Consider the following 42,879-nt stretch of genomic DNA (forward strand, 5'->3'; position numbering starts at 1 on the left):
GTGATGGGGCTGCGCCCCATCAGGGGCGCGGGGAACTGCGCAGTCTTTTGGCTCCGCCCCCACCCGTGCCAGGGTCAGAGCGTGACGATCATCTTGCCGGTGTTGTCGCCTCGCAGAACCCCGAGGAACGCCTCAAGGTTGTTCTCGATGCCCTCGACGACCGTCTCGCGATACTTCAGCTCGCCCGAGGCGACCCACGGCCCGACCTCCTGGACGAACTGCGGCTGCAGGTCGTAGTGGTCGCCGACCAGAAGGCCCTGGATCCGGCCCCGCGTGGCGATGAGGCGCGCGAGGTTCTTCGGGCCGGGCGCCGGCTCCGTGTTGTTGTATACGGAGATCATCCCGCAGATGGCGATACGGCCGCGCAGGTTGAGGGAGCCGATGGCCGCCTCAAGGTGGTCGCCGCCGACGTTGTCGAAGTAGACGTCGATGCCGTCCGGAGCGGCCTTGCGCAGCTGCTCGCTCACGGGGCCGGTCTTGTAGTTGAAGGCGGCGTCGAAGCCGTACTCCTCCACCAGCAGCTTGACCTTCTCGTCGGAACCGGCCGAGCCGATGACCCGCGAGGCGCCCTTGAGCTTGGCGATCTGGCCGACCTGGCTGCCGACGGCGCCGGCCGCGCCGGACACGAAGACGGTGTCGCCCTCCTCGAAGGACGCGGTGCGCAGCAGGCCCGCGTACGCGGTGAGGCCGGTCATGCCGAGCGCGCCGAGGTACGTGGTCAGGGGCGCGGCGTCGGGGTCCACCTTGACGGCGTGCTTGGCGTCGAAGACGGCGTATTCGCGCCAGCCGAAGCCGTGCAGGACGTGGTCGCCGACGGAGATGCCGTCCGCGGTCGAGGCGACGACCTCGCCGACCGCGCCGCCCAGCATGGCCTTGCCCAGCTCGTAGGGGGCCACGTACGACTTCGCGGCGCTCATGCGGCCGCGCATGTACGGGTCCACGGAGAGGTGCTTGTTGCGCACCACGATCTGGTCCGGGCCGGGCTGCTTCAGGTCGGCCTCGACCAGGGCGAAGTCCTCGGGCTTCGGGACGCCGACCGGGCGGCTGACGAGATGCCATTCGCGGCTGGTGGCGGGGAGCTCGGCTGTGTCGGTCATGGAGGGCGCCTTTCCTGGTGCAACGGTTTCCACACATGAGAATACTTCAGTATGTGAAACAACCATGCTCCTGAATATTTCATGATGTCAAGTAACCGGGTAGCCTGTCGGGCATGGCCGCACAGAAGACTCCCTCGTTCGACCCACTGACCCTTGAGGTCGTCGACCTCATCGGCACGGTCGTGGCCCGCTACCACGAGGAGTACGAGGAGGCGGCGGCGGAGCATGCGCTGACCGGGGCGCAGGCGCGACTGCTGAGCCTGCTGTCGCTGGAGCCGCTGCCGATGCGGCGGCTGGCACAGAAGCTGAAGTGCGAGCCGTCGAACGTCACCGGGATCGTGGATCGCCTGGAGGCGCGGGGGCTGGCGGAGCGGCGGCCGGACCCGTCCGATCGCCGCGTGAAGCTGGCCGCCGTGACGGAGGAGGGGCGGGCTGTCGCCCGGAGCCTGCGGTTGTCCCTGCGGTTCGCTCGGGAACCGTTGGCCGGGCTGTCGCGGGAGGAGCGGGTGGCTCTGCGCGGCCTGCTGCTGCGCATGCTGGACGGTTCCACCGGGGTGGCGGACGCGGCCCCCACCCCCACCTGACCTGCGGGTCCGCGCCCCTTCAGGGGCCCAACCCCCTCGACGCCACCTGCAGCCCGGCGGGGGCTGGTCGCGCAGTTCCCCGCGCCCCTGAAGGGGCCCACCCCTCGACGCCATCCGCGACCCGGTGGGGGTTGCTCGCGCAGTTCCCCGCGCCCCTAAGAGGGGCTGCGCCCCATCAGGGGCTCGGGGAACTGCGCAGTCTTTTGGCTTCCCCCCGCCGGGTCGCAGCCTACGAGCCGGCCCGTTTCACCAGCCGCGGCCAGCGGTTACGTGCACCACCACAAGAAGCGGTCGCACGACGACTCCGTGGGGGTCGGTTCCGGGTCGGGGTCCGGCGCCTCCATCGTGGGGTCGGGATCCGGCGTACCAGGATCCGACTCCTCGGGGGCGGACGGGACGGAGGCGGGCGCCGAGGACGTCGGACCGGCCTCTGTCGACGAAGGATCGGCCGATTCCGTCCCCTCGTCGTCCTTCTCCTTGTCCTTCTTGGACTTCTCCGGCTTCTTCGACTCCGATGCGGACGGCGACGCCCCCGGCGACCCGGCGGCCCCTCCCTCGGAGGCCGACGCCCCGTCCGCGGAGGCGGAGGACCCCGCGGACGCCTCTCCTGCGGCGGACGCCTTCGGCTCCGAGGACGGCGCCTCTATGCCGAGTTCGGCGAGGCTCAGCCCGCCGGCCGCGAGCAGCAGCCCCGCCGACACGAGCAGCACCCGCCGGCGCCGCCGCCGGTGCAGCGCCGCCTTCCGGTCCCGCCGGTTCGCGCGCACCCCCCGGCTCCCGCCGCGTGTGCCGCGTCCTCGCCGGGCCCGGCGCCCCGCGCCGCCCTCCGGCTCGTCGCCGTCGTCGTCCTCACTGTCGTCCGCCGCGTCGTTACGCCCGTCGGCGTCCTCGCGGTCGTCCGGGGAGGCCGCGCTCTCTCGGCTCGCTTCGGCCGGTGTGCCGCACCCCGGGCAAGCGAGGGCGCCATTGAGGTGCCGTTGGCACGGGAGGCAGTAGTCCATGACGCCGGAAGACTAAACTCCGCTCAGGTCACGTTCCCAGGCGCAGCTGTGAAAGTTCTGTGCTGAACTGCCCGTTCGGGTGTGCCAGTTGAGGACAGGCCCGACCATTCCCCGCCTTCCTTCGCCATCTCGCCGAAACCGTTCTTCGTTCGACCCATTGACACGTCCGCCGCCCAATCCTTACTGTCTGGCCAGCATTTCGAACATGTGACGAAATCTCGAACAGTCGAAACAGATTCGTAAAAGCAGCCGCAGAGCACGACAAGGGGCATTCTCCGTGCGCATCACCGGAATCAGCACACACGTGGTCGGGACGCCGTGGCGCAACCTGACCTATGTCCAGGTGCACACCGACGAGGGCATCACCGGGGTCGGTGAGACCCGCATGCTGGGCCACACCGACGCGCTGATCGGCTATCTGCGGGAGGCGCAGGCCAATCACATTCTCGGTTCCGACCCCTTCGCCGTCGAGGACCTCGTCCGCCGTATGAAGTACGGCGACTACGGGCGCGCCGGCGAGATCGTCATGTCCGGTATCGCCGTGATCGAGATGGCGTGCTGGGACATCAAGGGCAAGGCCCTGGGCGTGCCCGTGTGGCAGCTGCTCGGCGGCAAGGTCACCGACCGCGTGAAGGCGTACGCGAACGGCTGGTACACCACGGAGCGCACTCCGGAGGCGTACCACAAGGCGGCCCAGGCGGTCGTCGAGCGCGGGTACAAGGCGCTGAAGATCGACCCGTTCGGGACGGGTCACTACGAGCTGGACCACGAGCAGTCGCTGTACTCGGTGTCGCTGATCGAGGCGGTCCGCGACGCGATCGGTCCGGACACCGAGCTGATGCTGGAGATGCACGGCCGCTTCTCGCCGGCCACGGCCATCCGGCTCGCCCACGAGCTCGCGCCCTTCAAGCCCGCGTGGCTGGAGGAGCCGGTGCCGCCGGAGAACCTGAAGGCCCTGGAGAAGGTGGCGGCGAAGGTCGACATCCCGGTCGCGACCGGTGAGCGCATTCACGATCGCATCGAGTTCCGCGAGCTGTTCGAGAGCCAGGCCGTGGACATCATCCAGCCGGACGTCGGCCACCTCGGCGGCATCTGGGAGACCCGGAAGCTGGCGGCGACCGCCGAGGCCCACTATGTCCTGGTGGCGCCCCACAACGTGGGTGGCCCGGTGCTGACCGCCGCCTCCCTCCAGGTCGGCTTCAGCTCCCCGAACTTCAAGATCCTCGAACACTTCAACGACTTCGCGGACGCGGACATCAAGAAGATCGTGAAGGGTGCCCCGCAGGTCGTCGACGGCTACTTCGAGCTGTCGCACGAGCCGGGTCTGGGCGTCGAGCTGGACACGGACGCGGCGGCGGAGTTCCCGCAGCAGCAGGCGCGCTTCGACCTGTGGGCGGACGGCTGGGAGCAGCGCAAGCCGAAGGGTGCCGCCAAGTGACGCCGCCCGGCACCGAGTTGCACCGGGGCTTGTGGCAGGCTGTGCCCAGCCGCCGGACGCCGCCGCCGTCGCGGGCCGCGGCGGACCGAGGGGCGTACGGCCTCTTCGGGACCCCGACCCGCCCCACCGCCACGGAGCCGTCATGAGCGCCGCATCCCAGGCCGTCGTCATCGAGAGGCCGGGCGAGCACCGGCTGGCCCCCCACGAGCCCACGGCACCCGCCGCGGGCGAGGCCCTGGTACGGGTCCACGCGAGCGGGATCTGCGGCAGCGACCGCGAGGTGTACCAGGGCAACCGCCCCGAGGGGTACGTCCGTTATCCGCTGACCCCGGGCCACGAGTGGTCGGGGACGGTCGAGGCGGTCGGCGGCGGGGTGCCCGAGGGTCTCGTGGGCCGCAAGGTGGTGGGTGAGGGCTTCCGCAACTGCCAGGTCTGCGACCGCTGCCACGAGGGCGAGACAACGTTGTGCACGGCCGGCTACGAGGAGACGGGTTTCACCCAGCCCGGAGCCATGGCCACCACGCTCACGCTGCCCGCCCGTCTGCTGCACGTCCTGCCGGACGACGCCGACCTGACGGCCGCGGCGCTCCTGGAGCCCGCCGCCTGCATCGCGGCGGCGGCGCTGAAGGCGAACGCGCGGCCCGGCGAGCGGGTGGCGGTCGTCGGCACCGGCACGCTCGGCATGTTCGCCGTGCAGTTCCTGAAGGCGGGTTCGCCCTCGGAGCTGCTGGTGGTGGGCACCCGCCCCGACCGCGAGGAGCTGTCGCGGAAGTTCGGCGCCGGTGACTTCCGTACCCGGGACCAGGAGCTGCCCGCCGACTTCGACGTGGTGATCGAGACCGCGGGTTCGGCGACCGCCGCGACCACGGCCGCCTCGCTGCTCAGACGCGGCGGGCGGCTGGTGCTCACGGGCATCCCGGCGGCGGGCGCGGAGGGTCTGGACCCCACGGATCTCGTCGTACGGCAGCTGGAGGTGCACACCGTGTTCGGTGCGCCGCCGGAGGCCTGGGCGCACACGGTACGGGTCTTCGGCGCGGGTCTCCTCGATCCGCTGCCGCTGGTGACGCATGAACTTCCGTTGGACGAGTTCGCCCACGCCATCGAGCTGGTGGGGTCCGGCGATCCGAAGGTCGGCAAGGTGCTGCTGAGGCCGTAGGGCCCGGTGCCGACCGATCCCCGATCCGTACGCCGGTGCGGAGACCTGACGCTCCGCACCGGCGTACATCCACCGACACGAACCATGTCCGACATATCGAACGCATACTTTGCCAGAGCTAAGGAAAGCTTGTGACCGACGCTTCTCCCAGAGCGGCCCGTCGACCCGGTGAGCAGGCGCTCGCCGCGCTCGGCCTGGGCGCTCCCGCCCTGTCCCCCGCCGACGCCTCCCCGCACTCCTTCCCGGGAGGCGGCCGGTGGCGTACCGAGATCCCCTCGTGCGAGGGGCCCGAGGCGCTGGCCGTGGTCCTCAAGGAGTCCTCGCGGCTCGATGTGCCGATCCACCGGATCAGCCAGGGCAGCGGCGTCTGGATGCTGACCGACGCCGAGATCACGGAGATGGTCGACGCCACCGCCGAGCGCGACATCGAGCTGTGCCTCTTCACCGGTCCGCGCGGCACCTGGGACATCGGTGGCTCGACCCGTACGGACTCGCGGGGCGGCGGTACCAGGGCGCGTGGTCACGATGCGGTGGCGGGCTGTCTGGAAGACGCCGTACGCGCAACGGAGTTGGGCGTAAAGTGCCTCCTCGTGGCTGACGAGGGCGTGCTGTGGACTCTGCACAGGGCCCGTGTCGCCGGGATCATTCCGGCCGACACCACGCTCAAGGTCTCGGCGCTCATCGGTCCGGTCAACCCGGCCGCGTACGCCGTGTACGAGCAGCTCGGCGGGGACTCCATCAACGTGCCCAGCGATCTCACGCTGGACCACCTGACGGAGATCCGCAGGGTCAGCGCGGCCCCGATGGACATGTACATCGAGGCTCCCGACGATCTCGGCGGCTACGTGCGCATGTACGAGGTCGCCGAGCTGATCCGACGCGGCGCACCGCTGTACCTGAAGTTCGGCCTGTCCAAGGCTCCCGGGATCTACCCGTACGGCCACCACATGAGGGAGCTGACGCTGTCCACGGCACGGGAGAGGGTGCGGCGCGGCCGGCTGGCCCTGGACCTGCTGGCGCGGCACGGGGCGGACGGCGACATGGCGCCGCTCGGCTCGCGGCTGCCGGGGACACTCCAACGTTTTGACATTCCCTCATAACGTTCCGACTACACCCCCTTCACAAAAGACGACGCGGCCGAACACAATCCCACACACCTCCTCTCGGTCGTCCTCGCTCCACCACCTTCACAAACTGAAGACCGAGCCTCCGTCAGAGCATCAAGGAAGATGATCATGCGCAATCGCAAGGCAGCCCTCTCCGCCATAGCCGCGGCAGCCTCTCTCGCCCTCACCCTGTCCGCCTGCGGGCAGGACAGCGACGGCGGGAGTGAGAGCGACAAGGGAGACGCGAAGGGGGGCACCGTCGGCATCGCCATGCCGACCAAGTCCTCCGAGCGCTGGATCGCCGACGGCGCCAACGTGGAGAAGAACCTCAAGGCGGCCGGCTACAAGACCAAGCTGGCCTACGGCGAGGACGACCCGGACACCCAGGTCTCGCAGATCGAGAACATGATCACGCAGGGCGTGAAGGCGCTGATCATCGCGGCGATCGACAACAAGTCGCTCGACAACGTGCTGCAGCAGGCCAAGGAAGCCGACATCCCGGTCATCTCCTACGACCGCCTGATCCTCAACTCGCCGAACGTCGACTACTACGCGTCGTTCGACAACGAGAAGGTCGGCGAGCTCCAGGGCGGCTACATCGTCGAGAAGCTCGGTCTCAAGGACGGCTCCAAGAAGGGCCCGTTCAACGTCGAGCTCTTCGCCGGCTCGAACGACGACAACAACACCCAGTACTTCTTCAAGGGCGCGATGAACGCCCTGCAGCCGTACATCGACAAGAAGCAGATCGTCATCAAGTCCGGCCAGACCAAGCTCAACCAGGTCACCACCCTGCGCTGGGACGGCGGCACCGCCCAGAAGCGCATGGACGACCTGCTCACCTCGGCGTACAAGAGCGCCAAGGTCGACGCCGTGCTCTCGCCCTACGACGGCATCTCCATCGGCATCCTGTCCGCGCTCAAGTCGGACGACTACGGCAGCAAGAGCAAGCCGCTGCCGATCGTCACGGGCCAGGACGCCGAGGTCGCCTCGGTGAAGTCGATCATCGACGACCAGCAGACGCAGACGGTCTACAAGGACACCCGCAAGCTCGCCGAGGTCGCCTCCAACATGGTCGACGCCGTGCTTCAGGACAAGAAGCCCGAGACGAACGACACCAAGACGTACAACAACGGCGCGAAGGTCATCCCCGCCTACCTGCTGGACCCGGTCAACGTCGACAAGTCCAACTACAAGGAGGTCGTCGTCGACTCGGGCTACATCAAGGAAAGCGACCTGAAGTAACAACCGCCGTTTTCTAAGGATTGGAAGGCACGACCATGGCGGGACCCGTCCTGGAAATGCGCTCGATCGTCAAGACCTTTCCCGGCGTCAAGGCGCTGTCGGACGTCTCTCTGAGCGTCCGGCCGGGCGAGGTCCACGCCATCTGCGGGGAGAACGGCGCCGGGAAGTCGACCCTCATGAAGGTCCTCTCCGGCGTCCACCCGCACGGGACGTACGAGGGCGACATCCTCTTCGAGGGTGACCCCTGCACGTTCAAGGACATCAGGGCGAGCGAGCAGCACGGCATTGTGATCATCCACCAGGAGCTTGCCCTGGTGCCCTACCTCTCCATCGCGGAGAACATCTTCCTCGGCAACGAGCACGCCACGCGCGGGTTCATCAGCTGGACCGAGACGCTGAGGCACGCGACCGAGCTGCTGCGGCGGGTCGGGCTCGACGAGCACCCCGACACCCGCGTCGCCGACATCGGTGTGGGCAAGCAGCAGCTCGTCGAGATCGCGAAGGCGCTGTCGAAGAAGGTGAAGCTGCTGATCCTCGACGAGCCGACGGCGGCTCTGAACGACGAGGACAGCGGCAAGCTCCTGGAGCTCATCCTGGGTCTCAAGGACCAGGGCATCACCTCGATCATCATCTCGCACAAGCTCAACGAGATCGCGGCGGTCGCGGACTCGGTGACCATCCTGCGCGACGGGCGGTCCATCGAGACCCTCGACGTGAAGGCCGCGGAGACCACCGAGGACCGGATCATCAGCGGCATGGTGGGCCGCGACCTCGACCACCGCTTCCCGGAGCGCACCCCGCACGACACCGAGGTGGGCGCGGCGCCGGCCCTGGAGATCCGCAACTGGACCGTGCACCACCCGATCGACCAGCAGCGCAAGGTGGTCGACGACGTGTCGATCCAGGTGCGCCGCGGGGAGATCGTCGGTATCGCCGGGCTCATGGGCGCCGGGCGCACCGAGCTGGCGATGAGCGTCTTCGGGCGCACCTACGGCCGGTACGCGGGCGGCACCGTCCTCAAGGACGGCAAGGAGATCCGTACGAAGACCGTGTCCGAAGCGGTCAAGCACGGCATCGCGTACGTCACCGAGGACCGCAAGCACTACGGCCTCAACCTCATCGACACCATCAACCGGAACATCACGCTCAGCGCGCTGGGCAAGGTCGCCAAGGGCGGTGTGGTCGACGAGCACCAGGAGCGGCAGGTCTCCGAGGGCTTCCGCAAGTCGATGAACATCAAGGCGCCGACGGTCTTCGAGCCGGTGGGCAAGCTGTCGGGCGGCAACCAGCAGAAGGTCGTCCTCAGCAAGTGGATCTTCGCGGGGCCCGATGTGCTGATCCTGGACGAGCCGACCCGCGGTATCGACGTGGGCGCCAAGTTCGAGATCTACACGGTCATCGACAAACTGGCCGCCGAGGGCAAGGCGGTCGTCTTCATCTCCTCCGAGCTGCCCGAACTGCTCGGAATGTGCGACCGCATCTACACGATGTCCGCCGGGCGGCTGACCGGTGAGGTCCAGCGGGCCGAGGCCACGCAGGAAGTGCTGATGCGCCAGATGACGAAGGACAAGAGGTAAGACCGATGAGCACGAATGTGACCGCCAAGTCCCCCGCGCCGGCACCCGCCGGCAAGGGCGGCTCGTCAGGCGGCGGCGACGGCCTGCTGCAGCTGATGGTGGACGGCATGCGCCGCAACATGCGGCAGTACGGCATGCTGATCGCGCTGGGCCTGATCGTGGTGCTGTTCGCGGTGTGGACCGACGGCGACCTGCTGCTGCCGCGCAACGTCTCCAACCTGGTGCTGCAGAACAGCTACATCCTGATCCTCGCGATCGGCATGATGCTCGTCATCATCGCGGGCCACATCGACCTGTCGGTCGGCTCGCTCACCGCCTTCGTGGGCGCGGTGGCGGCCGTACTGATGGTCAAGCACGACCTCGACTGGCCGATCGCCGTGGTGCTGTGCCTGCTCCTGGGCGCCGCCGCGGGAGCCGCGCAGGGCTTCTTCATCGCGTATCTGGGCATACCATCCTTCATCGTGACCCTCGCGGGCATGCTGACCTTCCGCGGTCTGACCGAGATCTTCCTGGAGGGCCAGACGCTCGGCCCGTTCCCCGAGGGTCTGCAGAAGGTCTCCAACGGCTTCCTCCCCGAGGTCGGCCCGGACACCAACTACCACAACCTCACGCTGCTGCTCGGCTTCGCCGTGATCGCGTTCATCGTGCTGCAGGAGTTCCGTGACCGCAGGCGGCAGCAGGAGTTCGCGCTCGACGTACCGCCCTTCAAGCTGTTCCTGCTGAAGCTCGTGGCCCTCGTCGCCGCCGTGCTCACGGTGACGATGATGCTCGCCAGCTACAAGGGCGCCCCGGTCGTGCTGATCATCCTCGGCGTCCTCGTCGTCGGCTTCGGCTATGTGATGCGCAACGCCGTCATCGGCCGCCACATCTACGCGATCGGCGGCAACCTGCCCGCCGCGAAGCTCTCCGGTGTGCGGGACAAGAAGGTCACCTTCCTGGTCTTCCTCAACATGGGCATGCTCGCGGCGCTGGCCGGTCTGGTCTTCGCGGCCCGCTTCAACGCGGCCTCGCCCAAGGCCGGTGTGAACTTCGAACTGGAGGCGATCGCCGCCTCGTTCATCGGCGGCGCGTCGATGAGCGGCGGCGTGGGCACGGTCCTCGGCGCGATCATCGGTGGTGTCGTGCTGGGTGTGCTCAACAACGGCATGAACCTCGTCGGTGTCGGCAGCGACTGGCAGCAGGTCATCAAGGGCCTGGTGCTGCTCGCGGCGGTCGGCTTCGACGTGTGGAACAAGCGCAAGGTCGGTTCGTAACGTGCAGGTGGGGCCCCGTGGACGTACGGTCCACGGGGCCCCATTTTGCTTTGTGCGCGTCAGGAACCACTCACGTCTCGGGAAGACAGGAACCGGTGAAAGAACTGGTGAACGAACTGGTGAAGGAACTCTTCGGCGAACTCGCCGACGGCACGAAGGTCCACCGCTGGTCGCTGGAGAACGGCGGCACCCGGCTGAAGGTCCTCTCGTACGGCGGCATCGTCCAGTCCCTGGAACTTCCCGACGGGCACGGCGGACACACCAACGTCTCGCTCGGCTTCGACACCGTCGAGGCGTACGAGACGTCCAGCCCGTACTTCGGCGCGATCATCGGCCGGTACGGCAACCGCATCGCCAAGGGCCGGTTCGCCCTCGACGGTGAGGAGCACGTCCTGCCCGTCAACGACGGCGGCCACAACCTGCACGGCGGGCCCGAGGGCTTCGACCGGCAGGTCTGGGACGTGGAGGAGTTCACGTCCGGCACCGACGTGGGCCTGGTCCTGCGGCGCACCAGCCCCGACGGCGAGATGGGCTACCCCGGCACGCTCACGGTGCAGGTGACGTACACCCTGACCGCGCAGGGCGACTGGCGCGTCGACTACGAGGCGACCACCGACCGGGCCACGGTCGTCAACCTCACCAACCACGTGTACTGGAACCTGGCCGGCGAGAACGGCGGCTCCGTCCACGACCATCTGCTGACGGTCGCCGCGTCCCGCTACACCCCGGTCGACGCGGGACTCGTCCCCACCGGCGAGCTGGCCGGGGTCGCGGGGACACCCTTCGACTTCCGTACGCCGAAGACGCTCGGGGCGGATCTGCGGCGCGAGGACCCACAACTGCTGTACGCCCAGGGCATCGACCACAACATGGTCCTGGACAAGGGGCCGACGGAACGGCCCGAGCACATCGCGCAGCTGCGGGAGCCCGTCTCCGGCCGCACTCTGAGGATCGCGACGACCGAGCCCGGAGTGCAGCTCTACACCGGGAACTTCCTGGACGGCACCCTCGTCGGGACCGGCGGCCGGGCCTACGGGCAGGGCGACGCGGTGTGCCTGGAGACCCAGCACTTCCCCGACTCGCCGAACCGCCCGGAGTTCCCGTCGACCGTGCTCAGGCCAGGTGGGACGTACCGCTCGACGACGGTCCATTCGTTCAACATGTAACCACCCTTCACAGGTGGTTCACAACTTCCACATCGATTCACAGTCGTTGAACAGGGACACACAGGCGCACGTACTTAGAGGCGGCCCGGGTATCCCCGCTCGGGCCGCCGCCCGCGTACCCGCTCGGGCCGCCCCTCAAGGACGGAGGGTCCATGGCCGACAATGTCACCTCGCTGTTCCGCACCGGCGCGCACAGCCCCTCGATGGCCGCGCTGGCACGAGAGAGCGGGGAGGCCGGTCCGGTGGACTTCTGCATCCCGTGCAACCCGTACTTCCCCTCGCCCAGGATGATGGACGAGCTGACCCACCGACTGCGCGACATCATCACGTACTACCCCAGCAGCGCGGACACCATCACCGCCGAACTGTGCAATCTGCTGCAACTTCCCCCGCAGTGCGTGGCGATGGGCAACGGGTCCACCGAACTGATCACCTGGATCGACCACTTGCTCGTCCGTGAGTCGCTCGCCATCCCCGTCCCCACCTTCGGCCGCTGGACCGACCAGCCGCTGGAGACCGGCAAGCGCGTCGACATGTTCCCGCTCCAGGAGAGCAACGGCTTCGCGCTCGACCCGGCGCAGTACATCCAGTTCATCCGCTCCAGGGGCACCCGCGCGGCCGTCATCTGCAACCCGAACAACCCCGACGGCGGCTTCCTCCCCAAGCAGACCATCCTGGCGTTCTGCGACGCGCTCGCCGACCTCGACCTGATCGTCATCGACGAGTCGTTCCTCGAGTTCGCCGACGCGGAGAACGAGCCGAGCATCGTCGAGGAAGCGGTGATGCGCCCCAACGTCATCGTGCTGCGCAGCCTCGGCAAGAACTTCGGCCTGCACGGCGTGCGGTTCGGCTACATGGTGGCCAACCCGGGCCTCGCGGGCAAGATCCGCTCGATGCTGCCGAAGTGGAACCTGAACGCCTTCGCCGAGACCGTGGTCTTCATGCTCAAGGACTACGGGGCCGAGTACGTCGAGAGCCTGCACATGGTGCGCCGCGACCGGCTCGACATGGCCCGCCAGCTCTCCACGCTGCCCGGACTCACGGTCTACCCCTCGCAGGGCAACTTCCTCTTCGTGCGCCTCCCCGTGGGCGCCGAGGGCACCGTGGTCCGGGACCGACTGCTCACCGAGCACCGGATCCTGGTCCGCGAGTGCGGCAACAAGATCGGCTCGTCCAGCCGCTTCGTGCGGCTCGTGGTACGCCCACAGGAGGACGTACGCCGTCTGGTGACCGGCCTGGAGTCGGTGCTCTACGGAACCACCAGACGGGGTGCCGCCGTACCCGAGCTGAGCCAAGGGGTCGGCTACAGCTCGGGGACCGCGGCCGTCGACCGGCTCGTCGGCTCCACGAACGGTCAGGGCTATCCGGGGCTCGCGGGCGCGGCGAACGGGATGGTGCAGCAGCCTCAGCCGGTGCCTCAACAACCGCAGCAGTTGCCGCAGCAGCCGCAGCCGCTCGTCGCCGCGGCCAACGGGATGGTCGGACAGCCCCAGCCGCTGACCGCGGCGCAGACGCGGGGGACCACGGGGATGCCGGGCGGGCTGACCGCGATCGCCGCGCCGGGGCAGCCGCAGGGATTCCCGCAACAGGGGTTCCCGCAGCAGCCTCAGGCGATGCCGCAGCCCCAGCCCGTGCCTCAGCAGCAGCCCGGCGGCTGGCCGAACACGCCGGGGGCGTCGAACGGAGCGGGCTGGCCTGCGGCCGGCGGAGTCAACCGCGTCGGCTGACGCCCGGTGGGGCCACCCCAACCGATCGCGAGGTTCCCCGCGCCCCTATGGCTCGGCGCCGCTGCATGTGCGGCTCAAAGATCGCGCAGTTCCCCGCGCCCCTTCAGGTGCGGCTCCGGTGGGGGTTGCTCGCGCCGTTCCCCGCGCCCCTGAAAAACGGGGCTGCGCCCCAGTTTTTCGCCCTTAAGGGGCGCGGGGAACGGCGCGGCCCACCCCCACCGTCCCGCACCCGACGAACCGGCGCAGGCCCTTTCAGGGGCGCGGGGAACTGCGCAATCGGTTGGCGCGACCCCCACCGGCCCGCAGATTCAATGGGCGCGCGGTCCCCAGGGGCGCGGGGAACTGCGCAATCTTGTGGCGTACCCCCACCGGCCCGCGGGTCAGTACGCGACGGGCCATCCCGTGGTCCAGGACAGGAGGTTGATGCCTAGTTTGGGTGTGCCGTTGTCCTGGCCGTCGTAGTAGTGGTAAACGATCAGGTCGCCGTCCGAGTCCGCCATGATCGACTGCCCGCCGGGCCCGATGTACCGCCCGTGCGACTCCAGCACCGCCGTCCCGCCGTTGTTCGTCATCGCCACACCGTTCTTGTCGTAGTACGGCCCCGTGACACTGGTGGCCCGCCCGACCTTGACCTTGTACGTGGAACTGGTGCCGGCGCAGCAGGTGTCGTACGACGCGAACAGGTAGTAGTAGCCGTTGCGCTTGACGATGTACGGCGCCTCGACGGCCTTGGTGCCGGTCGGACGGGACGCGATCGAGTAGCGCGTGGTGTTCGTCGAGAGCTGCTTGCCGGTGGACGGGTTGATCTGGATCATTTTCAGCCCGGTCCACCAACTGCCGAAGGACAGCCACCACTTGCCGTCGCTGTCGACGAAGAGGTTCGGGTCGATGGCGTTGTAGTCGCTGGAGGTGGTGGACGTGTAGACCGTCCCGTAGTCGCTCCAGGAGCCCGGCAGCCCGGTCGTCGAACCGGCGAGCCCGATGGCCGACTTGTTCGAGCCGAAGGTCGAGACGGCGTAGTACATCAGGTACTTGCCGCCCGCGTACGAGATGTCGGGCGCCCACGCCTCGGTCGCGTACGACGACCACCAGCCCGGCTTGGTGCCGAAGGCGTCGGAGCCCGCGCTGAAGGCGATCCTGTTCGTCGACGTCCTGTAGCTGAGGCCTCCGCCGGTCGCGTACAGCAGGTACTGCCCGGACGAGGTGCGGATCATCGTCGGGTCGTGCACGACGATCGAGCCGGTGACGGTGCCCGGGTTCGGGTACGCGGACGCGGTGGTGGGGACGAGGGCGAGCAGGATCGCCGCGGGGAGGGCGAGAAGCGCGGTCCTGCGGCCCGTGCGGCGGGGAGTCCTGCTGGAGGTGGGGCTCACGCGGATCCTCCTACGAGTGGGGGGAGTCGAGGCCTCGCCCGTTCGACATCACGGACGCCGGTCATGACTTCGAACGGGCGGGATGACCCCGGAACGTAGAATCGAACCCCTTGCGCGTCAACGGTTCACACAGCCCCGCGCGCCCCGGTAAACGTCGAAAGTCTTTCGGCGTCCCGGCTGTCTCACAACAGACTTGACGCTTCGTCACTTTGCCCAACCCACAGCGCTTCGACAGATTCCGTTTCTACGGTGCCGTGTTCATGACAGACACATCGATCGGACGTCGAACCGTGCTCATCGCCACGGGCGCCACCGCGGCCACTCTGGCCGTCGGTGCCACGCTCCCCGAGGCCCCCACCACGGCCCCCACTACGGCTGCCGACCAGCAGCCGGCCGCCGCCGCGGCCGTCTGCACCCTCACGAAGGAGATGACCGAAGGCCCCTACTACCTCGACGGACAACTCGTCCGCGCGGACATCCACGAGGACAAGACCGGGATTCCGCTCAAGCTCACGCTCACCGTCGTCGACGACGACACCTGCGCTCCGCTCGACAGCGCGCTGGTGGAGATCTGGCACTGCGACGCGCTCGGCGAGTACTCCGGGTTCGTCGGCGGGAACGGGCACAACGAGCCCGACAACGGCAGGTTCCTGCGCGGCGGGGTCCTGACGGGCGCCGACGGCGTCGCGAAGATCACCAGCGTCTACCCCGGCTGGTACCGGGGACGGTGCATCCACATCCACATCAAGGTGCACACCGACGTCACGCTGACCTCCGACGGCTCGTTCGAGGGCGGTCAGGAGCTGCACACCGGGCAGCTGTTCTTCGACGAGGCGATCACCACGAGGGTGGCGGCGGTGCCGGTGTACGCGGCGAACACCGTGCCGCGGACGACGCTCGCGCAGGACGGCATCTACGACGACGGGGGCGCGGCGTCGGGTCTGCTGACCCTGACCGCGCTGGGCAGCACGACGACGGCGGGCTATGCGGGCGCGTTGACGCTGGGCGTCGAAACGTCCTGATCGACCACTCGTCGGCTGCGGGCCGGTGGAGGCGGGCGGCGCAGTTCCCCGCGCCCCTCAAGGGCGAAAAACTGGGGCGCAGCCCCGTTTTCAGGGGCGCGGGGAACTGCGCGAACGGCCCCCACCGGCCCGCAGGTGGCACTCAGCCCCGCCCGCTACGGCTGAGCACGCGCATGCCCGACGCGTCCACGACCCGTACCTGCAGCGACCCGCACCCGCAGCGGGTCCAGACCGTGTGGCCGCCCGCCGTACCGTGCCGGGACACCACCTGGAACGGTTCGGCACGGTCCGGCCATCCGCAGTGCGGGCACGCGTCACGCTGTGCGCTGGTCATCGGGGGCTCCTCGTGTAGTGGGTCGACTGCGGGCGCGTGGGGGCTCGGGGCTGGTCGCGGCCCGCGGCGGAGCCGCATATCGATACGGCCCCGCGCCCCTTGAGGGCACCTTCAGGGTGAAGCCCAGTGACCGTGCACGTCCAGGTTGACTTTCTGGACCTGACCCTTAAGCCTGGGCTTCATGATTGATCTGCGGCGACTCCACGTCCTGCGAGCCGTCGAGCACTACGGCACCGTCACCGCCGCCGCCAGAGCCCTGCACCTGACCACCTCCGCCGCCTCCCAGCAGGTCCGCCTGCTCGCCCGTGAGCTGGGCGTCGTCCTGCTGGAGCCACAGGGCCGCGGCGTACGCCTGACCTCCGCCGCGCGCAGCCTGATCACGCACGCCGACGCCATCCAGGCCCGCTGGGACCAGGCGGAGCTGGACCTGCGGTCCGACCACGACGATCCGGCCGGACTGCTGCGGGTCACCGGCTTCCCGATGGCCGTCTCGGTGCTGATCGCCCCCATGGCGGCCCGGCTGCGCGAACGACACCCCCGCCTCTCCGTCCGCATCCAGGAGGCGGTCGTACCCGAGAGCTTCAACCTGCTCTTCGAGGGCGGGGCCGATCTCGCGGTCGTCGAGGCGACCTCGCGCAACCCCCCGATCAGCGACGCCCGGTTCGACCAACAGCCTTTGCTGGACGACCCGTTCGACCTGGTCGTACCCGACACGCACCGGCTGGCGGGCCGCGAGCGGACGGATCTCGCGGAGGCCGCCCGCGAGGAGTGGATCGCGCCGTCCGAGGACAACCCCTGCCGTCTGCAGGTGCTGTCCGCGTGCGGTGCCGCCGGATTCACCCCCGACATCGTCCACCAGGCCTGGGACTGGAACGTGACGGCCCACCTCGTCGCGCACGGCCTCGGTGTCGCGCTCATCCCGCGGCTCGCCCATCTGACCCCCCACCTGCCGATCACCCGCGTCCGCTGCACGGGCGACCCGCACCGCAAACTCCTCACCTGTACCCGTGCCGGGGGCCATGAGCGCCCGGCCGTCGCGGCGGCCCTCGCCGAACTCCGGGAACTGGCACCCACAGCGGTGGCGTGACCCACAGGGGGGCGCACTAGGGTGCCCCCCTGTCGGACCGTGGTACGCGGGGCAGGGAAGGTGCGTGAGAGCTGTGGGGGTGCCGGGACACGGGGAGGACGTCGACGAACTGCTGCGGCTCGTACGGCGGCAGGGCGACCCGGCGGAGGTACTGGACTGGCTGGGCCGCCGGACCGGGGCGCACGTAGCCTGGATCGGCCGCGAGGGCACGGTCGAGGCGGCCACGGCCGGCTTCCCCCGGCGGATCGCGGACGCGCTGACGGAACAGGTGGAGCGGCTGTCCGGCGGACGGCTGGCCGCGGCCACCACACGGGTCGGCGAGCGGGAGGTACGCCTGGAGGCCTTCGGCGGACGCGAGCCGCGCCCGGTGCTGGTGACGGTCAGCATGTCGCCGCTGCCGCGGGAGGCCGCCGCGCTGGCCTCGCAGGCCGGCGGCATCGTCCACCTGCTGAGCAGGGCGTCGGACGCCGACGGCGGCACCCGCGGATACGAGGCGAAGGCGGCGCAACTGCGGTTCGCGGTCCTGACCGCGCTGCTGGCCGGGGACGTCACCATGGCACGCCGGATGACCACCGGTGACGTACCGCCGCTGCTGAACGCGGAGCGCGTACGCGTCCATCTCCTGCACTGTCCGCCCGCCGACCGCGACCGGCTGACCAGGACCTATCTGGACCCGTCGGGCTATCACGGCCCCGGGCTGATGGTGAACTGCCCGGTCTTCAAAGAGCAGTTGATCTGCCCCGTGGCCGAGGACCCGGAACTGGGCGGCCGGTTCCGGCAGGGCGAGGTGCTGCGGCGGCTCGTCGCGGAGAACCAGGGGTACGCGCTCGGCGTCAGCAGGCCCCATCCGCTCGCCGCCACGGGCGAGGCCTACGGAGAGGCCGTGCACGCCCTCGCCGTCGCCCGCAACTCCCCCGGCCGGCTGGCCGCCTACCGGGGCCGGCCCTCGCTCGTGCACGTACTGCCGCGCCGGGCGGCCCTCGCCTGGGCGCGCGCCCACCTGGAGCCGTTGCAGGCCGTCCCCAAGCCCACCCTGGACGTCGTCCGGCTAGCCGTCACGTTCTCGCGGTCCGGCGTGGCCCGTCTGCTGCACCTCAGCCGCACCACCGTCACGGCCCACTGCCGCCGGGCGGAGGAGGCGCTGGGCGTCGACCTCGGCGAGGTCCGCACCCGGGCCACGCTCGATCTGGCCCTGTCCCTCACGGCGCTCCAGCCCGATCCCGCCGACACCACCCAGGCCGACACGGTCCAACTGGTCGCGCCCCCGCTCGGGGAACTCCTGCGCTCCTCCCCCGCCACCGCGTGGGCGGAACCCTTCCTGCACCCTCTGCGCGACACCCGGCACCACGATCTGTTCCTCACCGTGGAGGCCTGGATCGACGCCAACACCGACGCCCAGCGCACGGCCGCGCGGGTGGGCCTGAGCCGCAACACGGTCCGCGCCCATCTGCGCGCCGCCGAACGCCTCCTCAACCGGGATCTGCTGACCACCGGTTCGGGCGTCCACGACCTCGTGCACGCCCTGCGGGTGACGGGTGGACAGCGTGCACACCCGGCGGCCGAATCTGGCCAGCGTGCACGGTGGTCGGCCGCGGACGTCGCCTCATAACGTGCACAGTGCGCGGCGAATGGCCCACGGGGGAGGTCATTCGCCGCGGTTCACTGGCGTGAGCGGGGCTGTGCCGTGTGGGGTTGCGTCTCGGGTGCGGGCCCGGTGGGGGCTGGGCGCGCAGTTCCCCGCGCCCCTTGGGCGCGCCCTGAGCTCCTTGCGGTGGGCCTGGATCGAGTACGTCAGCGCGCCGGCCCACAGGGCGTACAGGAGGACGTACACACTCACGCTCACCGCGCCCGGCGCCGCCACCCAGTCGCTCCTGAGCAGCGTGCGGACGTTGGTGACGACGATGATTCCGCCGACCGCCGAGCCCAGGACGCGCGGGGGCAGCAGGCGCACCAGCCAGGCCGCGACGGGCGCCGCGATCAGACCGCCGATCAGGAACGCGGCGACCCAGCGCCAGTTCAGGCCCTGGGAGCCGAGGGAGAAGAGGAAGCCGAGGCTGGCGGCGACGGCGACGAGGAACTCGCTGGTGTCGATGGACCCGATGACCTTGCGGGGCTCCATACGGCCGCCGGCCAGCAGCGCGGGCGTACCGACCGGACCCCAGCCGCCTCCGCCGGTCGCGTCCAGGAAGCCGGCGACGAGCCCGAGCGGCGACAGGAACCGCTTGCGCAGCGGCTTGCCGAGATTGCCCTCGGGCAGGCCGCGAAAGGTGAACCGGGACATGACGTACTGCCCGAGCGCCAGCAGGATCAGGGACATCACGGGCTCGGCGACCCCGGTGGACAGCCCGGACAGCACGGTCGCCCCGAGGAACGACCCGACGGCTCCGGGTACGCCGATCCTGAAGACGACCTTCCAGTCCACGTTCCCGAAGCGCCAGTGCGAGGCGCCGGACATCAGGGTCGTCCCGATCTCCGCGAGGTGGACCGTGGCGGAGGCGGCGGCCGGGTTGGTGCCCATGGAGAGGAGCAGGGTGGTCGAGGTCACGCCGTAGGCCATACCGAGGCTGCCGTCCACCAGCTGGGCGCCCAGGCCCGCCAGGGCGAGCAGTACCAGCGTGCGCATCGTGTCCGAGTCCGTCCCGTCGCGGTGCCCCTCCGGAAAGCGCCTGTGAGAGACGGAAGGGACGGACGGGACGCTAGGTGCCCGAACTGAGGATTCCCTGAGCGCGGGATGAGGACGGCGCACAGACAACTCCGGGCCGGGCCGCGGATAAACCACTCCGAGGTGGACTAGCCAACCTCAACACCCTTGTGACTTCCTGGAGTCGAGCGACCACCGTCCGTAACGAGCGGCCGGTGAACGGCGAAAGGACGACGATGACCACTGCCCAGACGGCGGCCACAGGTGACGAGCACTCCGCCCCCTTGATCAGCACGGTCGCGGGGACCGGGGTCGCGGGGTTCAAAGGGGACAACGAGCCCGCTCTCACGGCCCAGTTGAACCGTCCGTACGGGATCGCGGTGGACAGCACCGGCACCCTCTACTTCTCCGACTACAACAACCACCGGGTCCGCAGGATCACCACCGACGGGAAGATCAGCACGGTCGCGGGGACCGGGGTCGCGGGCTACCGCGGGGACAACGGTCCTGCCCTGGCGGCCCAGTTGAACAGCCCGCGCGAGGTGGCGGTGGACAGCGCGGGCGCCCTCTACATCACCGACGCCGGCAACCACCGGGTCCGGAAGATCACCGCCGACGGGACGATCAGCACGGTCGCCGGCATCGGCGTCGCCGGTTTCGCCGGTGACGGCGGCCCCGCCACCGCCGCCCGGTTGAACTACCCGTTGGGGGTGGCGGTGGACAGTGCGGACACCGTCTACATCTCCGACCACACCAATCACCGGGTCCGGAAGATCACCGCCGACGGGACGATCAGCACGGTCGCGGGCACGGGCACCGCGGGCTTCAGGGGAGACGACGGGCCCGCCGTCGCGGCCCAGTTGAACCGCCCGTACGCGGTGGCGGTGGACGGCGCGGGCACCCTTTACATCACCGACGGCTCGAACAACCGGGTCCGGAAGATCACGGCCGACGGGACGATCAGCACGGTCGCCGGCATCGGCACCGCGGGCTTCGCCGGTGACGACGGTCCGGCGGTCTCGGCCCGGCTGAACCTTCCCCTGGGAATCGTGGTGGACAGCACCGGCGCCCTCCACATCTCCGACTACAACAACCACCGGGTCCGGAAGATCACCGCCGACGGGACGATCAGCACGGTCGCGGGCACGGGCACCGCGGGCTTCGGCGGCGACGACGGTCCCGCCTCCTCGGCCCAGTTGAGCAACCCGTTCGGGCTCGCCATGGACTGCGTCGACACCCTCTACATCGCCGACCACCTCAACAACCGGGTGCGGAAGATCGGGTCGGCGAAGATGGCCGGGCTGCCCGAGTCGGGCACGGTCGTCTCCTGGGCCAACGTCCGGAGCAGACTGCGGATGGGGGTGCTGCGGGAATCCACCAAGGACGGCGCCGAGATCCACCAGTCCCTCGCCGCCCCCCGGGACCACCAGCGGTGGCGGCTGGTCGCGGCGGGTCAGGACAACGGCGACGTCCTGTACCGGATCGAGAACGTGCGCAGCGGCAAGGTCCTGGAGGTCGTCGAAGCGCAGGAGAGGCCCGGGGCGGTCATCGCGCAGCGCGCCTACGAGGGCGTGGACGCCCGCCATCAGCAGTGGCGGCTGATCCCGGTGGGCCCGGTGACCGACACCCCGCGGGTGTACGAGATCGCGAACCGCAACAGCGGTCTGCTCCTCCAGGTCGACACCAACGCCCGCGCGGCGATCAGGCAGCACGGCGCGGAGGGCGGCCACCGGGACCGGCAGTGGCAGTTGCTCCCCGTATGACGCCCGAGGGGCCAGGGGCGACCTCACCCCTGGCCCCTCGGACCCTGACGGCCCGGACCCTGGCCCTACTGCGAACCGGACGGCTTCTCGGCGGTGGCCTTGGGCGCCTTGGGGGGCTCCGCGGCCTTGGGCGCCTCGGGAGGCTTGGGAGGCTTGGTGAAGTCGCTCTTCTTCGGCCTGCTCTCCAGGTCCTCGTCCTTCTGGAGGCCGCTGTGCTCCGTCACCGTCGCGCTCGACTCCCGCATGCCGTCGGCCGCCGCCGTGGACACCGAGCCGGGATCCCGCGCGTACTCGGCCTGCGCGCCGGCCGACGCCTGGGTGGCCCGGACGAAGGAGCCGAGGAAGCCCAGGACGACCCGCGCCTCGGGCGACTGCTCCCGCACGACCTTCGCCCGGGAGGAGGCCCCGTGGATCGCGCTCGTGAACAGGCTCGTGCTCGTGTCGTCGTACGTGTCGTCGGTGGAGTCCTCGAAATCGACGCCCGCTCCCGGCTGCGGCCGGTCGCCGCCGGTGATCACGGAGAAGAGCCCCGCGCCCTGGCTCGCGGAGTCGAAGATGTTGTGGAACACCATGGTCGTCGCCCCTTGTCGTCGTCCGAGTGGTCAGGGCTGCTTGTGCAGCGCCCGCGGGCTGTCGGTCAGGCTCTCGCCTTCGAACATCGTGTGGTGGACCTCCAGATCGGAGACGACCTCGGCCAGCCCCTTCATCCGGAAGCCGCCGCCCGCCAGGCCGATGTCGCCGATGTCACGGGCCACCACCAGATCGAGGCCGGGGTAGTCCCCGGACTGCGGAGGAGACAGGACCGCCACCGGCACGTCGTACTTCACCGCGAGCAGACCGCCGAACGTCACCGGGATCTCGTAGGAGTACTGCTTGCGGCACCGCCGCTGCGTGGCGATGGTCTCGACGCGGGAGTCCGGCGGGACCTGGCCGGAGATCTGCGACTTCGAAGCCCAGCTGGTGGTGAGGGAGCCGCCGACGGAGGCCGAGATGCCGAGCAGCAACGAGGCGTTGAGCGTCGCGCTGCCGGTGGCGCTGCCCTGGGTCGTGAAGGCCACCGAGTTCGTCACCGCGCTCGCCACGGAGTTCGTCGCCGCGTTCCGTACGCTCGTCTCGGTGGTGTTGGCGTTGTCCACCCCCATGTTGTCCTTGCTGTTCTTGTTGGTCATCGTGTTCGCGTTCTTGTTCGCCATCTCGTTCTGGAGCTGCGCCTGGAGCTGCGCCTGAAGGTCCAGCTTGAGCTGGTTCTGCAGCATCAGCTGGAGCTGCGCGCTGACGCTGCCGCCGAAGGTGAGTTTGGCCTCGCCCTGGAGCGACCAGGTGACCCCGTTCGACACGGTGAAGTCGACCGAGTCGGTGAAGGTCATCGGGGACGTCTGGCTGCGGTTGACGTAGGTGCGCGAGGAACTCGTGTCGGGCGGGGGCCGGCTGATGTCGCTCCGCTCCTCGATCAGTGGCTCCCCGAGGTTCATGTAGGCGAGCCAGCCCCGTTGGAACGCGGACCCGGGGAAGGCGCCGAAGCTCGACTTGTTCACGGAGAACCCGACGGGCCTGTGCCGCACCCCGTAGTCGTCGACGTAGACCAGGTCGGGGTGGTCCAGGATGGACTGCCAGGTCTGCTGGATGTTGAGTTCCCGCAGGTTCTTCTTCGTCAGCGGCCGGCGCTTGGCGCGGTCCAGATTGTACGCGTTGGAAGGCATTCCCTGTCCTCAGCTCATCGCGGTCGAAACGTGCTCGATAAAGTGCAGGAACAAGTCCGCACACGTTCCGAAAAGCGAAGTTAGCACGGGCCATATTCTCTGTGAAGACACCTTCGCGCATCTTGCTCAATCGAGTGATAAAGACTCGCACACTGTCGTCAACTCGCCGCCGAACGCGGTACTTTGAAGCACCGCCGACCATGCGAGAGACGACCCCACAATCCCGTCATCGATCACTTTGAGCTGGGCATTTACCGCTCGCCGAGCTTTCCCTTCGATGGCCCATCAGCTTTCGAAGCGGTATTTATCGAATGCCATTCGGCGTGCGGTAATACCGCGCAAAAATCCACTGCGTTGAGCGTCCGACACACTGTTTCTGCACATCCAGAAAAGGTGAGGTTTCCGCGATGTACACCCAAGAGCGCACGACGATGTCGAATTTGGTGGTCGGCGGCCCCGTGGCGGTGAACAGCTACGACAACGCGATCGTGGCTGCACTGGTCGAGAATCGGCCGGTCATGCTCGTCCACGCCTTCAACGGCGGCTATCTGCGGCCCGTCGAGCTGAAGGAGGAGAGCCATGACAAGGGGGTCAAGCTGGCCACCGCCCTCGACCCCGCCACCAAGGAGGCGCAGGGCCACCTCTGGTACGTCACGCCCGCCGGCTTCTTCGGGCAGCGCCCGCTGTACTGCGTCGAGAGCGCCGCGGGCCAGGTGTCGGCCAAACCCGCCCCACCCACGGGCGACGCCGGCGCCGGACGCGGCGACGACGGGCGGGGCGACGACGGCGTACCGAAGCCGCGGCGCAGGCGCATCACCGTGCATCAGGAGGCCCCGAAGAGCACGGCCGACACCGTCCAGGTCGGTCTTCCCGACAAGGTCGGCGACAAGTGGCGCGGGAAGAACGGCGCGCCCGAGGACACCCAGCTCTGGGTCGTCACGGTGACTCCGTGGGGCGGGATCACCTTCGTACCGATCACTCACCCCGACGCCATCCTCGGCTTCAAGGACCACGCGGTGACGGCCGACAGCGAGGTGCGTCTGACCTACAACTGGGGCGGGGACTTCACGGGGACGGTCATCAACACGTTCTATCCGCGGCTGCCCAACGAGTGGAACGTGCCGTACCACCACGTCTTCACGTGATCCCCGGCCACCGCCGCACCCGCACCCGCACCCGCACCCGCACCCGCACCCGCACCCGCCGTACCAGTACCCGTACCCGCAGGTCCCGCACCCGCCCGAGCCGACGCCCGCGCCGCCTGGAAGAGGCACCACGATGCCCGTGCCCACGGAAGAACTCACACTGGAGATCATCAACGCCGCCACGGGGAAGACCCTCGGCGCCAAGGCGGCGCCGAGCCCGGACGGGGCGCTCGTCGTCCGCGACTTCCCCGCCGACGGCCCGAGCCCGGAACAGTGGCGACTCACCCCCGTGCAGCCCGCGCAAGGCGGGCCGGGCGGCCGACCACCGGACGACCAGGCGTATGTGATCCGCAACGCGGTCAGCGGCAAGGTGCTCGACAACCCCGCCGCCGCCGACCGCGGCGTCCGCCAGTCGGACGCCGCCGCCGGCAAGAAGGGCCAGCAGTGGCGCGTCGTCCCCGTCGAGGGCGAGGCGGGCCTCTACTTCATCGAGGGCGCGACCGACGGTGCCGTTCTCGACCTCGCCGACCCCACGGGCCCCACCCGCCCTGCCGGTCCCACCGGACCCGCCGGCCTCGGCTACGAGGGCACCCGGGTCGTCCTGCGGGAGTACGACGACAGCGCGGAGAGCCAGCGGTGGCGGTTCGGCCCGGCCGAACCCGAGCGCGTCAGCGACCCCGTGCTGCGCTGGTCGCCGCTGAGCCACTGGAACGGCCGCCGGTCCTGGCGGCTGGCCCGCTCGGCGGCGCTGCGTCCGGCACCCGGCGCGACGCCCTCCTTCAGCGACATGCTGCTGGTCCTCGAACGGTTCGGCGGCGACCAGGACGCCGGGGGGTGGAAGAGCGACGGCCCCCACGGTTCCTGCGGCGGAGATCCGGGCTGGTGGGCCGGGCTCGGTGCGCGGTTCCCTGCCGACACCACGGGAGCGGGGGGCGCGGACCTCGTAGGGCTCAAGCCCGGGAAGGGGGCGGTGACGTCGGCCGGCAGAGGCGACGGGACGTTCGAGGACGACGAACGCGTCCTGCACCAGCCGGCGCCCTCCCCGAGCCCCATGGACCTGTGGACCCTCGTGGACACGACGGGTGACGGAAAGCCCGACGTCGTCGTGCTGGCCGCCGACGGAGTCCGGGTGTCGCCCCAGGGCGAGGGCGGGACGTTCGCTCCCCCGGGCGGCAAGCTGGTCCTCAAGGCGTTCGGGCACGGCCGGCAGGCGGGCGGGTGGCTCGCCGACGAGCATCCCCGGTTCCTCGCGGACACCACCGGCGACGGCAGGCTCGACGTCGTCGGCTGCCACGAGGACGGCGTCTGGGTGTCCCTCCAGGACGAGGAGGGCGCGTTCGCACCGATCGCCGACGGGGACGAACCGGTCCTGCGGGCCTTCGGCCACGGCGAGGAGGCGGGCGGCTGGCTCGCCGGCAGACATCCCCGGTTCCTCGCGGACACCACCGGCGACGGCAGACTCGACGTCGTCGGCTGCCACGAGGACGGCGTCTGGGTGTCCCTCCAGGACGAGGAGGGCGCGTTCGCCGATCCCCTGTACGTCCATGACGACTTCGGAGTCGACCAGGGGTGGAGCTCGGTCGCGGAGCACCCCCGGTTCCTGGTGGCGACGACCGACGGCGGGGCGGTGGACATCGTCGGGTTCGGCCCGCTGGGCGTCGTCGTCTCACGCGGGCGCGGCGACGGCACGTTCGCGCCCGCGGAGCTCGTCCTGAACGACTTCGGGCTCGCCCAGGGGTGGACGGGCGAGAAGCACCTGCGGCTCCTCGCCGACGTCACCGGCGACGGCATCCCGGACATCATCGGCTTCGGCGACGAAGGCGTCTGGGTGTCGCACAACCGGGGCGACGGCCGGTTCGAGCAGGCCCAACTGGTGTGCCGCGGGTTCGGGTACGGCGAGGACGCGGGCGCCTGGCGGGTCGGCCGCCATCCCCGCTTCCTCGCCGACGTCACCGGTGACGGGCGCGTCGACATCGTGGGCTTCGGCGGTCCGGGCGTGTACGTGGCCCGCAACCTCTTCCGGCGCTTCAGGACCCGGTAGGCCCCGGGCCCGCGTCAGCCACCTGCCCGGCTCCGCCCTGCCGCCGTACGCGGCAGGGCGGAGTGCTCGACCCTGAAGTCAGGGCGTGTCAGGTCGTGTCGGGTTGTTTCAGCTCGCGTCAGGTCAGGCGGATCACGTTCCAGGAGAGGGGTTCCAGGGTGGTGGTGAGGGTGCCGTTCTGCAGAGTGGTGCCCGTGACCTCGTGCGGGACCACCCGTTCCGGTTCGTCCAGGGTGTTGCGGGCGTCCGGGTCCGTGTCGGACAGGGCGCTGTGCTCCACCACCGCCGTCAGGCCAAGCGAGCCGAGCGACACCTCCAGCGGCAGTGCGTCCGTCCGGCCGCGGTTGACGGCGAAGACGGTGACCGAGCCGTCCTCGGCCCGTACCGCGGTCGCGTGCAGCAGGTCCGTCTCGCCGTACTTCGCCGTCTCGTACGTCGGCGAGTCCACGCGTACGTCGAGAACCTGGCCCCGCCCGTACCGCGAGGCCTGGGAGAACGGGAAGAACGTCGTCTGGCGCCAGGCCGGGCCGCCCGGCTCGGTCATGATCGGCGCGATGACGTTGACGAGCTGGGCCAGACACGCGATCGTCACCCGGTCCGCGTGCCGCAGCAGCGCGATGAGCAGGGAGCCGAAGACGACCGCGTCGGTGACGTTGTAGTTGTCCTCCAGGAGCCGGGGTGCCTCCGGCCAGTCCAGCGGGTTCCGTTCGGCCTCCTCCTGGGTCCTCGACAGGTACCAGACGTTCCACTCGTCGAAGGAGAGGTTGATCCGCTTCTTCGACTTCAGCCGCGCGCCGATGTGGTCGCAGGTGGCGACCACGTTCTCGATGAACGACTCCATGTCCACGGCGGAGGCCAGGAAGGAGTCGACGTCGCCGTCGTGCGGCTCGTAGTAGGCGTGCAGGGAGATGTGGTCGACCAGGTCGTACGTCTCCTTGAGGACCGTCGCCTCCCACTCGGCGAAGGTGTCCATGGACTGGCCGGAGGAGCCGCAGGCGACGAGTTCGACGCCCGGGTCGATCTGACGCATGGCGCGGGCCGTCTCGGCGGCGACGCGGCCGTACTCCTCGGCCGTCTTGTGCCCCGTCTGCCAGGGGCCGTCCATCTCGTTGCCGAGGCACCACATGCGGATGGCGAAGGGGTCCTTGTCGCCGTGCGCGATCCGCAGGTCGGACAGGGCCGTGCCCGACGGGTGGTTGGCGTACTCCTGGAGTTCCAGGGCCTCGGCGACGCCCCTCGTGCCGAGGTTGACCGCCATCATGGGCTCCGCCTGCGGGCCCAGCTTCTTGAGGAACGCGATGTACTCGGACAGGCCGAAGCGGTTCGTCTCCGTCGAGCGCCAGGCCAGGTCCAGGCGGCGGGGGCGGTCCTCGGCGGGGCCCACCGAGTCCTCCCACTTGTAGCCGGAGACGAAGTTGCCGCCGGGGTAGCGGATCGTGGTGACGCCCAGTTCCTTCACGAGGTCCAGGACGTCCTGGCGGAGGCCGGCCGCGTCCGCGGTGGTGTGTTCCGGCTCGTAGATGCCTGTGTAGACGCAGCGGCCCAGGTGTTCCACGAAGGAGCCGAAGAGGCGGGGGTTCACCTCGCCGACCGTGAAAGCGGGGTCGAGGGTGAAGCGTGCCTTTTCTTGCATGGTGCCTTTTCGCCTTTCGGGGTGGGTGGCTTGGGTTGCGTCGGCGGGTGCGGGTGCGTTGTGGCTGGTCGCGCAGTTCCCCGCGCCCCTAGGAGGTGGGTGGCTGATGTGCGTCAGCGGTGCGGGCACGTGGGGCTGGTCGCTCCCACGCGGCGGAGCCGCACATGTCACGGCCCCGCGCCCCTTGGGGGCCAAAGGCCCCCCGGGTCAGACGACTTGGGGCCAGCCCTCTTTGGACCAGGTGAGGCGGTTGAGGGCGAGCTTCGGGGTGCCGGCGTCCTCCGCGTCGTAGTAGTGGTATGCCAGCCAGGTCCGGACGCCGTCCTTGAAGACCGACTGGCCGCCCGTGCCGATGTATCTGCCGTGGCCCGCCAGGAGCAGGTCGCCGCCGCCCTGGAGAAGGGGGGTGCCGGTGCTGTCCACGTACGGGCCCGTGATCGAGGCCGATCGGCCGACCCGGATCTTGTACGTGCTGTTCACACCCGCGCAGCACGCGTCGTACGAGGCGAAGAGGTAGTGGAAGCGGCCGTGCCTGACGATGTACGGGCCCTCTACCGCGTACGGGGCGTCGGGGCGGGTCGCCAGGTGGTGGACCGTCGTGCCGGGGACGGCCTTTCCGGTGGCCGGGTCGAGTTCGACCATGCGGATGCCGGTCCAGTACGAGCCGAACGCCATCCACAGCTTGCCGTCGGCCCGGGTGATCGCCGGGTCGATGGCGTTCCAGGTGTCGGTGGTCTCCGAGGTGAACACCTTGCCGTGGTCCGTCCAGGTGCCCGGTCTGCCGGACCCGGAGGTGGCCACGCCGATCGCGGAGTGGTTGGTGCCCCAGGAGGAGACCGCGTAGTAGAGCCAGTAACGGCCCGCGCGGTAGGAGATGTCGGGGGCCCAGGGGTCGCCGGTGGCGTTGTACTCGTACCACCAGGACGGGGGTTCCGCGAAGGCGTTGCCCGCGTCGTCCCAGTGGGTGCGGTCCTTCGACAGGCGGGCGCCGATGATCCCGCCGGTCGAATAGGCGACGTACGCACCGGACTTGAGGCGGATGACGGTCGGGTCGTGGATGATCTGCTGGCCGGTGAGGGGCACGGGGTCCGGGTACTCGGCCGCCTGTGCCGTCGCCGGGAGCAGGGCCAGGACGGCCGCGGCGAGTACCGCGACGAGTCTGAAGCGCTTCAACTGGTAGCTCCTTGAGGGGAGTTACGGTGCAGGAGGGGTACGGGACCTACTGGCCCGCCAGGCCCGTGTGCGCGACGCCCGCCACGATCTGGCGCTGGAAGAAGACGAAGACGATGATCAGCGGCAGGCCCGCCATCAGGCCGCCCGCCATGAGCTGGGCCCACTGGATGCCGTAGGAGTTCATGACGGTCGCGATGCCGTTCGGCATGGTCATCAGGTCGGGGTTGTTGGTCACCATGTACGGCCACAGGAAGTTGTTCCAGGACGCGATGAAGGTGAAGATGCCGACCGCGGCCAGGGAGGGGCGGGACAGCGGGAGCACGATGGTGAAGAAGACCCGCCAGCGGCCCGCGCCGTCGATGAAGGCCGCCTCCTCCAGTTCGTGCGGGATGCCCTGGAAGAACTTGTAGAGGATGTAGACCATCGCGGCGGGCGCGCACTGCGGCAGGATCATGCCCCAGTAGGTGTCGACCATCCCCATCTGCTGGACGGTGGTGAAGAGCGGGACACCGAGGACGGCCGGGGAGACCATCAGACCGGTCATGACCAGGCCCAGCAGGGCCTTCTTGCCGCGGAACTCGGTGCGGGCGAAGCCGTATCCGGCGAGCGCGCTGACGCTCAGCACCACGAACGTCACGCACACCGAGACGACCAGCGAGTTCACGAACCAGTTGGTGATGTTGCCGGTCTCGAAGATCGCCGACCAGGCCTGGGTCGTCCACTCCTTCGGCAGCCAGTGCGTCGGCACCTCGACGGCCTCGGTCTCGGACTTGAGCGAGGTGAACAGCGCCCAGAGGAGCGGCGCGAGGAACACCACCGAGACGGCCGTGGCGAGCAGCGTGAGCACGATCTGGCTGGGCGTCCAGGGCTTGCGGTCCTTCGCGCGTATCCGCGTCTCGTCGGGGGTCTGTGCTGCGGCGGTGGTCATCGGCCGCCCTCCTCACGGTTGCGGAGCAGCCACATCCGGGCGAGGGCGACGGCCGCGATGATCACGAAGAAGATGATGGAGATCGCGGAGGCGTAGCCGACGCGGTAGCTGGTGAAGCCCTCTTCGAGGGTGTACTGCACGAAGGTGCGCGTGGAGCCCTCCGGCCCCGGCAGGAAGTCCATCATCACCACGGCCTGGTCGAAGACCTGGAGCGAGGCGAGGATCTGCAGGGCGAGAACGAGACCGGTGATGTTCCGCAGCATCGGCAGGGTGATGTGGACCATGCGGTGCCAGGCGTTCGCGCCGTCCAGCTTCGCGGCCTCGTAGAGGTGGGCGGGGATGCCCTGGAGGGCGGCGAGGTAGAGCAGGAAACTGAAGCCGACCGTCCACCACAGGGTGCAGACGACGACGGCGAGCATGGCGTACGACTTGTCGGTCAGCCATGCCGTCTCGATGCCGAGGACGTGGTTGACCATGCCCGTGCCGGGGTTGAACAGCCACTGCCACAGGTTGGCGGCGACGGTGGACGGCAGCAGGAACGGGGCGAAGAAGCAGAGCCGCCACAGCCATTTCCCGCGCTCGATGTGGTGGGCGAGCATCGCGAGGAGGAAGGCGAGGACGGTGATGCAGGGCACCACCAGGAGGGTGAAGTAGGCGCTGTGGCCCAGTGATTCCCAGACCAGCGGGTCGTCCAGGGCCTCGCGGTAGTTGTCGAGGCCGATGAAGTTGGTGGCGTCGCCGGAGATGTTGGCGTCCGTGAAACTGAGGTAGAGGCCGCGCAGCAGCGGCCAGATCACGAACAGCGCGAACAGCACGAGGAACGGGGCGACGAACCAGGCGCCGTGCTGGAAGCCCTGCTTGCGGCGGACGGTCGCGGTGTCCGCCACCGTCCTCGTACGCGCCGGAGTGATGACGGTCCCTGCGCTGGTCGTCGTCATGCGATCGCACCTCCCTGCGCGGCGGTCCTGCCGTCCATGGGGTTCTTCGAGGCGAGCAGCTCGGTGAGCGTGCTCTTCATGCTGCGGGCGGCGGCGTCCGGCTTGGCGGAGCCCACCGTGGAGGAGACGACGATCGGGCCGACGCGCTGGGCGAGGATGCCGGTGGACCCGGCGAACCACACCTTCGGCTCGGTGGCCTGGTGGTCCATCGCCGAGACGTACTCGCTCTGCGGGTTCATCTTCTTGTACGCGGCCGAGGACAGGGTCGGCGTGTAGGCGGGGATGTGGCCGCCGGCCGCCCACTGCTGGGCGTGCTGGACGATGTAGGCGGCGAGCTGGTGCGCGCCCTCGTTGGCGGTTCCGCCGCGGTCGGCCTGGTGCGGCAGGACGAAGGAGTGCGACTCGGCGTGGGTCGCCTGCTTGCCGAAGACCGGGGGCAGCGGGGTGGCGCCGTACTCGATCTTCGCGCCGTCGAAGACGGGCACCGACCAGTTGCCCTCCCAGACGAACGGGCCGCCGTTGACGAACTGTTCGGCGCCCGCGCCGCCCGCGAAGCCCGGGTTCACATAGCCGTCGGTGAGGTGCCGGCGCAGGAACTCCAGCACCTGCGTGGCCTTGTCGGTGTCGAAGGTGACCTCGGTGTTGGCGTCGTCGAACCAGGTGCCGCCGAGCTGGGTGTAGAACGCGACGAAGAACCACCACTGGAAGTTCTGGTCGCTGGACCACATGCCGATGGTCTGCAGGCCCTTCTTGGTGGCCTTCTTGGCCTCCTTCAGGACGTCGAACCACTCGTCGACGGAGGTGACCGGCACGATGTGGCCGTCGTCGCCGAGCAGGCCCGCCTTCTTCAGCACGTCCTTGCGGTAGAAGCAGAGCTGGACGTGGATGTCGAGAGGGAGCGCGTAGAGCTTGCCGCCGATGACGGCGCGCTTCCACAGCTCGGGGTTGAAGTCCGCCTCCCGCACGCCGTACTTGGCGAGCAGGTCGACGTCCCAGGGGTCCAGGAGCCGGCCCGGCGAGAAACCGGTGACCCGGCCCAGGTGCATGACACCCAGGTCGGGGGCCCGGTTGCCCGCCGCCGCCATGGCCAGTTTGGTGTAGAAGGGGCTCCCCCACTGGAGGGTCGAGTCCTTCACGTCGATGTCCGGGTTCGCCTCACGGAAGGAATCCAGCATCGCGATCATGTTGTAGCCGTCGCCGCCGCTGAAGAGGTTCCAGTAGCGCACGCGGGTGTCAGCACCGGAGGTGAGTGCGTCCGCTCCGGTGCCGAGCGCGGCGAATCCGAGGCTGCCCGCGACCGTCACGCCGCCGAGTCCCGCCAGGAGCTGCCTGCGATTCAGGCCAGGTCGTCCCATGCCCTGCCCCATCTGTTCGAGATGTCCCCGTCGGAGATTCCTCTGGAGATTCCGTTCGAGATTTCGATTGGTGCTCGTAACTTCGAACGGACCGTAGATAGGAAGCGCTTACTCGTCAATGGTTCGCGCAGGAATTTCCCTGTGGATACCTGTGGACACCCGTGAGCGACCGGCGGTCGGGGGCTCAAGTGGGACGAAGGCCCTGGAACGTCCCCGCCGCGGTGAAGGCGTCGGTGATCGGCGCGACGAGTGCGGCCAGGCGGCGGGCGCCCGCGTCGCCGATCGGCGCCCAGAGTGCGGCGCAGTGTTCGTCCGTCTCCGCCTCGATCCGCTCGCGGGCCGCGCGGCCGGTGTCGGTGAGGGTGGCGGTGGCGGTGGCTTTCGTGGTGTCGGAGTTGAGCCAGCCGCGTGCCGTCAGGCGTGCCGTCGCCGCGGACCACTCCTCGTCGTCCCACCGGCGGGTCGTCCGCGCGAGAGCCGCCGGGAGGCCGCCCGTCGCCGTGTGCAGCACCAGGCAGTCGCACGGCCCGATGCCGTTGTCCGCGAGCACGACGAGGTGTGCGTCGCCGCGCCACTCGCGTACCACCGTGATCTGCTGCCAGAGCGCGACCAGCGGATCCGGCGGCAGCGCGACGGACGCGTTCGCGGCGGCCAGCGCCTTGCCCGCGTAGTCGGCGCCGGCCACGACCGGGTCGATCAGTGCTCGCGCCTCGGCGAGTCGACCGTCCGTCATACGTACGCCCACCCGCCGCATCGCCCGCCCGACGGCCCGGAAGCGGGCCGCCTGCCACCGCTCGGGCGGCGCCGCGTCCCACACGCCGTCCATGGCCCGGACCGCCCGGGGGCTGAAGTTGTAGAAGGCCGCGAGCGTGACCTGCCACGGAACCGCGCCCATCGCGGCCGACCGGAACGCCAGGTACGCCGGTCCGCGGTCGGTCACACCCAACTCGGCCGCCTCCCGGGCTCCTTCGGGGACGAGGTAGGTGAACAGATGGGCCGCGCTGACGGCGTGGCCGACTTCGCGGACGGCTTCGAGGTCCATCACCGTCACCTCTCCTGCGAGGTGGGTCGGCGCCATCAGTCGGAGGTCCCGGCAGGGGCTTCCGCAGCGACTTCCGCGGGGGCTTCCGCGGGGGTCTCGGCGGAGGCGGTCAGGACCGCGCGGCCGAGGATGTGGCCGGCCATGGTGAAGCCGAGGACGGCCGGGGTGGCGTCGGCCGGGACGCCGATGACGGCGGTGTCGAGGGCGTGCACCACGACGAAGTAGCGGTGCGGACCGTGCCCGGCGGGTGGGGCGGCGCCGATGTAACGGGCCACGCGGGCGTCGTTGGGCAGTTGGTACGCACCTTCGGGCAGGCCCGAGCCCGTGTCGTCACCGGCACCCTCGGGCAGTTCGGTGACCGTGGCGGGGAGGTCGGCGACCGCCCAGTGCCAGAACCCGGAGCCGGTGGGGGCGTCGGGGTCGTACACGGTGACGGCGTAGCTCCTGGTGCCGTCCGGGGCGCCGCTCCAGGACAGCTGCGGCGACATGTCCTTGCCGCCGGGCAGGCCGGAGGAGTGCTGCTCGGGCGGCCAGGCGGCTCCGTCGGCGACGGTCGTGCTGGTGACGGTGAAGAAGGGGACCTCGGGGAGGCGGACGAAGGGGTCGTTGGTGGTCACGTGCTGGTCCTTTCGAGGATGCGGGTCGCTATACAATCGACAGTAACACCAATAATCGATTATCTGGCACATCATCTATGCTGAGGTCATGACTGACACGTCGCCTCGGCCCCCGGCCCCCACCGGGAAGCAGATGCTCTCCGAGCAGGTCCACGCACACCTGCGGGACGCGATCATGCGCGGGGACTTCGCCCCGGGGGACGCCCTCAAGCCGCAGGACCTGGCGAAGAAGGAGGGCGTGAGCCTGGCCGTCACGCGCGAGGCGCTGGTGCGGCTGGTCGGAGAGGGGTTCGCCGACCGGCTGCCCAATCGCGGGTTCACGGTCCCGTCGTTCTCGGACCGCCGCTGGCAGGAGATCGCGGAGGCGCGCAGGACCATCGAACCGGTCGTCCTGCGCATGTCCGTGGAGCGCGGCGACCTCGACTGGGAGGCGCGCGTGCGGGCGGCCCACCATCGGCTGGCCCGCACCCCGGCGTTCGCGCCGGAGGAGGGTGAGTACTACACCGCCGCCTGGGCCGAGGCCCACCGGGCCTTCCACCGCACGCTGCTGGAGGGGTGCGGCAACCCCACGCTGCTGGAGACCTTCGACCGCCTGTGGACCGCGAGCGAGCTGGCCCGCCGCTGGTCGGCGCACCGCAATCCGGGCCGGGACGCCACGAAGGAGCACCGCAGGCTGGAGGAGGCGGCGCTGGCCCGCGACGCCGACACCGCGGCGGCGGTCCTGGTCGAGCACCTCACCATGACGGCCGCCGCACTGACCGACGGAACCGACGGGACCGACGGTTCAGAGCAGGGGAGCTGAGCCCCGCCCGGAGTCCGGGCGGGGTGAGCCGACAGCCATCAACTGCCGGCCGTCAACCGTCAGCCGGCGAAGGCCGGTTGGGGCAGGCCCTGTCCCGCGCCCGGAACGACGAGCACCGAGCCCGCGAGCGGGTGCGGGGCCTCCAGGCCCGTACGGGCTGTCGTGATGTACAGGTCGGTCAGGTCGGCGCCGCCGAACGCGCAGGCCGTGGGGCGCGGTACGGGGAGTTCGACGACGTGGTCCAGCTCGCCGGACGGGGTGTAGCGGCGGATGGCTCCGCCGTCCCACAGGGCGACCCAGACACAGCCGTCGGCGTCGACGGTGAGCCCGTCGGGGAACCCGTCCCCCTCTTCGATGACCGCCAACTGGCGCCTGTTGCTCACCTGTTGACCGTCGACGTCGAAGACGTCGATCCGTCGTGTCGGCGAGTCGATGTAGTACATGAGGCGGCCGTCGGGACTCCAGCCCGTGCCGTTGCTCACCGCCACGTCGTCGAGGACGGTCTCGGCGGAGCCGTCCGGGGCGACCCGGGTGAGCGTGCCGCCGCCCGGCGCCTCGTCGTAGCGCATGGTGCCCGCCCACAGGGAACCGTCGGGGGCGACCGCCGCGTCGTTGGCCCGGCGGCCGGGGACGACCTCTCGGCGCAGCCAGCGGAATTCCTGCGGATCACCGGCAGGGGTGTCGGCGCGGCCCCCGGCGGGGCTGTCGCCGGGAGCCGCGACGGAGTCCGGGCCGTACAGGCCGATCCCGTCGCGGAGGTTGACGACCAGGCCGCCGCCCACCCGGGGCTTGGCGGCGCCCACGTGCTGCTCGGTGGCGAGTACCGTGCGCCGGCCGGAGACCGGGTCGTACGTGAACACCCGGGACCCGAGGATGTCGATCCAGATCAGCCGCTGGGCGTCCGCGTCCCAGGTGGGGCCTTCCCCGAGGGCCGCCTCCGCCCGGACGGCCACCTCGTACGCGTGCGTCCCCGACGGCCGGCGCGTCATCCGACACTCCGGTGCCCAAGCCGCTCCGACAGCTCGGCCGCACCCTTGGCGGCGAGCCCTTCCAGTTCGACCTTGCGGTCCTCGCTCCACCGGATCATCGGCACGGAGATCGACAGCGCCGCCACGACCTGGCCCGTGCGGTCGCGCACCGGTGCGGCGATGCAGCTGACGTCGGGGTTCGACTCCCGGCTCTCCACCGCGATGCCGCGGGCGCGGATCTCGACGAGGGCCTCGCGCAGGGCGCCCGGTTCGGTGATGCTGTTCGGCGTCATCCGGATCAGGTCGGCGTCGTCGGGGATCCGGGAGGTCAGCTCCGGCTCGGACAGCGAGGCGAGCAGCATCTTGCCCACGGAGGTGCAGTGCGCGGGGAGGCGGCGGCCGGCGGCGGACACCATGCGTACGGCGTGCGTGGAGTCGACCTTGGCGATGTAGATGACGTCCGTGCCCTCCAGGATCGCCACGTGCACGGTCTCGTCGCAGGTCTCCGCGACGGACCGGGCGACCTGCTGGCCCTCGGCGGCGAGGTCCAGCTGCTCGGAGTAGCGGCTGCCGAGCTGGTACGGCCGCACGCCGAGCCGGTAGCGTCCGGGCTGCCCCGGTACGGGCGTGATGTACGAACGTGCGGCGAGTGTCGTCACCAGTTCGTGGACGGTGGTGCGCGGCAACTGGAGCCTGCGCACGATGTCGGGGGCGGAGAGTGTGCCGTCCCCGTCGAGGAAGAGCTCAAGTATGTCGAGAGCCCTGGTTACGGCAGGTACGAGGCGTCCCACAACTGGCCCCCTCCCTTATGTTCGAAATTTCAACAGCCGATCGGCATAGCGAACACAGGCTACTCACACGGGTTGGGCGGGGCAATGGGCGCGCGACCGAGGGGTGCGCCGGACCCTCTTTCTGGAGGCCCACGGATGGGCTCTGAAGGCCCACGGGTGGACTGCCGTAAACGGGTGGGTGGGCGGGAGAGAGGCTGGTTCAGCGGCGGGTGCGGGGGTCGCCCAGTTCGCCCCGGAGGCGCTGCGCCCGGAGCACCAGTTCCAGCTCGAAGCGCCGGTCGGGGTCGTCGACCTCGTCCCCCCACAGCTCCCTGATCTGCCGAAGGCGATACCGTACGGTCTGCGGATGGACCCCCAGGCGCGCGGCCACCTCGGGAGCCCCGCCCCGCGTCTCCAGCCAGGCCAGCATCGTCTCGGCGAGCCGCCGCCCGTGCGTGGGACCGCAGTGGGCGAGCGGCTCCAGACAGCGCAGCGCCAGGTCGTCGATCAGCTCCTCCGGTTGCAGCAGGACCAGCGCCTCGGTGTGCTCGGTGCAGTACAGCACCTCTCCCGCGGGCAGCAGTCCCCGCTCCATCAGCCGTACCGCCGCCTCCGCCCAGCGCAGCGACTTCGCCGCGTCGCGCAGCGGCACGGGCGGGCCGATCGCGCCGGCCCAGCCGGTCAGCGCCCGGTGCAGCAGTTCGGGGCGCCCGGCGGCGTCGGGCTCGGGCACGACCATGCGGGGCTGCTCGTACTCCATGTCCAGCAGCACGCCCTGGCTCACGGCGGGGGCGACGGCCTCCCGGGCGGGCCGCAGCAGTACACCGACCGCGACCTTGCCGGGCAGCGGCCAGCCGATCCGCGCGGCCCGTTCGGTGAGCGCCTCGGCCGGGTCACCGCGGTGGTGCTCGGCGAGGAGCAGTTCCATCAGCCGGCGCTGCAACCTCAGACGTTCACCGGCCTGCCTCGCGGCGGCCTCGGCGTAACCGCGTACGGACTGGTCGACCAGCCCGTCCAGGTACTCGTATCCGGCGTCGACCAGCTCGTACATCGCGGGCGGCGGGATCTCCACGCGCGTGCCGATCTCGGCGAACCGGCGCCAGGCGAGCCGTACCCCGAGCCGGTAGATCGCCTGGAGCGAGTCGAGGCTGCGGCCGTTGAGGCCCTCGCCGCGGCCGAACTCCTGGAAGACCTCGGGGTGGACGCGCGGCCGGCCCTCGGCGGTCTCCAGGTGCTGGACGAACACCTCGATGGCCCGGCGGATGCCGACCAGCGCCATCGGTTCGCCCGAGTCGTCGAGCACCACGGGCAGATGCGGGTACTCGTGCTGTATCTCCTGGAGGATCTGCTCGGCGAGCGCGGGCGCCTCGGCCATCGCGAGCGCGGCGAACTGCCGCACCTGCAGGCGCGGTACGTCGTGCCAGGCCGAGCGCACGGGGACGGGTGCCGGGCGGAGAGCCATGGTCAGCGCTCCCGGCCGGCCGTCTCATAGGTGATGAGTGGCGTGTTCGGCTGCTCCGGGGTCGCGTCGAGCAGCGCCACGATGCCGAGGGCGGCGCCCACGGCGAGCACGGCGGCGGCCGTCACGGTCAGCAGGACGGCGGGCAGTCTGGACATCGCGGGTCAGCCTCTCTGTCGAAAGGTCACCCCCACCTGAGCGCTCCGCTGGGAGCGCCGTCCTGGATCCGCGGGCCGATGGTGGCCGGCCGCGCAGTTCCCCGCGCCCCTGGCGGGGCGCGGCACATCTCCCTCGCCACCGGGCCCACCTCGTCCCGGCCGACGAGTCCCCGGTGCCGGCAAGTCCTCAGTGTCATCAACGCATTGACACTTCGTCAAGGGTGCGCCTACGGTTCCCGGCCCATACCGCACCTGCACCCTCCCCCACCGTGCCGGCACCTGTCCGTGCCGCGTCACCAAGAGACCTTGGAGTGCCCGGATGCGCCGTACTGCCACACCCTTTTCCCTGGTCGTACTGGGTCTGGGCGTCTTCCTGCTCGTCCTGGCCCCCCTGCTCGCCCGGTACGTCGAACCACGCGCCCAGCGCACTCCCATCGACACCGACCAGACGACCGTCTTCACCGGCACGGGCAGTTATTTCGACACCGACGAGATCGAGACCGTCCGCGACAAGAAGATCACCATCACCCGGCAGGTCCGCGGGGACGTCGCCGAGAGCGAGAAGAGCGGCCGGGCGGTCTGGGACGTGTCCACGTCCGTCGACACGAACAAGTCGCTGCCGGCGGCCGACCCGCACGACTCGCTCCAGTGGACCATGGAGCGCTGGGTGACCGACCGGAAGACGAACAAGCCGGTCCACTGCTGCCAGGAGAAGCCGTACTTCGAGGGCGAGGCCTACCTCAAGTTCCCCTTCGACGTGCAGAAACGCTCGTACATCTGGTGGGACAACACCCTCGGCTCGACCGTCACGCTGAAGTACCGGGGTGAGAAGCGGATCCAGGGGTACAAGGGTCTGCGGTTCACCGGGACCGTACCCGCCACCAAGACCGGCACCCGGCTCGTGCCGGGCACCCTCGTGGGTGTGGAGGACGCGGGCCAGGTGCTCGCCGAGGAGTGGTACTCCAACCACGGCGTCGAGCTGGTCGCCGACCAGCGCACGGGCCGGATCATCTACGCGGCGATCGGCCCACGCAAGACGCTCCGGGCGCCGGGGACGAAGAAGGACGCCGTCGTCCTGCTCGACAGCAAGCGGATCGCGTTCACCCCCGAGACCCAGAAGCAGCAAGTGGATCTCGCCGACACGGACAGCGGTCTGCTGCGCATGGTGGGGCGGACGGTGCCGTTGGGAGCGGGAATTGTCGGCTTCCTCCTGGCTGCGGTCGGTGCCGTTTTGGTGGCACGAGGGCGTCCGCATCCCGAAACGCCCGAGAGCTCCCAGGAACCGCTCACAATGTGATGAGACGTCAGCTCCACAAAGCCCCGAAATTGTCACTTCGGTGAGTAGCCGCAGCGAACCAGCGGGCGAAAACTGTCCACCCCACCCGCACACGGTCCCTCCGCACCCCGGCACAGCAGACCCCGCCCACCCCCACGGAACACACCCCACAGAAGTCCCGCAGAAACCCCCACAGAGACCCCACCGAAGTACCGGCAGAACGGTTTCACCGATCGGTTCCACCCCTCCATACGGATAGCCACCGCGGGAAATTCAGGGTTCCCGCACCGAACGGACCGACCGCACCGCCACACGCACCTTCACACGCACCAACCCCCCCACGCCCCACGCTGGTTCCGCACCCCGAGACGAGTTGGAGCACCCATGCCCCAGCACGTGCCTTCGTCGTTGCGCGCCGCCTTCCCCCGCTCCGCGCAGCGACACCCGGCGCTCCCCCCACAGCCGCGCCGAATCGTTTTCCTCGCCCGCCGTGACTACGGCAACGAAGCAGCGGGCGGCTCCGAACTCCTCGTCGACAGACTCGCCGAGGGGCTGACCCACCTCGGCCATCAGGTCACCCTGCTGTGCGGCGGACCCGCCGCGTACCGCGACTACCGCGTCGTGTCGGCGGGCGGCGACCTCGGCCACTATCTGCGCGCCAGATCGGCGTTCCAGCGTCAGGTCGGCGACTGCGACCTGCTCGTGGAGGTCTGCAACGGCATGCCGTACCTGGCACCGCTGTGGCACCGCGGACCGACCCTGTGCCTGGTCAACCACGTCCACACCGACCTGTGGCGGATGCGGTTCGGCGGACCGCTGGCCCCCGCCGCCCGGCTCGGCCGAAGACTCGAACACTGGGCACTGGCGGGCGGGCAGCGCGGCGGCCTGCTGGTCGCCGTCTCCCCGTCGACGGCCCACGCGCTGCGCGCCATCGGCGTCGAGCGCGAACGCATCCGGGTCGTGCACAACGGGGTGGAGGAGCCGGGCGCACCGGCCGAACGCTCACCGGAACCGCTGTTCCTGGCCGTGGGACGGCTCGTCGAGTACAAACGCATCGAACTGCTGCTGCGCCTGTGGGAACGGGTCCGCCCGGTCACCGGCGGCCGGCTGGTGATCGTCGGCGACGGCCCCGAACGGCAGCGGCTCCAGCAACTGGCCGGTCCCGGAGTGGAGTTCACCGGCCATGTCTCCGAGGCCGAGAAGCACCGCCTGCTCTGCGCCGCCTGGCTGCTGCTGCACCCCTCCGCCGTGGAGGGCTGGGGTCTGGTGGTCACGGAGGCGGCGGCCCGCGAGACACCCGCGATCGCCTTCGACGTACCCGGCCTGCGCGACTCGATCGTGGACGGCGAGACGGGCCTGCTGGCCCGCGGCGAGTCCTCGTTCGCCGCGGCCTGGTGCACCCTCGCCCTGTCCACCCACCGTCGCACCCTCATGGGCAAGGCGGCCGGCGACCGCGCCGCCCAGTACCGCTGGCACCGCACGGTCCGCCAGTTCAGAGCCGTGGCGACGGAGGCGGTGAGGGGCTGGACACCATGACCCCCTGGCGGCGGAACTCCGGGCGGCGGGCTCCCCGGCCGAAGACCCCTCGATGGAAGACATCCCGACTGAGGACTTCTCGGCTGAGGACTTCTCGGCGCGAGGGCGCGAGACCGGGGCCCGGTACGGGCCTGCGGGACCCTTCCCTGCGCCGCTCCCTCGCCCTCTTCCGTGCCTTCCGTCACGAGCAGGAGGACCCCGAGGGCTGCTACACGCTGCTCGCCCGGGACGCCGCCGACCAGGTGGAGGCGTACGACGGTCCGGTGAAGGGCCGGATCGTCGTGGACGTGGGCGGCGGGGGCGGCTATTTCACCGAGGAGTTCCGCAGGCGGGGCGCGCACGGCCACCTCTTCGAGCCGGACCCGCGCGAACTCGGTCCGAAGCCCCCCGAGGGATCGGTCGTCGCCGACGGCTATCTGCTGCCCCTCGCGGACGGTGTGGCCGACGTCTGCTTCTCCTCCAACGTCCTTGAGCACGTCGCCGACCCGCAGACCTTCCTCAGCGAGATGGTCCGCGTCACGCGGCCCGGCGGGCTGATCTACGTGTCGTTCACCAACTGGCTGTCCCCCTGGGGCGGTCACGAGTGGGCGCCCTGGCACTACCTGGGCGCCGACCGGGCCCGCGCCCGCTACCGGCGCCGTACCGGCAGGCCCGCCAAGCACACCCTCGGCGAGAACCTCTTCGCCGTGCACATCGGACCCACCCTGCGGCAGGTGCGCGCCCGCGACGACGTCACGGTCGTCTCGGCGCGCTCCCGCTACTGGCCGTTCCTCGCCCAGGCCGTCGCCAGAGCGCCGGGACTGCGTGAATTCGCCACCTGGAACCTCCTCCTCATCCTCCGGCGGTGTCCATGACCAGCACGGTCCAGGCCCCTCCCCCGGCGGCGACCCGCCCCCTCGCCCCGGACCCAGGCCCCGAGCAGGGACCCCGGTCGCGGCGGTGGCTGCTGGGGTTCTGGGCCGTGGTCCTCGTGCTGTTCCTGGCCGTGGACCCGGGCCGACAGACCTTCGACACCAAGCTCGGGGTCGCGCTCGACCCCGGGCAGTTCCTGGCGGACCTCGGCCAGCTGTGGCACGACCGGGGCGGCTTCGGCGGTATCGCGGACCAGTACGTCGGCTACGCCTTCCCCATGCTGCCCTACTACTGGCTGACCGACCTGATCAGCATGCCGGTGTGGCTGGCCGAGCGGCTGTGGATGTCGCTCGTCGTGGCGGTCGCCTTCTGGGGCGCGCTGCGGCTCGCGGAGCGCCTGGACATCGGCAGTTCCGCCTCCCGGCTCCTCGGCGCGGTGGTGTACGCGCTGTGGCCGGTGTTCACCATCGTCGTCGGCTCGACCTCGGCCGCCGCCCTGCCCGGCGCGTTCCTGCCGTGGGTGCTGCTGCCGCTGACGAACGACCGCCACAGCGCCCGGGTGGCCGCCCTGCGCTCGGCGCTCGTCATCCCCTTCATGGGCGGGGTCAACGCGGCCTCCACGCTGGCCTCCCTGCTGCCCGTCGGCCTCTACCTCCTGTCCCGGACGCGCGGTCCACGGCAGCGCAAGCTGATCGCCTGGTGGGTGCCGGGCGTGCTCCTGGCGACGGCCTGGTGGGTCGTCCCGCTGCTGGTGCTGGGCATCTACGGCGAGAACTTCCTTCCGTACGTGGAGAGTTCGCAGACCACGACGGACACCATGGCGGCGACGGAGTCGCTGCGCGGCGCCGGCAACTGGGTCGCCTATCTGCACTTCAACGAGGCCTGGCTGCCCGCGGGCTGGACCGTGACCGCCTCGGTG

The 42,879-nt window shown here is 70.1% G+C and carries 38 protein-coding genes; 20 read left to right on the plus strand and 18 right to left on the minus strand.

Going from position 1 to position 42,879, the window contains the following annotated elements:
- Positions 1-74 precede the first annotated feature (74 nt).
- A complete protein-coding gene (locus tag ACFVH5_RS28860; protein WP_385836650.1) occupies positions 75-1,097 on the minus strand; it encodes an NADP-dependent oxidoreductase in 1,023 nt (340 codons plus the stop codon).
- 113 nt (positions 1,098-1,210) lie between these two features.
- Between ACFVH5_RS28860 and ACFVH5_RS28865 the strand changes: the two genes are divergently transcribed.
- Positions 1,211-1,681, plus strand: coding sequence for a MarR family winged helix-turn-helix transcriptional regulator (locus ACFVH5_RS28865; RefSeq protein WP_385836651.1), 471 nt, complete (start codon positions 1,211-1,213; stop codon positions 1,679-1,681).
- A gap of 266 nt (positions 1,682-1,947) precedes the next feature.
- Here the strand turns inward: ACFVH5_RS28865 and ACFVH5_RS28870 are convergent, their stop codons facing one another.
- Positions 1,948-2,682 (minus strand): hypothetical protein, encoded by a 735-nt coding sequence (locus ACFVH5_RS28870; RefSeq protein ID WP_385836652.1) that lies wholly within the window; start codon positions 2,680-2,682, stop codon positions 1,948-1,950.
- A gap of 277 nt (positions 2,683-2,959) precedes the next feature.
- On the opposite strand from ACFVH5_RS28870, the gene ACFVH5_RS28875 reads away from it, so the two are divergent.
- The 8 genes from ACFVH5_RS28875 to ACFVH5_RS28910 all read left to right on the plus strand — a co-directional run bounded on the left by ACFVH5_RS28875 (position 2,960) and on the right by ACFVH5_RS28910 (position 13,347).
- Positions 2,960-4,120, plus strand: coding sequence for a mandelate racemase/muconate lactonizing enzyme family protein (locus ACFVH5_RS28875; protein ID WP_384816208.1), 1,161 nt, complete (start codon positions 2,960-2,962; stop codon positions 4,118-4,120).
- 142 nt (positions 4,121-4,262) lie between these two features.
- On the plus strand, positions 4,263-5,276 hold the full coding sequence (locus ACFVH5_RS28880; RefSeq protein ID WP_385836653.1) for a zinc-binding dehydrogenase: 1,014 nt from the start codon (positions 4,263-4,265) through the stop codon (positions 5,274-5,276).
- 131 nt (positions 5,277-5,407) lie between these two features.
- Entirely contained in the window at positions 5,408-6,376 is a 969-nt protein-coding gene (locus ACFVH5_RS28885) for a hypothetical protein (RefSeq protein ID WP_384816214.1), read from the plus strand.
- 135 nt (positions 6,377-6,511) lie between these two features.
- The gene (gene chvE, locus ACFVH5_RS28890) at positions 6,512-7,624 is read left to right on the plus strand and encodes a multiple monosaccharide ABC transporter substrate-binding protein (protein WP_384816216.1); all 1,113 of its coding nucleotides are present in this window, start codon (positions 6,512-6,514) and stop codon (positions 7,622-7,624) included.
- A gap of 35 nt (positions 7,625-7,659) precedes the next feature.
- Complete coding sequence (mmsA, locus tag ACFVH5_RS28895; RefSeq protein WP_384816219.1) at positions 7,660-9,201, plus strand: multiple monosaccharide ABC transporter ATP-binding protein; 1,542 nt, start codon at positions 7,660-7,662, stop codon at positions 9,199-9,201.
- A gap of 5 nt (positions 9,202-9,206) precedes the next feature.
- A complete protein-coding gene (gene mmsB / locus ACFVH5_RS28900) occupies positions 9,207-10,454 on the plus strand; it encodes a multiple monosaccharide ABC transporter permease (protein ID WP_384816222.1) in 1,248 nt (415 codons plus the stop codon).
- A 95-nt stretch (positions 10,455-10,549) separates the two neighbouring features.
- Positions 10,550-11,620: an aldose epimerase family protein gene (locus ACFVH5_RS28905; protein WP_385836654.1), complete on the plus strand. Its 1,071-nt coding sequence runs from the start codon at positions 10,550-10,552 to the stop codon at positions 11,618-11,620.
- Positions 11,621-11,772: 152 nt separating this feature from the next.
- Positions 11,773-13,347 carry a pyridoxal phosphate-dependent aminotransferase gene (locus ACFVH5_RS28910; RefSeq protein WP_385836655.1) on the plus strand — a complete coding sequence of 525 codons (1,575 nt, stop codon included), beginning with the start codon at positions 11,773-11,775 and terminating at the stop codon, positions 13,345-13,347.
- A gap of 380 nt (positions 13,348-13,727) precedes the next feature.
- On the opposite strand, the gene ACFVH5_RS28915 is transcribed toward ACFVH5_RS28910, so the two are convergent.
- The gene (locus tag ACFVH5_RS28915; RefSeq protein WP_385836656.1) at positions 13,728-14,720 is read right to left on the minus strand and encodes an arabinan endo-1,5-alpha-L-arabinosidase; all 993 of its coding nucleotides are present in this window, start codon (positions 14,718-14,720) and stop codon (positions 13,728-13,730) included.
- Between the two features lie 260 nt (positions 14,721-14,980).
- On the opposite strand from ACFVH5_RS28915, the gene ACFVH5_RS28920 reads away from it, so the two are divergent.
- The gene (locus ACFVH5_RS28920) at positions 14,981-15,742 is read left to right on the plus strand and encodes an intradiol ring-cleavage dioxygenase (protein ID WP_384816233.1); all 762 of its coding nucleotides are present in this window, start codon (positions 14,981-14,983) and stop codon (positions 15,740-15,742) included.
- A 142-nt stretch (positions 15,743-15,884) separates the two neighbouring features.
- On the opposite strand, the gene ACFVH5_RS28925 is transcribed toward ACFVH5_RS28920, so the two are convergent.
- Positions 15,885-16,076 (minus strand): hypothetical protein, encoded by a 192-nt coding sequence (locus ACFVH5_RS28925; RefSeq protein ID WP_385836657.1) that lies wholly within the window; start codon positions 16,074-16,076, stop codon positions 15,885-15,887.
- A gap of 181 nt (positions 16,077-16,257) precedes the next feature.
- Between ACFVH5_RS28925 and ACFVH5_RS28930 the strand changes: the two genes are divergently transcribed.
- Together ACFVH5_RS28930 and ACFVH5_RS28935 are read left to right on the plus strand one after the other, a co-directional pair.
- The gene (locus tag ACFVH5_RS28930) at positions 16,258-17,163 is read left to right on the plus strand and encodes a LysR family transcriptional regulator (protein ID WP_385836658.1); all 906 of its coding nucleotides are present in this window, start codon (positions 16,258-16,260) and stop codon (positions 17,161-17,163) included.
- 64 nt (positions 17,164-17,227) lie between these two features.
- Positions 17,228-18,772: a helix-turn-helix domain-containing protein gene (locus ACFVH5_RS28935; protein ID WP_385836659.1), complete on the plus strand. Its 1,545-nt coding sequence runs from the start codon at positions 17,228-17,230 to the stop codon at positions 18,770-18,772.
- A 36-nt stretch (positions 18,773-18,808) separates the two neighbouring features.
- Here ACFVH5_RS28935 and ACFVH5_RS28940 read toward each other — a convergent pair whose 3' ends face one another.
- Positions 18,809-19,786, minus strand: coding sequence for a sulfite exporter TauE/SafE family protein (locus ACFVH5_RS28940; RefSeq protein WP_385836660.1), 978 nt, complete (start codon positions 19,784-19,786; stop codon positions 18,809-18,811).
- Between the two features lie 254 nt (positions 19,787-20,040).
- Here ACFVH5_RS28940 and ACFVH5_RS28945 point away from each other — a divergent pair, with 254 nt between their 5' ends.
- A complete protein-coding gene (locus tag ACFVH5_RS28945; protein ID WP_385836661.1) occupies positions 20,041-21,567 on the plus strand; it encodes an RICIN domain-containing protein in 1,527 nt (508 codons plus the stop codon).
- 65 nt (positions 21,568-21,632) lie between these two features.
- Here the strand turns inward: ACFVH5_RS28945 and ACFVH5_RS28950 are convergent, their stop codons facing one another.
- The gene (locus ACFVH5_RS28950) at positions 21,633-22,139 is read right to left on the minus strand and encodes a hypothetical protein (RefSeq protein ID WP_385836662.1); all 507 of its coding nucleotides are present in this window, start codon (positions 22,137-22,139) and stop codon (positions 21,633-21,635) included.
- 30 nt (positions 22,140-22,169) lie between these two features.
- Positions 22,170-23,267 (minus strand): hypothetical protein, encoded by a 1,098-nt coding sequence (locus ACFVH5_RS28955; RefSeq protein WP_385836663.1) that lies wholly within the window; start codon positions 23,265-23,267, stop codon positions 22,170-22,172.
- A gap of 407 nt (positions 23,268-23,674) precedes the next feature.
- Between ACFVH5_RS28955 and ACFVH5_RS28960 the strand changes: the two genes are divergently transcribed.
- Positions 23,675-24,412, plus strand: a complete 738-nt coding sequence (locus tag ACFVH5_RS28960; protein WP_385836664.1) for a hypothetical protein — start codon at positions 23,675-23,677, stop codon at positions 24,410-24,412.
- 133 nt (positions 24,413-24,545) lie between these two features.
- Positions 24,546-26,453: an FG-GAP-like repeat-containing protein gene (locus ACFVH5_RS28965; RefSeq protein ID WP_385836665.1), complete on the plus strand. Its 1,908-nt coding sequence runs from the start codon at positions 24,546-24,548 to the stop codon at positions 26,451-26,453.
- A 118-nt stretch (positions 26,454-26,571) separates the two neighbouring features.
- On the opposite strand, the gene ACFVH5_RS28970 is transcribed toward ACFVH5_RS28965, so the two are convergent.
- From ACFVH5_RS28970 to ACFVH5_RS29000, 7 genes are all read right to left on the minus strand, one after another.
- A complete protein-coding gene (locus tag ACFVH5_RS28970) occupies positions 26,572-28,086 on the minus strand; it encodes an alpha-N-arabinofuranosidase (RefSeq protein WP_385836666.1) in 1,515 nt (504 codons plus the stop codon).
- A gap of 207 nt (positions 28,087-28,293) precedes the next feature.
- Entirely contained in the window at positions 28,294-29,259 is a 966-nt protein-coding gene (locus ACFVH5_RS28975; protein ID WP_385836667.1) for an arabinan endo-1,5-alpha-L-arabinosidase, read from the minus strand.
- Positions 29,260-29,305: 46 nt separating this feature from the next.
- Entirely contained in the window at positions 29,306-30,187 is an 882-nt protein-coding gene (locus tag ACFVH5_RS28980) for a carbohydrate ABC transporter permease (RefSeq protein ID WP_385836669.1), read from the minus strand.
- The gene (locus tag ACFVH5_RS28985) at positions 30,184-31,125 is read right to left on the minus strand and encodes a carbohydrate ABC transporter permease (RefSeq protein WP_385836670.1); all 942 of its coding nucleotides are present in this window, start codon (positions 31,123-31,125) and stop codon (positions 30,184-30,186) included. The genes ACFVH5_RS28980 and ACFVH5_RS28985 overlap by 4 nt, the downstream gene beginning before the upstream one ends.
- Positions 31,122-32,480, minus strand: a complete 1,359-nt coding sequence (locus ACFVH5_RS28990) for an extracellular solute-binding protein (RefSeq protein ID WP_385836671.1) — start codon at positions 32,478-32,480, stop codon at positions 31,122-31,124. The genes ACFVH5_RS28985 and ACFVH5_RS28990 overlap by 4 nt, the downstream gene beginning before the upstream one ends.
- A gap of 184 nt (positions 32,481-32,664) precedes the next feature.
- Positions 32,665-33,558: a hypothetical protein gene (locus tag ACFVH5_RS28995; RefSeq protein ID WP_385836672.1), complete on the minus strand. Its 894-nt coding sequence runs from the start codon at positions 33,556-33,558 to the stop codon at positions 32,665-32,667.
- A complete protein-coding gene (locus tag ACFVH5_RS29000) occupies positions 33,558-34,139 on the minus strand; it encodes a YbhB/YbcL family Raf kinase inhibitor-like protein (RefSeq protein ID WP_385836673.1) in 582 nt (193 codons plus the stop codon). Before ACFVH5_RS29000 ends, ACFVH5_RS28995 begins: the two co-directional genes overlap by 1 nt.
- A gap of 88 nt (positions 34,140-34,227) precedes the next feature.
- Between ACFVH5_RS29000 and ACFVH5_RS29005 the strand changes: the two genes are divergently transcribed.
- Positions 34,228-34,941 carry a GntR family transcriptional regulator gene (locus tag ACFVH5_RS29005; protein ID WP_385836674.1) on the plus strand — a complete coding sequence of 238 codons (714 nt, stop codon included), beginning with the start codon at positions 34,228-34,230 and terminating at the stop codon, positions 34,939-34,941.
- Positions 34,942-35,000: 59 nt separating this feature from the next.
- Here the strand turns inward: ACFVH5_RS29005 and ACFVH5_RS29010 are convergent, their stop codons facing one another.
- The 4 genes from ACFVH5_RS29010 to ACFVH5_RS29025 form a co-directional block, all read right to left on the minus strand.
- On the minus strand, positions 35,001-35,930 hold the full coding sequence (locus ACFVH5_RS29010) for an SMP-30/gluconolactonase/LRE family protein (RefSeq protein WP_385836675.1): 930 nt from the start codon (positions 35,928-35,930) through the stop codon (positions 35,001-35,003).
- The gene (locus ACFVH5_RS29015) at positions 35,927-36,700 is read right to left on the minus strand and encodes an IclR family transcriptional regulator (protein WP_210882884.1); all 774 of its coding nucleotides are present in this window, start codon (positions 36,698-36,700) and stop codon (positions 35,927-35,929) included. The genes ACFVH5_RS29010 and ACFVH5_RS29015 overlap by 4 nt, the downstream gene beginning before the upstream one ends.
- A gap of 199 nt (positions 36,701-36,899) precedes the next feature.
- Positions 36,900-38,141, minus strand: a complete 1,242-nt coding sequence (locus ACFVH5_RS29020; protein WP_210882882.1) for a helix-turn-helix domain-containing protein — start codon at positions 38,139-38,141, stop codon at positions 36,900-36,902.
- Positions 38,142-38,143: 2 nt separating this feature from the next.
- Positions 38,144-38,296, minus strand: a complete 153-nt coding sequence (locus ACFVH5_RS29025; protein WP_385836676.1) for a hypothetical protein — start codon at positions 38,294-38,296, stop codon at positions 38,144-38,146.
- A gap of 319 nt (positions 38,297-38,615) precedes the next feature.
- On the opposite strand from ACFVH5_RS29025, the gene ACFVH5_RS29030 reads away from it, so the two are divergent.
- From ACFVH5_RS29030 to ACFVH5_RS29045, 4 genes are all read left to right on the plus strand, one after another.
- On the plus strand, positions 38,616-39,593 hold the full coding sequence (locus ACFVH5_RS29030) for a DUF3068 domain-containing protein (protein WP_385836677.1): 978 nt from the start codon (positions 38,616-38,618) through the stop codon (positions 39,591-39,593).
- A 363-nt stretch (positions 39,594-39,956) separates the two neighbouring features.
- Positions 39,957-41,108 carry a glycosyltransferase family 4 protein gene (locus ACFVH5_RS29035; RefSeq protein WP_210882878.1) on the plus strand — a complete coding sequence of 384 codons (1,152 nt, stop codon included), beginning with the start codon at positions 39,957-39,959 and terminating at the stop codon, positions 41,106-41,108.
- A gap of 131 nt (positions 41,109-41,239) precedes the next feature.
- Positions 41,240-41,962, plus strand: a complete 723-nt coding sequence (locus ACFVH5_RS29040) for a class I SAM-dependent methyltransferase (protein ID WP_385836678.1) — start codon at positions 41,240-41,242, stop codon at positions 41,960-41,962.
- Positions 41,959-42,879: alpha-(1->3)-arabinofuranosyltransferase family protein (locus ACFVH5_RS29045; RefSeq protein WP_385836679.1), on the plus strand; the 921-nt coding region annotated here is incomplete at its 3' end. The genes ACFVH5_RS29040 and ACFVH5_RS29045, both read left to right, overlap by 4 nt.

The sequence above is a fragment of the Streptomyces sp. NPDC127119 genome, from assembly GCF_042677425.1.
Taxonomy (GTDB): domain Bacteria; phylum Actinomycetota; class Actinomycetes; order Streptomycetales; family Streptomycetaceae; genus Streptomyces.

Coding starts and splice junctions, on each gene's coding strand:
- ACFVH5_RS28860 (WP_385836650.1), bottom strand. CDS start 1,097: ATGACCGACACAGCCGAGCTCCCCGCCACCAGCCGCGAATGGCATCTC.
- ACFVH5_RS28865 (WP_385836651.1), top strand. CDS start 1,211: ATGGCCGCACAGAAGACTCCCTCGTTCGACCCACTGACCCTTGAGGTC.
- ACFVH5_RS28870 (WP_385836652.1), bottom strand. CDS start 2,682: ATGGACTACTGCCTCCCGTGCCAACGGCACCTCAATGGCGCCCTCGCT.
- ACFVH5_RS28880 (WP_385836653.1), top strand. CDS start 4,263: ATGAGCGCCGCATCCCAGGCCGTCGTCATCGAGAGGCCGGGCGAGCAC.
- chvE (WP_384816216.1), top strand. CDS start 6,512: ATGCGCAATCGCAAGGCAGCCCTCTCCGCCATAGCCGCGGCAGCCTCT.
- mmsA (WP_384816219.1), top strand. CDS start 7,660: ATGGCGGGACCCGTCCTGGAAATGCGCTCGATCGTCAAGACCTTTCCC.
- mmsB (WP_384816222.1), top strand. CDS start 9,207: ATGAGCACGAATGTGACCGCCAAGTCCCCCGCGCCGGCACCCGCCGGC.
- ACFVH5_RS28910 (WP_385836655.1), top strand. CDS start 11,773: ATGGCCGACAATGTCACCTCGCTGTTCCGCACCGGCGCGCACAGCCCC.
- ACFVH5_RS28920 (WP_384816233.1), top strand. CDS start 14,981: ATGACAGACACATCGATCGGACGTCGAACCGTGCTCATCGCCACGGGC.
- ACFVH5_RS28925 (WP_385836657.1), bottom strand. CDS start 16,076: ATGACCAGCGCACAGCGTGACGCGTGCCCGCACTGCGGATGGCCGGAC.
- ACFVH5_RS28930 (WP_385836658.1), top strand. CDS start 16,258: ATGATTGATCTGCGGCGACTCCACGTCCTGCGAGCCGTCGAGCACTAC.
- ACFVH5_RS28940 (WP_385836660.1), bottom strand. CDS start 19,786: ATGCGCACGCTGGTACTGCTCGCCCTGGCGGGCCTGGGCGCCCAGCTG.
- ACFVH5_RS28945 (WP_385836661.1), top strand. CDS start 20,041: ATGACCACTGCCCAGACGGCGGCCACAGGTGACGAGCACTCCGCCCCC.
- ACFVH5_RS28950 (WP_385836662.1), bottom strand. CDS start 22,139: ATGGTGTTCCACAACATCTTCGACTCCGCGAGCCAGGGCGCGGGGCTC.
- ACFVH5_RS28955 (WP_385836663.1), bottom strand. CDS start 23,267: ATGCCTTCCAACGCGTACAATCTGGACCGCGCCAAGCGCCGGCCGCTG.
- ACFVH5_RS28960 (WP_385836664.1), top strand. CDS start 23,675: ATGTACACCCAAGAGCGCACGACGATGTCGAATTTGGTGGTCGGCGGC.
- ACFVH5_RS28965 (WP_385836665.1), top strand. CDS start 24,546: ATGCCCGTGCCCACGGAAGAACTCACACTGGAGATCATCAACGCCGCC.
- ACFVH5_RS28970 (WP_385836666.1), bottom strand. CDS start 28,086: ATGCAAGAAAAGGCACGCTTCACCCTCGACCCCGCTTTCACGGTCGGC.
- ACFVH5_RS28980 (WP_385836669.1), bottom strand. CDS start 30,187: ATGACCACCGCCGCAGCACAGACCCCCGACGAGACGCGGATACGCGCG.
- ACFVH5_RS28985 (WP_385836670.1), bottom strand. CDS start 31,125: ATGACGACGACCAGCGCAGGGACCGTCATCACTCCGGCGCGTACGAGG.
- ACFVH5_RS28990 (WP_385836671.1), bottom strand. CDS start 32,480: ATGGGACGACCTGGCCTGAATCGCAGGCAGCTCCTGGCGGGACTCGGC.
- ACFVH5_RS28995 (WP_385836672.1), bottom strand. CDS start 33,558: ATGGCGCCGACCCACCTCGCAGGAGAGGTGACGGTGATGGACCTCGAA.
- ACFVH5_RS29005 (WP_385836674.1), top strand. CDS start 34,228: ATGACTGACACGTCGCCTCGGCCCCCGGCCCCCACCGGGAAGCAGATG.
- ACFVH5_RS29010 (WP_385836675.1), bottom strand. CDS start 35,930: ATGACGCGCCGGCCGTCGGGGACGCACGCGTACGAGGTGGCCGTCCGG.
- ACFVH5_RS29020 (WP_210882882.1), bottom strand. CDS start 38,141: ATGGCTCTCCGCCCGGCACCCGTCCCCGTGCGCTCGGCCTGGCACGAC.
- ACFVH5_RS29025 (WP_385836676.1), bottom strand. CDS start 38,296: ATGTCCAGACTGCCCGCCGTCCTGCTGACCGTGACGGCCGCCGCCGTG.
- ACFVH5_RS29030 (WP_385836677.1), top strand. CDS start 38,616: ATGCGCCGTACTGCCACACCCTTTTCCCTGGTCGTACTGGGTCTGGGC.
- ACFVH5_RS29035 (WP_210882878.1), top strand. CDS start 39,957: ATGCCCCAGCACGTGCCTTCGTCGTTGCGCGCCGCCTTCCCCCGCTCC.